This window comes from Halanaerobium congolense (assembly GCF_004366375.1).
Classification (GTDB): Bacteria; Bacillota; Halanaerobiia; order Halanaerobiales; family Halanaerobiaceae; genus Halanaerobium; species Halanaerobium congolense.
The window spans coordinates 1-57,671 of sequence record NZ_SOEF01000002.1; the positions used below are offsets into that span (position 1 = coordinate 1).

General features: G+C 34.2%; 51 protein-coding genes, 1 pseudogene and 1 other annotated feature (1 of these 53 running past the window's edge). Of the genes and pseudogenes, 45 read left to right on the top strand and 7 right to left on the bottom strand.

Going from position 1 to position 57,671, the window contains the following annotated elements:
• Window positions 1-40 precede the first annotated feature (40 nt).
• Window positions 41-250: a binding site (T-box leader), on the top strand.
• A gap of 240 nt (window positions 251-490) precedes the next feature.
• From C7954_RS00870 to C7954_RS00955, 19 genes and pseudogenes are all read left to right on the top strand, one after another.
• Entirely contained in the window at window positions 491-1,702 is a 1,212-nt protein-coding gene (locus C7954_RS00870) for an argininosuccinate synthase (RefSeq protein ID WP_073156580.1), read from the top strand.
• A 3-nt stretch (window positions 1,703-1,705) separates the two neighbouring features.
• Entirely contained in the window at window positions 1,706-3,112 is a 1,407-nt protein-coding gene (gene argH / locus C7954_RS00875; protein ID WP_073156577.1) for an argininosuccinate lyase, read from the top strand.
• A 149-nt stretch (window positions 3,113-3,261) separates the two neighbouring features.
• Entirely contained in the window at window positions 3,262-4,527 is a 1,266-nt protein-coding gene (locus C7954_RS00880; protein WP_166667661.1) for a M48 family metallopeptidase, read from the top strand.
• 48 nt (window positions 4,528-4,575) lie between these two features.
• Window positions 4,576-4,710, top strand: coding sequence for a hypothetical protein (locus C7954_RS13985; protein WP_256208219.1), 135 nt, complete (start codon window positions 4,576-4,578; stop codon window positions 4,708-4,710).
• A 76-nt stretch (window positions 4,711-4,786) separates the two neighbouring features.
• Window positions 4,787-5,629, top strand: coding sequence for a PfkB family carbohydrate kinase (locus C7954_RS00885; protein ID WP_089656191.1), 843 nt, complete (start codon window positions 4,787-4,789; stop codon window positions 5,627-5,629).
• Between the two features lie 33 nt (window positions 5,630-5,662).
• Complete coding sequence (locus tag C7954_RS00890; RefSeq protein WP_089656190.1) at window positions 5,663-6,718, top strand: HD-GYP domain-containing protein; 1,056 nt, start codon at window positions 5,663-5,665, stop codon at window positions 6,716-6,718.
• A gap of 360 nt (window positions 6,719-7,078) precedes the next feature.
• Window positions 7,079-8,056, top strand: a complete 978-nt coding sequence (locus C7954_RS00895; protein WP_089656189.1) for a type I phosphomannose isomerase catalytic subunit — start codon at window positions 7,079-7,081, stop codon at window positions 8,054-8,056.
• 22 nt (window positions 8,057-8,078) lie between these two features.
• Complete coding sequence (locus C7954_RS00900) at window positions 8,079-8,762, top strand: DUF2238 domain-containing protein (protein ID WP_243833627.1); 684 nt, start codon at window positions 8,079-8,081, stop codon at window positions 8,760-8,762.
• Window positions 8,763-8,790: 28 nt separating this feature from the next.
• A complete protein-coding gene (locus C7954_RS00905) occupies window positions 8,791-9,567 on the top strand; it encodes an IclR family transcriptional regulator (RefSeq protein ID WP_073156567.1) in 777 nt (258 codons plus the stop codon).
• Between the two features lie 79 nt (window positions 9,568-9,646).
• Window positions 9,647-10,693, top strand: coding sequence for an acyl-CoA dehydratase activase-related protein (locus tag C7954_RS00910; RefSeq protein WP_073156565.1), 1,047 nt, complete (start codon window positions 9,647-9,649; stop codon window positions 10,691-10,693).
• Window positions 10,694-10,695: 2 nt separating this feature from the next.
• On the top strand, window positions 10,696-11,778 hold the full coding sequence (locus tag C7954_RS00915) for an acyl-CoA dehydratase activase-related protein (RefSeq protein WP_134058442.1): 1,083 nt from the start codon (window positions 10,696-10,698) through the stop codon (window positions 11,776-11,778).
• Window positions 11,779-12,744: pseudogene (locus tag C7954_RS00920) on the top strand (acyl-CoA dehydratase activase); the annotation flags it as partial.
• A 286-nt stretch (window positions 12,745-13,030) separates the two neighbouring features.
• Window positions 13,031-14,425: a class II fumarate hydratase gene (fumC, locus tag C7954_RS00925; RefSeq protein WP_089720850.1), complete on the top strand. Its 1,395-nt coding sequence runs from the start codon at window positions 13,031-13,033 to the stop codon at window positions 14,423-14,425.
• Between the two features lie 31 nt (window positions 14,426-14,456).
• Complete coding sequence (locus tag C7954_RS00930; RefSeq protein WP_089720848.1) at window positions 14,457-15,257, top strand: FprA family A-type flavoprotein; 801 nt, start codon at window positions 14,457-14,459, stop codon at window positions 15,255-15,257.
• 183 nt (window positions 15,258-15,440) lie between these two features.
• On the top strand, window positions 15,441-16,580 hold the full coding sequence (locus C7954_RS00935; protein ID WP_073156553.1) for an aminotransferase class V-fold PLP-dependent enzyme: 1,140 nt from the start codon (window positions 15,441-15,443) through the stop codon (window positions 16,578-16,580).
• Between the two features lie 52 nt (window positions 16,581-16,632).
• A complete protein-coding gene (locus C7954_RS00940; protein WP_089720845.1) occupies window positions 16,633-16,926 on the top strand; it encodes a putative Se/S carrier protein in 294 nt (97 codons plus the stop codon).
• Window positions 16,927-18,375 (top strand): NAD(P)/FAD-dependent oxidoreductase, encoded by a 1,449-nt coding sequence (locus tag C7954_RS00945; protein WP_133506028.1) that lies wholly within the window; start codon window positions 16,927-16,929, stop codon window positions 18,373-18,375.
• Between the two features lie 11 nt (window positions 18,376-18,386).
• Window positions 18,387-18,512: a hypothetical protein gene (locus C7954_RS13990; protein ID WP_276330781.1), complete on the top strand. Its 126-nt coding sequence runs from the start codon at window positions 18,387-18,389 to the stop codon at window positions 18,510-18,512.
• A gap of 192 nt (window positions 18,513-18,704) precedes the next feature.
• Window positions 18,705-19,022, top strand: coding sequence for a cupin domain-containing protein (locus C7954_RS00955; protein WP_073156542.1), 318 nt, complete (start codon window positions 18,705-18,707; stop codon window positions 19,020-19,022).
• A gap of 142 nt (window positions 19,023-19,164) precedes the next feature.
• Here C7954_RS00955 and C7954_RS00960 read toward each other — a convergent pair whose 3' ends face one another.
• The gene (locus C7954_RS00960; RefSeq protein WP_134058445.1) at window positions 19,165-19,980 is read right to left on the bottom strand and encodes an aldo/keto reductase; all 816 of its coding nucleotides are present in this window, start codon (window positions 19,978-19,980) and stop codon (window positions 19,165-19,167) included.
• 259 nt (window positions 19,981-20,239) lie between these two features.
• Here C7954_RS00960 and argC point away from each other — a divergent pair, with 259 nt between their 5' ends.
• The 12 genes from argC to C7954_RS01020 all read left to right on the top strand — a co-directional run bounded on the left by argC (window position 20,240) and on the right by C7954_RS01020 (window position 32,371).
• Window positions 20,240-21,337 carry an N-acetyl-gamma-glutamyl-phosphate reductase gene (gene argC / locus C7954_RS00965; protein WP_089656037.1) on the top strand — a complete coding sequence of 366 codons (1,098 nt, stop codon included), beginning with the start codon at window positions 20,240-20,242 and terminating at the stop codon, window positions 21,335-21,337.
• Between the two features lie 39 nt (window positions 21,338-21,376).
• Window positions 21,377-22,246 (top strand): acetylglutamate kinase, encoded by an 870-nt coding sequence (gene argB, locus C7954_RS00970; RefSeq protein WP_073156533.1) that lies wholly within the window; start codon window positions 21,377-21,379, stop codon window positions 22,244-22,246.
• A gap of 76 nt (window positions 22,247-22,322) precedes the next feature.
• Complete coding sequence (locus C7954_RS00975) at window positions 22,323-23,519, top strand: aspartate aminotransferase family protein (protein ID WP_073156530.1); 1,197 nt, start codon at window positions 22,323-22,325, stop codon at window positions 23,517-23,519.
• Between the two features lie 156 nt (window positions 23,520-23,675).
• Window positions 23,676-25,577, top strand: coding sequence for an SEC-C metal-binding domain-containing protein (locus tag C7954_RS00980; protein WP_134058448.1), 1,902 nt, complete (start codon window positions 23,676-23,678; stop codon window positions 25,575-25,577).
• A 167-nt stretch (window positions 25,578-25,744) separates the two neighbouring features.
• Window positions 25,745-26,296, top strand: a complete 552-nt coding sequence (locus C7954_RS00985; protein WP_089656035.1) for an ECF transporter S component — start codon at window positions 25,745-25,747, stop codon at window positions 26,294-26,296.
• 190 nt (window positions 26,297-26,486) lie between these two features.
• Window positions 26,487-27,233 carry a hypothetical protein gene (locus tag C7954_RS00990; protein ID WP_110300821.1) on the top strand — a complete coding sequence of 249 codons (747 nt, stop codon included), beginning with the start codon at window positions 26,487-26,489 and terminating at the stop codon, window positions 27,231-27,233.
• Window positions 27,234-27,238: 5 nt separating this feature from the next.
• Window positions 27,239-27,823 (top strand): hypothetical protein, encoded by a 585-nt coding sequence (locus tag C7954_RS00995; protein WP_089656033.1) that lies wholly within the window; start codon window positions 27,239-27,241, stop codon window positions 27,821-27,823.
• A gap of 194 nt (window positions 27,824-28,017) precedes the next feature.
• Complete coding sequence (locus tag C7954_RS01000; protein WP_134058451.1) at window positions 28,018-28,620, top strand: HAD family hydrolase; 603 nt, start codon at window positions 28,018-28,020, stop codon at window positions 28,618-28,620.
• A 5-nt stretch (window positions 28,621-28,625) separates the two neighbouring features.
• The gene (locus C7954_RS01005) at window positions 28,626-29,282 is read left to right on the top strand and encodes a DUF47 domain-containing protein (RefSeq protein ID WP_134058454.1); all 657 of its coding nucleotides are present in this window, start codon (window positions 28,626-28,628) and stop codon (window positions 29,280-29,282) included.
• A gap of 26 nt (window positions 29,283-29,308) precedes the next feature.
• On the top strand, window positions 29,309-30,352 hold the full coding sequence (locus C7954_RS01010; RefSeq protein WP_134058457.1) for an inorganic phosphate transporter: 1,044 nt from the start codon (window positions 29,309-29,311) through the stop codon (window positions 30,350-30,352).
• Window positions 30,353-30,435: 83 nt separating this feature from the next.
• Window positions 30,436-31,806 (top strand): mechanosensitive ion channel family protein, encoded by a 1,371-nt coding sequence (locus C7954_RS01015; RefSeq protein ID WP_133506022.1) that lies wholly within the window; start codon window positions 30,436-30,438, stop codon window positions 31,804-31,806.
• A gap of 13 nt (window positions 31,807-31,819) precedes the next feature.
• Window positions 31,820-32,371 (top strand): DJ-1 family glyoxalase III, encoded by a 552-nt coding sequence (locus tag C7954_RS01020; protein ID WP_110300825.1) that lies wholly within the window; start codon window positions 31,820-31,822, stop codon window positions 32,369-32,371.
• Between the two features lie 322 nt (window positions 32,372-32,693).
• On the opposite strand, the gene glgP is transcribed toward C7954_RS01020, so the two are convergent.
• From glgP to C7954_RS01035, 3 genes are all read right to left on the bottom strand, one after another.
• Window positions 32,694-34,304: an alpha-glucan family phosphorylase gene (gene glgP, locus C7954_RS01025; protein ID WP_134058460.1), complete on the bottom strand. Its 1,611-nt coding sequence runs from the start codon at window positions 34,302-34,304 to the stop codon at window positions 32,694-32,696.
• A gap of 96 nt (window positions 34,305-34,400) precedes the next feature.
• Window positions 34,401-35,885, bottom strand: coding sequence for a glycosyltransferase (locus C7954_RS01030; protein ID WP_134058463.1), 1,485 nt, complete (start codon window positions 35,883-35,885; stop codon window positions 34,401-34,403).
• The gene (locus C7954_RS01035; RefSeq protein WP_243833628.1) at window positions 35,878-36,879 is read right to left on the bottom strand and encodes a carbohydrate kinase family protein; all 1,002 of its coding nucleotides are present in this window, start codon (window positions 36,877-36,879) and stop codon (window positions 35,878-35,880) included. The genes C7954_RS01030 and C7954_RS01035 overlap by 8 nt, the downstream gene beginning before the upstream one ends.
• A gap of 210 nt (window positions 36,880-37,089) precedes the next feature.
• On the opposite strand from C7954_RS01035, the gene pulA reads away from it, so the two are divergent.
• Window positions 37,090-39,009, top strand: a complete 1,920-nt coding sequence (gene pulA / locus C7954_RS01040) for a type I pullulanase (protein WP_134058466.1) — start codon at window positions 37,090-37,092, stop codon at window positions 39,007-39,009.
• 134 nt (window positions 39,010-39,143) lie between these two features.
• Window positions 39,144-41,063, top strand: a complete 1,920-nt coding sequence (locus tag C7954_RS01045; RefSeq protein WP_134058470.1) for a DUF4914 family protein — start codon at window positions 39,144-39,146, stop codon at window positions 41,061-41,063.
• Window positions 41,064-41,189: 126 nt separating this feature from the next.
• Here the strand turns inward: C7954_RS01045 and glgD are convergent, their stop codons facing one another.
• Genes glgD through glgB form a run of 3 tightly spaced genes read right to left on the bottom strand, consistent with a single transcriptional unit; the run spans window position 41,190 to window position 45,548 of the window.
• Window positions 41,190-42,341, bottom strand: a complete 1,152-nt coding sequence (glgD, locus tag C7954_RS01050; protein ID WP_133505718.1) for a glucose-1-phosphate adenylyltransferase subunit GlgD — start codon at window positions 42,339-42,341, stop codon at window positions 41,190-41,192.
• 1 nt (window position 42,342) lies between these two features.
• The gene (locus C7954_RS01055) at window positions 42,343-43,524 is read right to left on the bottom strand and encodes a glucose-1-phosphate adenylyltransferase (RefSeq protein ID WP_134058473.1); all 1,182 of its coding nucleotides are present in this window, start codon (window positions 43,522-43,524) and stop codon (window positions 42,343-42,345) included.
• 41 nt (window positions 43,525-43,565) lie between these two features.
• Window positions 43,566-45,548, bottom strand: a complete 1,983-nt coding sequence (glgB, locus tag C7954_RS01060; protein WP_134058476.1) for a 1,4-alpha-glucan branching protein GlgB — start codon at window positions 45,546-45,548, stop codon at window positions 43,566-43,568.
• Window positions 45,549-45,838: 290 nt separating this feature from the next.
• On the opposite strand from glgB, the gene glgA reads away from it, so the two are divergent.
• The 12 genes from glgA to C7954_RS01120 form a co-directional block, all read left to right on the top strand.
• Window positions 45,839-47,587, top strand: coding sequence for a glycogen synthase GlgA (gene glgA / locus C7954_RS01065; RefSeq protein WP_110300833.1), 1,749 nt, complete (start codon window positions 45,839-45,841; stop codon window positions 47,585-47,587).
• Between the two features lie 245 nt (window positions 47,588-47,832).
• Window positions 47,833-49,056, top strand: a complete 1,224-nt coding sequence (locus C7954_RS01070) for a fucose isomerase (protein WP_134058479.1) — start codon at window positions 47,833-47,835, stop codon at window positions 49,054-49,056.
• A gap of 27 nt (window positions 49,057-49,083) precedes the next feature.
• A complete protein-coding gene (locus C7954_RS01075) occupies window positions 49,084-49,833 on the top strand; it encodes an ABC transporter ATP-binding protein (RefSeq protein ID WP_134058482.1) in 750 nt (249 codons plus the stop codon).
• On the top strand, window positions 49,833-50,771 hold the full coding sequence (locus tag C7954_RS01080) for a SufB/SufD family protein (protein ID WP_089722833.1): 939 nt from the start codon (window positions 49,833-49,835) through the stop codon (window positions 50,769-50,771). The genes C7954_RS01075 and C7954_RS01080 overlap by 1 nt, the downstream gene beginning before the upstream one ends.
• Window positions 50,772-50,923: 152 nt before the next feature.
• Window positions 50,924-51,874: an ABC transporter substrate-binding protein gene (locus C7954_RS01085; RefSeq protein WP_073156471.1), complete on the top strand. Its 951-nt coding sequence runs from the start codon at window positions 50,924-50,926 to the stop codon at window positions 51,872-51,874.
• Window positions 51,855-52,607: an ABC transporter permease gene (locus C7954_RS01090; protein ID WP_073156468.1), complete on the top strand. Its 753-nt coding sequence runs from the start codon at window positions 51,855-51,857 to the stop codon at window positions 52,605-52,607. The genes C7954_RS01085 and C7954_RS01090 overlap by 20 nt, the downstream gene beginning before the upstream one ends.
• Window positions 52,600-53,370 (top strand): ABC transporter ATP-binding protein, encoded by a 771-nt coding sequence (locus tag C7954_RS01095; RefSeq protein WP_089716204.1) that lies wholly within the window; start codon window positions 52,600-52,602, stop codon window positions 53,368-53,370. The genes C7954_RS01090 and C7954_RS01095 overlap by 8 nt, the downstream gene beginning before the upstream one ends.
• A gap of 64 nt (window positions 53,371-53,434) precedes the next feature.
• A complete protein-coding gene (locus C7954_RS01100) occupies window positions 53,435-54,184 on the top strand; it encodes a patatin-like phospholipase family protein (RefSeq protein ID WP_089716203.1) in 750 nt (249 codons plus the stop codon).
• Between the two features lie 249 nt (window positions 54,185-54,433).
• The gene (locus tag C7954_RS01105; RefSeq protein WP_089716202.1) at window positions 54,434-54,805 is read left to right on the top strand and encodes an encapsulin-associated ferritin-like protein; all 372 of its coding nucleotides are present in this window, start codon (window positions 54,434-54,436) and stop codon (window positions 54,803-54,805) included.
• Window positions 54,806-55,606, top strand: a complete 801-nt coding sequence (locus C7954_RS01110) for a family 1 encapsulin nanocompartment shell protein (protein ID WP_089716201.1) — start codon at window positions 54,806-54,808, stop codon at window positions 55,604-55,606. It abuts the gene before it with no gap.
• A gap of 478 nt (window positions 55,607-56,084) precedes the next feature.
• Complete coding sequence (locus C7954_RS01115; protein ID WP_089722834.1) at window positions 56,085-57,356, top strand: putative DNA modification/repair radical SAM protein; 1,272 nt, start codon at window positions 56,085-56,087, stop codon at window positions 57,354-57,356.
• A gap of 23 nt (window positions 57,357-57,379) precedes the next feature.
• Window positions 57,380-57,671, top strand: partial view of a hypothetical protein gene (locus tag C7954_RS01120; protein ID WP_134058485.1) — the 5' portion only. Its footprint extends 29 nt past the window's final position; the window shows 292 of its 321 coding nt (coding positions 1-292); the start codon lies at window positions 57,380-57,382; its stop codon lies off the right edge, out of view.

Consider the following 57,671-nt stretch of genomic DNA (forward strand, 5'->3'; position numbering starts at 1 on the left):
TAATCTTTCTAATGCTATATAATACTAAAAAATAAACAAAACTAAACCTGTGAACAGAAAAGTAGGAATTTTAGTGGAGTTAGCGAATCGAGGATGGTGAGAGCTCGAGCGAAACTTAATTCTGAAGCGCGTCTGGGAGGCTTTTTTCTGAAATTAATTAGGAAAAAACGTAGAACTGCGTTAAATTAACTGAAAGTGGATAAAATTTTATCAATCAGAGTGGTACCACGGATCTTAACCTGTCTCTATATTATAGAGGTGGGTTTTTGTTATTAGCTAGGAAATTATACCTGATGGTTTGTTGGGGATAACATTTATAGTTTCATAATTTCCGCTATCAACAAAATTTAACCTTACTATATTACAGATTGTCCGAAGGCCATTTTGTTCTTTTTAGCGGTTTTTTGCTAAAATATATATTTTCAAATTATTTAAATTATGTTAACTGATGTTAAAAAAGGGAGTAGAAATCTAAGGAGGAAATTTTAAAATGGCAGAAAAAGAAATTAAGAAGATTTTGTTGGCGTATTCAGGTGGTCTTGATACTTCGGTAGCAATTAAATGGCTGCAGGATAAGTATGATGCAGAAATAATTACTTATACAGCTCATTTAGGACAGCCTCAGGACTGGGATGCAGTAGAAGAAAAAGCTCTGGCAACCGGAGCAAGCAAAGCTTACATTGATGATATTAGAGAAGAGTTTATTACAGAATATGTTTATCCTGCTCTAAAAGTTAATGCGATGTATCAGGAAAAATATCCTTTAGCAACAGCACTTGCTAGACCTTTAATTTCTAAAAGAATGGTTGAAATTGCAAAAAAAGAAGGTGTAGATGCTTTAGCTCATGGCTGTACTGGAAAGGGTAATGATCAGGTTCGCTTTGAGGTGTCTTTTAAAGCTCTGGCTCCAGAAATGGAAATTATTGCACCTTTAAGAGACTGGGAATTTGTTTCTAGAGATGCAGAAATTGAGTATGCAGAAGCAAATAATATTCCTGTTAAGGCAACAAAAGATAGTCCTTATAGTATTGATCAAAATCTCTGGGGAATCAGTATTGAATGCGGAATTTTAGAAGATCCTTGGGCTGAGCCACCTGCAGATGCATATCAGTGGACAAAAGATGTGGATGATACTCCAGATCAGCCTAAATACCTTACAATAGATTTTGAAAAAGGAATCCCAACAGCTATTGATGGAAAAGAGATGGATCCAATTACAATGGTTGAAAAATTAAATGAAATAGGATCTGAATATGGAGTGGGCAGAATTGATATGTTAGAAGATAGATTAGTAGGGATTAAATCTAGGGAAATTTATGAGGCACCAGCCGGAGAAATTTTAATAACTGCTCATAAGGCTTTAGAAGATTTAACCCTTGATCGAGATACTAAAAATTATAAAGCAGCTATGTCAGCCAAATATGCAGAATTAACATATAATGGCCTCTGGTTCTCACCTTTAAGAGATGCCTTAGATGCATTTGTTGATAAATCACAGCAAACTGTAACTGGAACTGTAAAAGTTAAACTGTATAAGGCAAAATGTACTTTAGCAGGTAGAAAATCTGAGTACTCACTATATGATCATGGTCTTGCTACTTATGATGAAAGTGATAATTTTGACCATAAGGCAGCTCCTGGATTTATTAATCTCTGGGCTTTACCTGTGCAGGTAGCAAATCAGAAAAAGAGAGAAGAATAAGTCATGGCAAAGAGCAAATTATGGGGAGGAAGATTTGAAGCCAACACATCGAAATTAATGGATCAGTTTAATGCTTCACTCCCTTTTGATATTAATTTAATGCAGTATGATATAGAAGGCAGCTTAGCTCATGTTAAGATGCTGGGCAGACAGGATATTTTAACTGCCGCTGAAGTCAAAAAGATTATTGAGGGATTAAAATCTGTCAAAAAAGACCTCGAAGCTGAATTAGAAACCGACAGTTTTGACTTTAATGAAGCCGAAGATATTCACAGTCTGGTTGAAGCCAGATTAACTGCTAAAATTGGAGCTGTTGGTGGTAAGCTGCATACAGGCCGCAGTCGTAATGACCAGGTAGCTGTTGATTTGAGATTATATCTTAGAGATCAGACTGAGCAGATTATGGAGCTGATTCTCAGCTTTATGCAGGTTATTTTGGATCTGGCTGAAGAACATATAGAAACTGTGATGCCGGGTTATACTCATCTGCAGCGGGCTCAGGCGTTAACCTTTGGCCATCATCTGCTGGCTTATTACTTTAAATTAAAAAGAGATCATGAGCGTTTTGCAGATGCTCTAAAGCGGATCAATGTTTCACCCTTAGGTTCGGGAGCTCTTGCCGGCAGTTCTTTTGCTTTAGATCGGGATTTTACTGCTAAAGAACTTGGTTTTAGTAGGGCCTGTGAAAATTCTATGGATGGTGTCAGCGATCGAGATTTCGTTTTAGAATTCCTTGCTGTTGCTTCAAACTTAATGCTGCATTTAAGCCGTTTAAGTGAAGAAATAATTTTATGGAACTCTAAAGAATATTCATTTATTGAATTAGCAGACCAGTATACAACAGGCAGTTCAATTATGCCCCAGAAGAAAAACCCTGATTTAGCAGAATTGGTTCGGGGAAAAACCGGCCGAGTTATTGGCAGTTTAAATCAGTTAATGATCACAATCAAGGGTCTACCTCTGGCCTATAATAAAGACCTGCAGGAGGATAAAGAAGGCCTTTTTGATAGTGTTAAGACTGTAAAAGTGATTTTAGAATTATACCCGGAGATGCTGAAAACTATGAAGGTAAAAAAAGCTAAGATGAAAGAGGCAGCTTCTAGCGGTTTCCTTAATGCAACAGAATTAGCTGATTATCTTGCAGCTAATAATATACCTTTCCGCCAAGCACATCAGATTGTTGGAGAAGCAGTTTTATTTGCCTCTAAAAAAGAAAAAGAACTTGATCAACTGCAGCAGTCAGACTGGGATCAAATCTTAGGCGAATATTTAGATGTTGAGGCTGAAGAACTGAAAGCAAAACTATCAGTTGAAGCAGCCGTTAACTCCCATTCTACAAAAGGTGGCCCGGCATTTAAGGAAAGCAAAAATATTATTGAAAAAGAAAAAGAATTTTTAGCAGTTCAATAACTAAAAATAATAAATAATAAATAGAAAATAATAAATTAAATAGCAGCCCCTTTTTTAGTTGATAATAATTCTAAATTAGGGGTTTTATTTTTATCGAAAAAGTATTACAATAAATATATAGCAAAATACTAAAGATTGGAGGAATAAATTTGGATAAAAATAATTTTGTTTCAAGAAACATATTTTCAATAACTATTATCTTAATTTTGCTTTTAGTTATAAGTTCTGCTTCAGGTTTAGCTTTTTCTGATTATGAAAAAAATGTTGCAGAACAATTGTATAATGACTTAGATCAGAAATATGTAATTACAGAGTTTAAGCCCGAAACAACTGAATATCAAACCCTTAAGAGACTGGAAGCTAATATTATAAATAAAAAATTCAGAAATGAAAAATTCAAACTTCATCATATTGATGATAAGCTGATTAATGCTTATTATATTGGCAATGGTAATATTATGATATTTGAGGGACTGCTGCAGCAATTAAAGACAGAGGATCAGTTAGCTGCGTTAATTGCTCATGAAATGGGACATGCAGTTAAAGAACATTTAACAGAAGATCTGCAGAGAAATATGAGTCTTTCAATTTTAAACTTATTATTTAATCATTTTACAGAAAATGAATATCAGACGATGACTAATATTGCTCAAAATTTAATTGCAAATGGTTATTCCCGCGAGCAGGAGCAGGAGTCTGATATTTATGCAGTCGATTTAATGATGAGAAGCATCTATGATCCAGAAGGATTAATTGAATTAATGAAAATATTTAAGGAAAATAGTCATAATCTTAAATTATTAGAATTTACCCAAACTCATCCGATACCAGAGAGCAGGATTAAATATCTGAATGAATATATAGCGAAAAAGAAAAGTCAAGAAACTGCCGAAAATGTAGAAGATTCAGGAGCTAATTCAAAAACTGAACTTAGTCAGAATAAGCCCGCTGAAAATGCTGGGACTGAAAGAAAAGCTGTTAATTTAAACCAGAATTTTCAAGGAAAGAAAATTAAATTTTCTTATCCTAAAAGCTGGACCTTGAAAAAAGTTGATGCTGTTAAAAAAGAGGTTAAACTAAAATATCAAATTGAAGCTGCAGAGCTGCAGGGAGGATTTGTGCTGGAGGATTTAAGCCAGAAATCTTTTATGGAGACAGCCAGGAAACAATTTATATATGCATCGATTGCAGCAGAAGAAGCAGGAGCTGAAGTTAAAAAGAATACTATCGAAGACAATAGACTTGATATCTATCAATTAGAAGTTATTGAAGATGATCAGCTCAGGCTTGAATATTTTATCAGCCAGAAAAATGAGCAGCAGCTGCTTCATTTTACTTTTGAACTAAATAATAAAAATCAAGCTGAGACTAGAAATTTAATTAGAAAGCTTCTTAAAACGATTAAATTTTTATAAAAACAGATTCAAATAATAGTTAAATAATTGGAGTGAGCACTTTGAAAAATGAAACCAGTTATGCAGGGAGCATTGGTTATGGGAATTCCTGGAATGGTAATTCAATTATTAATAATTCCACCGATTATAAAGAAAATTAAACCTGTTAAAAAGTTTTCAGATTTAAATAGACAGTTAAATTAAGCTTTTATAATTCTTAATTAAGGCTGCAAAAACTTTAACTTAAATTATAAAAAATAAGGTTTTAAGGAGGACTATTATGAATTATGATATATTTGTTGTAGGAGATAATATAGCAGATTATTATCAGGAAGAAAAGAAGATTTATGCAGGGGGAGGAGCCTATAATACAGCCGTTATTGCGAAGAGGTTGGGAGCTAAATCTGCTTATTATGGTGTTTTTGGGACTGATGAAAATGCTAAATTTTTATACAATACCTTAAAAAAAGAAGGTGTTGCTTATCCAGTCAATGATATTCGCAAAGGCAGAAACGCTGTCGCTATAATCAGCAGAGAAGGAGCAAAAGCATTGGTTGAGGCAGTAGATAAAGGTGTATATAAAAATCTGAGCATCAACAAAAATGTGCTGGAAATAATTAAAAACTCTAAAATTGTGCACAGCAATATTTATGCCTATTTTGAAGATTACCTGCCTAAACTTCATTATAAAACAAGACTATCTTTTGATTTTTCATATCTGAGGAATAAAGAATACATCAAAGATATTATTCCAAAGGTAGACATTGCCTTTTTCTCTGAAAGCAAAGAAGAGGAAGATCCAAATGAATTTTTAAACTGGGTTTCTAAATTAGGGGTTGAAATTGCTGTTTTGACTCAGGGAGCAGATGGAGTTTTAATGAAAGTTGGAGATCAAATAATAGCAAAAGAAGCCCATCCTGCAGATGTCGTTGATACTTTAGGTGTTGGAGATGCATTTATTGCTGCATTTTTGAATAGTTTAATTAAAAATGAACAAAATTACAGATTAGCTTTAGATGAAGGTTTGAAATCTTCAGCAAAATACTGTAAAGTTAAAGGAGGGCTTGGCATTTTTCAAAAAAGAGATAAAGCGCCTAAAATATATAATAATGTACACAGTTAATTTTTAAAATTAGTTGAGGAAAGGGTAGAATATATGCGATTAATTTTAACAAAAAATATAAAAGAAGATATGGAATTAGCTAGAGCAATCTATGAAAATGAAAATATATTATTAAATAAAGGTGTAAAAGATTTGTATAAATATAAAGATAAACTACTTGAATTGGGAATTAAGCATCTTTATGTTAAAGATAAATACTCATATGATATTGAAGTTAATGAAACTATAAAATCTAGTACAAGGCGTAAAGGAAAAAAGATTATCAAAAAAACCTTTGATAAAATAAAAAGAGGGTTTTTAGATCTTGATACTAAAGAGTTAAAAGATGTTGTTCAAAATATAACAGATGATTTAATTTTTAATGAAGATGTGTTATTAAATTTAGTCAGTTTAAAAAGTACAAGTGATTACACTTATGAGCATTCTGTTAATGTTAGTGTAATTTGTATTGCTTTAGGAAAGATGCTTGGTTATAACAAAGATGAGCTATTTAAACTGGGTATGGGTGCAATGCTGCATGACATAGGTAAAACTTTAATCCCTGAAGAAATTATTAATAAACCGGGCAGCTTAACTGAATATGAATATGAGATAATTAAAAATCATCCCCAATTGGGTTTTAATTATTTACAGAAAATTAATTCTATTAGTTCACTCTCCAGGATTATTGTCTATTCTCACCATGAGCGGATTGATGGTTCAGGATATCCGCGTGGGCTTAAAGGAAGTAGAATTCACGAATTTGCCAGATTAGCAGCTATTGCTGATGTTTTTGATGCGTTGACCAGTGATAGGGTGTATAGAGATAAATGGCCGACATATAAAGCAGCAGAATATATTACAGCTAGTTCTGAAAAACTATTTGATTACCATCTAGTTAAAAAAATTCTGCCCAAAGTTTCATTTTATCCTAATGGAACAGAGGTTATTTTAAGTATTGGTTATCGAGGAATCGTAAAAAAACAAAATATTGGTTTTCCTACCAGGCCTGTAATTAAGTTGATTGAAGATGATGATGGCGAAGAGATCAATAGTACACTAGACCTTTTAAAGTATTTAAATATAACAATAACTAAAGTAATAACTTAATTAGGTGTTTAATGTCTTAAATGGTTAAAATTCACAAAATAATATTTGATTATTAAGCTGTTCTTACTTAATATAAGGAAGAATAGCTTTTCTAAGGTTTGTCTGGCATAAATATTTGCTAAAGGGAAATAACCAATTATTTTCTTCCTGCTCGATAACAACACTATAATTAAGATTTTTAAAGGGATATTATCTTTAATATAGAATATTAATAGCAGGTAGAAAAATAATAAAAATTTGTGAGTATAGACATTTATAGGGGCATTTATTATGCTCGAGAAGATTACTTTTGCATTGAATATTGATATAGGAACAATTAGGTTTAACGTAAAAAAATACAGAGATTGCAGGAGGAAAATAATGTTTTATCCATTAAAATTTGATCATAAATATATAGAAAAAATTTGGGGAGGAAGAAAATTAGAAAATTATCGAGAAGAACTTCCTCAGGGAAAAATTGGTGAAAGTTGGGATATATCTGCTCAAGATTCTGAAATGAGTATTGCTGTAAATGGTAAACTGGCAGGCAAAAGTTTAAAAGAATTAACAGAGATGTATCCTCAACAAATTCTCGGAAAAGCTATTGAAGCTGAAGAATTTCCATTATTACTTAAAATTATAGATGCTCGATCACAGCTTTCAATCCAGGTCCATCCAGATGATGAATATGCAAAAAAATATCCAGGTGAATCAGGCAAAACTGAAGCCTGGTATGTGATAGATGCAGATGCAGATTCTTATTTGATTATTGGAACTGAGGATTGTACAGAGAGTGAGTTTAAAAAAGCTGTTCAAAATGATCAAATTAATCAGTATGTCCACAAAGTAAAAGTAAAAAAGGGAGATATCTTTTTTATTAAGGCCGGATTGCTTCACGCTATTGGAGCAGGAATAATGCTGGCAGAAGTACAGCAGAGTAGTGATACAACTTATCGGGTCTATGATTATGGTCGGGACAGAGAGCTTCATTTATCTAAGGCTTTGGATGTTATTGACTTCCAGCTGCAGTCTGATAAAAGAAAGGGCCTTCAGGTTTGTGGTGAAGATTATGATTACAGCTATTACTGTTTGAATGATAAATTTGCTGTTGATATTATAAAGATTAAGAATAAGTTTGAAGCCGAGGGTGAAGAAGACCGCTTTTATATTTTAACTGCTGTTGCAGGTCAGGGCAAAATAAGCTGGGATAGTGAAGAATTAGAGTTAAAGGAAACAGAAAGTGTTTTAATTCCTGCTTATTGTGAGAGTTTTAAAATTGAAGGTGATTTAAAATTAATGAAAAGTTATGTTCCTAATTTAGAAAAGATCAGAAAAGATATTTTAGCAGTTGTTGAATAATATTAGCAGTTGAAATATATATTTGAATTTTAAGAAAAATAATGTATATAATGGGAAAGGATTTTTTATGGATCAAGAAAAGATACAGCTTTATATAACAAGATTTTTTCTATTTTTACTGCTGGCTGCAGTTATCGGTAATTTTATAGCCCAAAATTGGCTTAACTTATTTACATCGATATTAGCAATAATTTTGATCTATTTACCAGCTTATTTAACAGATAAAAATTATCTCCACATTCCCAATGGACTGCAGTTTTTTATTATAGTCTTTATCTTTGGCTCAATGTATTTAGGTGAGCAGAGAGAGTTTTATTACCGTTTTTGGTGGTGGGACAGCATGCTGCATTTGATCTATGGAATGGGTATGGGTTTTATTGGTTTTGTAATGGTCTATGTGCTTAATAAAAATGAGAATATTGATGTGGGTTTAAGTCCAATATTTGTTGCGGTTTTTGCCTTTTCTTTTGCAGTAACAATCGGAGTCTTCTGGGAAATATTTGAGTTTTGGATGGATAATATTTTTGGACTTAATATGCAGAAGTCAGGTTTGATAGATACCATGTTTGATTTAATGGAAGACTGTGTTGGCGCTTTTATCACCTCAATAATCGGTTATTTTTATATAAAGAATAAAAAACCTTCACGCTTTCAAAGATACTTAAGTGAGGTATTAGAAAAAAATAGAAAGTTTTTAAAAAAATAAAATTTATAATATGAGGTAGGAATTTATAATGGACTCTAAAAAACCAAATCAGCTAATTAAATCTTTAGATAGAGCTTTAAATATACTTGAAGTAATTGTTGAAAGTGAAAATGGAATGGGTGTTACAGAAATAAGCAGAGAATTAGATGTTCATAAAAGTACTGTTTATCGTCTGCTTGATACACTAAAATACCGGGGTTATTTGGAAAAAAACAAAGATAACCATAAATATCTTGCCGGAATAAAGTTATTCGAACTCAGTTCAAAAGTAATAAATGAGATTGACAGCAGAATGCGGGTTCGACCATATTTAGAGGAGTTAATGGAAAAAACAAAAGAAACAGTTCATTTAGGTATCTTAGATGACGGCGAAATAATTTATCTTGATAAAGTTGAAAGTACAGCCACTATCCGGATGTATTCTCAGGTTGGTAAACGTGCTCCTGTTCATTCTACCAGTCTTGGTAAAACAATTTTAGCTCAACTTTCAGAGTCTGAGGTTTGCAAAATATTAGAAGAAAAAGGAATGGTAGCTAAAACCAAAAATACAATTACTGATGTTGATAAGTTTTTAGAACATTTAAAAGAGGTAAAAAAACAGGGTTATGCAGTCGATAATGAAGAACAGGAAAAAGATATTCGCTGTATTGCGGGGCCAATTTTTAATCATCGAGGTGAAGTGGTTGCCGCTTTTAGTATTTCTGCTCCAATCAGCAGGATGAATCAAAAAAGAATGGGAAAATTAGCTGAGTTGGTAGTTCAATATTCTGAAAAAATGTCAAGGTCACTTGGCTACAGCGGCTAATTTTTTGCAATTTTATTAATTATACTATAAAATATTTATAAATTAGTAATAAATATAAAAGTTGTGGAGGCACTGATATATGAGAAAAAAGAGTATAGGCATTCCAAGGGCCCTGCTGTATTATTATTATTTTCCTTTTTGGCTTAAACTTTTCTCAGAACTTAATTTGAAAACAGTAATTTCTGATAATACCTCCCGTGATCTGCTTGATCAGGGAGTTAAAAAATCATTATCCGAGATTTGTGTACCAATTAAAGTTATAATTGGTCATATCTTAAATTTAGATCAAAAAGATGTTGATTATATTTTTCTTCCACGTTTTCGTTCGCTGAGAAAAAATGTTGTTTTATGTCCTAAATTTTTAGGACTGCCGGATATGGTCAGCCATTCTCTACCTTCACTTAAGGCAGAAATAATTGCTGATCAGATAGATGCCAAAAGTGATGATATTGCTCAGTATTTTAATCATCAAAAATTAGCAAAAACATTTAATATTCCTAAAAGAGAAATGAAAAAGGCTTTAAATAAAGCATCTTCTTTTTGGCAGCGATACCGCAATTTGCTTTTTGAGGGGTATTTAATTGATGATTTTTCTAATATAGAAGAAATTGAAATATTGGAAAAATTGATTTCTAAATTTGAAAACAGCTCAAAGCCGCCTTCCAGTAAAAAGGAAGAATTAAAAATTGCTGAAAAAGGAGAGGTTTTAGATATTGCTTTAATCGGTTATGTTTATAATGTCTTTGATCAATACATAAATATGGATATTATTAACAAACTCAAAGAAATGGGAGTTAGGGTTCATACATTTTCAATGGCAGCTGAAGAAATAGTAGAGAAAGAGCTGTCAAAGTTGAGAAAACCTATGTTTTGGGAGTTTACAAATAAACTATACGGAGCAGCTGAGCATTACTTAAAAAATGATAAAATTGATGGTCTAATTCATCTGACTGCCTTTGGCTGTGGTCCTGATTCTATGCTGGGTCAAATTTTAGAAGTTGATGCCAAAGAATATGAAAAAACATTTATGACATTAAGGATTGATGAACAAACAGGTGAAAGCCATATTATGACTAGAATTGAAGCCTTTATAGATTTGCTCAGATTAAAAAAGGAGAAAAAATAAAAATGAGACTATCCTTTCCTTATATGGGACCAACAATAGTATATAAAAAACTTTTTGAATTATTAGGTCATGATGTTGTTATGCCGCCAAGGCCCAACAAAGAAATTATTGATTTAGGAGTTAAATATAGCCCAGAATTTGCCTGTTTTCCGTTTAAAGTGATAACAGGTATTTATTTAAAATTGATGGAAGAAAATGTTGAGACTCTAGTAACTAGTGGTGGTCACGGCCCCTGTCGAGCTGGCTATTATGGTGAAGTACATAAAAAAATACTGAAAGATTTAGGTTATGAGGTAGAGATAATAGTTATTGATTCACCTCATGATGATTATAAATATTTTTATGATGTTATAAAAAAACTAAAGGGTGATAGTTCCTGGCTTAAAGTGGCCCAGGTTATTAAGACTATCTATGAAATGACAAAGGCTATGGATGAAATTGAAAAAAAGGTTGAAACTCTAAGAGCCTATAATGACAATGGGATTATTAATCAAATTTGGATGGAAGCTCAAACAGATTTTTATCAAATCAAGTCTATCAACGAAATAAAAAGAATTAAGAATAAATACTTAAATAAACTGCTTCAGTATAAGGAGTCAATACCTGAGGTAGACCAGCGGTATAAAATTGGAATCATTGGCGAGATTTATGTTGTTTTAGAGCAGTCGATAAATAATCAAATTGAAGAAAAAGTTAATTATTTTGGTTTTGAAGTTGAGCGCTCACAATATTTAGCAGATTGGATTAGAGAAAATGCTTTTCCCTTTATAGGCAGAGATTTAGAAGAAATTAAAGTTAAGGGAGAAGAATTTATAGAAATTGAAATAGGTGGTCATGCTCAAGCTAATATTGGACATGCGATAGATTTTAAAGAAAAAGGTTTTGATGGGATTATTCATCTTAAACCATTTGGCTGTTTACCAGAATTGGTATCCCAGAGTGTTATGGATGATTTATCCGAAAAATATGAAATTCCTGTTTTAACTATTTCTATAGATGAGCAGACAGCTGACGCGAATGTCTTAACCAGAGTTGAAGCATTTTTGGATATGATCAAAGAGAAAGATTTAAGGGAGGTTATGTAGATGAAAAATCTATATTTGGGTGTAGATATTGGCTCAGTCAGTATCAATATTATTGCAATTGATGAAGAAAATAAACTGCAGTTTAAACTCTATACCCGTAACTCAGGTAATCCTATTGAACTAGTTAAAAAAGGATTGGTCAAATTTAAAAATGAGATGAATCCAAAAGATTATAAAATTAAAGGGGTTGGGGTGACCGGTAGTGGTAGACAGCTGATTGGCTATGTTTTGGGTGCAGATACTGTTAAGAACGAAATTACGGCTCACGCTAGAGCTTCTACTTACTATCATCCTGAAGCAGGCACTATTTTTGAAATTGGCGGCCAGGACTCTAAATTAATTATAGTAGAAGATGGGATTGCAGTTGATTTCGCAATGAATACTGTTTGTGCAGCCGGAACAGGCTCTTTTCTTGATCATCAGGCAGAAAGATTGGGAATTCCAATTGAAGATTTTGGTGGATTAGCTTTAGAAGCCGAAAGAGATGTCCGGATTGCCGGACGCTGTACTGTTTTTGCTGAATCTGATATGATTTCTAAACAGCAGTATGGATTTACTAAAGCCGAGATTATTAAAGGTTTATCAGAGGCCCTGGTTAGAAATTATATGAACAACCTGGTCCGGAATCGTGTTTTAGAGGGTGAATACATTTTTCAGGGTGGTGTAGCTGCAAATATCGGCATTAAGGCTGCTTTTGAGGAAGAGATTGATTCTGAAGTTATTGTGCCCAAACATCACGAGGTGATGGGAGCAATAGGAATTGCGATGCTGGCTAAGCGGGATATAAAAAGGAATAATCAGGAAAGTAGTTTTAGAGGTTTTGATCTGACAGAAGAAGAGTTTGAGACTAACAGCTTTGAATGCGGAGACTGTGCAAATAACTGTGAGGTTATTAAAGTAGTTGCAGATGGAAGAGTAATTGCAGTTACCGGGGACCGCTGTGGTAAATGGGCGGCTTCGTTGATTACTGACAGTTCGACAGCTGCAGCGCTAAGCTTTAATAAAAAAGCTGATCAAAAACCAGAATTAGCTGAGAGTGATATTAATAAGTCTGAAGATATAGAAGTTGAACTTTATAAGGTTGACCTTGAAAAAGAAAAAAAGGTAATGCAAGAATTAAAAGAATTAGAAGAACTTGAGGAAGAAAAGCTGGATGAATCAGATAAAGATGAAAAAGAAGATAATGTTTATGTTTAATAATATGATTAGATTAGATGATTTAAATAAATCAACTGCAGAAAAGAGGTTTTAGATGAACTATCGTATTGAAAAAGATAGCTTAGGTGAGGTCAAGGTTCCGGCAGATATGTTGTATGGAGCTCAGACAGCTAGAGCAGTTGAAAATTTTCCTATTGGAGCAGAAAAAATGCCTTTAGAAATAATTAGGGCCTATGGTATTGTTAAAAAAGCAGCTGTACTGGCCAACTATGAGCAGGGCTTAATAAGTATTGAAAAAAAGGATTATATTTCTAAAGCTGCTGGAGAATTAATTTCAGGTGAACTTGACGAGCATTTTCCTATTTCTCTCTGGCAGACAGGTTCTGGAACTCAAACAAATATGAATGTTAATGAAGTTTTGGCTAATAGAATTTCCCAGTTAGCTGGTGTGGAGATGGGGAGTAAAAAACCAGTACATCCTAATGATGATGTTAATATGTCTCAGTCTTCTAATGACACTTTTCCAACGGTGATGGCCCTGGCAGCTGTAATTGAAGTTGAAGACTTTTTGCTGCCGGTATTTGATGATTTAAAAAAAGAATTGGCTAAAAAAGCAGAAAAATATCAGGACCTCGTTAAAGTAGGAAGAACCCATTTAATGGATGCTACACCAATTACTTTGGGCCAGGAATTTTCAGCTTTTAGAGCTCAAATAACTGATATTATTGAAATGCTAAAAGACAGCCTAAAGTATTTAAAAAAATTACCCCTGGGAGGAACAGCTGTTGGCACCGGTTTAAATACAAAAGCGGGCTTTGCAGAAAAAGCGGTTAAATTTATAAATTTAGAAACAAACAGAGGATTTAAAGCAGCTAAAAATAAGTCTGCTGGTATAGCAGCACATGATAGTTTTGTCAACCTGAGTGGAGTCTTAAAAACAGCAGCTTCTTTTTTAATGAAACTGGCAAATGATACCAGATGGCTTGCCTCTGGACCAAGATGTGGAATTGGAGAAATTAGAATTCCTAAAAATGAGCCAGGCAGTTCAATTATGCCGGGCAAAGTTAATCCAACTCAAGCAGAGGCATTGTTCCAGGCGGCAGCACAGGTGATGGCCAATGATACAGCAGTTAACATTGGTGGTGGCAGTGGTAATTTTCAATTGAATGTTGCTAAACCGCTAATTATCTATAATATTCTGCAGTCAATCAGACTTCTTGGTGATTCTACAGCTTCTTATAATAAAAGATGTTTAAGCGGTATTGAGGCCGATCAGCAGCAGATAGCTAAGTATCTAGAAAACTCATTAATGCTGGTTACAGCGTTAAATCCTGTTATTGGTTATGATAAATCAGCTGAAATTGCTCAAAAAGCTTTTAAAGGAAAAATAAGTTTAAAAGAAGCAGCACTTGAACTTGGTTATTTAACTGAAGCAGAATTTGAAAAATATGTTGACCCTAAAAAAATGACTCAAGCAAATATTGATTAAATTTTATAAATTCCCCAAGGAGGAGTTTTAAATGTTTAGAAAGATTAAAGATGATATCTATAGTGTTGGGGTTATTGATTGGCACCGCAAATTATTTGATGAGCTAATTCCTCTACCTGATGGTACAAGTTATAACTCTTATTTTATTCAAGGTCAGGAAAAAAATGCGATAATTGATACTGTTGAGCCCGACTTTGACCAGGACTTTTTAGATAATTTAGAGCAGGCCGGGGTAGAAAAAGTGGATTATATTATCTCTAACCATGCAGAACAGGATCATTCCGGAACAATTCCTGTTTTATTAGAGAAATATCCAGAGGCTGAAGTTTTATGTTCTGCTAAAGCAAAATCAATGCTTTTAGACTTATTAGAGCTTAAAGAAGAACAAATTAGAGTAGTCGAAGATGGTGAGACATTAGAGTTAGGTGGCAAAACCCTTGAATTTATAGATACACCTTGGGTCCACTGGCCGGAAACCATGTCTACTTATCTGCAGGAAGAAAATATTTTATTTCCCTGTGATTTAGCAATTTCACTGGTTGATGCTTCCACTGTAGTCTTTGGTTCGCCAACCGTTTTAACAGGTCCACATCCAGCAGCAGTATATGCAGCCTATGTAGCAAATATCTTAAAACCTAAAACAAGATATGCTTCAATTATTGGTTCATATGGTTGGGCAGGTCGAATGACTGACAAACTGCTTGATTTGATGCCAAATCTTAAAGTAGAGCTTTATGATCCAGTTGTTGCTAAAGGTCATGGTTCTGATGAAGATTATCAAGAAATTGATAGACTTGTAGATGAAATTAAAATAGATTTAGAAAATCTCTAAAGATAAAATATAATAAAATGATCTCCTTTATGACTCCTGTTTAAAAGCAGGAGTTTTTCATTTATGTTCACCTACCGGGTAGGTAAACATAAATGAACATTTTCCTTAAAAAAATAAAGGTTTTTAGTTTTCTAAAAAGAATTAATTATATAAGAAGAAATTTATTAGATGGGGGTTTAATTAATGATATATTTTAATAATGCTGCTACCAGCTGGCCCAAACCAGATATAGTTTATCAGGCAGCCGATGAGTTTTTTCGAAGCTCTGGGATTAATCCTGGACGAAGTGGTACTAGTGGAGAACAAGATGCTGCCCAGATAATTTTTGAAACTAGAGAAAAGATTGCTGATTTTTTTTCTATCAGTAATTCTGCTCAATTGGTATTTAATTCAGGTTCTACAGAATCTTTAAATACGGTCATCAAAGGCGTTTTAGAAAAGGGAGATCATGTAATAACTTCTAAACTGGAACATAATTCTGTGCTTAGACCGCTTGAGCGCTTAAAAACTGAGAAAGAGATAACAGTTGATTATATTGAATTTAATCCTAAAACAGCAGAAATCGAATATCAGAGTTTAAAGAATGCTGTTAAAAATAATACAAAATTAATTATTATTTCTCATGCTTCAAATGTTTTAGGAACAGTCAATAATCTGCAGCGGATTGGAGAAATTGCGGCAGCAGAAGATATATTATTTTTGGTTGATGCAGCTCAAACAGCCGGCGTTATTCCAATAGATGTAGATAAAATGAAAATAGATTTTTTGGCAGTTCCTGGGCATAAATCTCTCTTTGGACCACCAGGTATTGGTGCTCTGTATGTCAGAGATCATGAGCTGATCAGACCTCTAAAAGAAGGGGGAACCGGCACAAATTCTTTAAGTGTTCAGCAGCCAAAAATAATGCCTGATTATCTAGAAGCCGGTACACTTAATACTCCGGGAATTATTGGGCTGGGAGCAGGGATAGAGTTTATTCAAACTGAGGGCTTAAAATTAATTCACCAGCAAGAAATGAGATTACTAAAAAAGTTAATCAATGGTTTGAAAATACTGCCTGAGATAAAGATTTACGGAAAAAAAGATATTGATAATAGAACTGCTGTAACAGCTTTTAATCTGGCAGCTTTAAGTTCTAATCAGCTTGCTTTTAAATTACAGCATGAGTATAATATTCAGCTTCGGGGTGGACTGCACTGTGCACCATTATTACATAAATTTTTAGGGACAGATAATCAGGGAATGCTGCGCCTCAGCCCCGGTTATTTTAACACTGAAGCTGAAGTAGACGAATTTTTAAATATATTAGAGACAATTATTTGATTGGCCATTTGCTCGATAAGGCAGTTAAAGGTGAAAAAGGAGTTAAAATAGAATGGAAATAAACAATGAAGAAAAAGAAAAATTAATTTTGTTTCAGTCAACTCATCATTCAATTAAAGCAAAAAATATATTTTCCAAGCACAAAATTGAATTCAGAATGCAGGCTGTTCCTCCAGTGATTTCAAGTGATTGTGGCTCAGCAATTATGACTAAAATGGAGCTTGATGCTTTAAAAGCATTATTTGATAAAAACAATATTTTGGTTGAAGCTATCTATAGTTTGAGCAGCCAAAGTGAAAAAAAAGAATATAAAAAAATTTATAGTTCAGATTGGGAGGTAGAATAAATGTATGATGTCAGTATTATAGGGGCTGGAGTTGTTGGTTCAGCAATTGCTAGAGAGCTGTCTAAATATAATTTAGATATTGCTCTAATTGAAAAAGAATCTGATGTTTCTACAGGTGCCTCAAAGGCAAATACAGGAATTGTTCACGGAGGTTATGTTGGCAAGGCCGGGACCTTAAAAGGAGAACTATGCATTAAAGGAAATGAGCTTTATCAGGATTTGAACGACAAATTACATTTTGGTTATAAAAAAACTGGTGGAGTTGTACTCGCTTTTGATGATGAAGATGAAAAAACCTTAGAAAAATTATATGAAAATGCTTTAAAAGTTGGTCAGTCAGAAGATGACATTGAAATAATCTATGGTGATCAAATTAAAGAAATTGAACCACATGTTAGTGACGAAGCACAGGCAGCTTTTTATTGTAAAAGTATTGGTGTAACTTCACCATTTGAATTTACTATTGCTCTGGCAGAAAATGCTGTTGATAATGGAGTAGATTTAAAGTTAGAATCAGAGGTTATAAATATTGAAAAGTACAGTGATTATTTTGAAATAGAAACAGTAAAAGAGAAAGTTAAAAGCCGCTATGTAGTAAATGCAGCTGGAATTTATGCTGATAAAATAGCTTCTATGCTTGATGCTGATGATTTTGAAATCTATCCAATGCGGGGAGAATATGTGGTATTTAGTAAAAGTCAGGGTCATTTAGTTAATACCGTAATCTTTCAGGCACCAAATCCTAAAACTAAGGGTGTTGTCACAACTACAACCACCCACGGTAATTTTATGATTGGCCCGAATGCAGAAGAAATAGATAAGAAAAATGATGTCAGCACAACTTTTAAAGAAATCAAATATATTATCGACCAATCTCGAAAATCAATTCCGGATTTTGATACAAATCGAATGCTGAGAACTTTTGCCGGTTTGAGACCTAAAAGTACCAGAGGAGATTTTATTATTGAAGAAAGCAGTGTTAAAGGCTTTATCCAAGCAGCAGGTATCGACTCTCCTGGAATTACATCATCACCTGCTGTCGCCAAAAAAGTAGTGAACATATTGAATGAATCCGGACTTGAGCTGAATCAAAACAAGGATTTTAATCCTTATCGCCTAGGAATAACTGTAAAAAAAGATGAAAATTTTGCTGGTGAGATAGACCATCAAGATCCAGAAAAAAATATTATCTGCCGCTGTGAAACTGTGACTGAAGCTGAAATTTTAGATGCATTAAGCCGTTCAATTCCAATTAAAACAACTGATGCAGTTAAAAGAAGAACAAGAGCTAAAACTGGGGAATGTCAGGCTAATTTCTGCGGCAGCCGCATTAAAAATCTTTTGAGTCGTGAGTTAGATATACCTGTGGAGCAGATAAAAGATAGAGATGAGGATTATGTGCCCGAAAGGCTGGATGTTTTTGAGCTTAAAAAGAAGTTGAATTCATAAATACTCATTTAATGGCTGTCTATTTTTTTGGTTCGATGCAGGGAATTATTGAATATGCTTTAACTGAACCGGAAATGGAGCTTTTAGAGTCTGCACCAGATTTTATTTTAGCCAGAATTAATAATATTTTTATGTAATTTACTCAAACTTCCACTTGCGAAAGGGTTATTTATGTGCGAAGTTTGAGTAAATTAAATTTGTGTGAGCTGTATCACGGCAGTAAGCAAAGTAAAGTGCTATACTGCAACTAGTGAATGAGTAATCATTCATATTAGCTATTTATAATATAGTAATTAAAAATATTTATTAAAATGAAAGGAATGATTTTTGTGGAAATTATTAAATTAAGTGAGTTAGAAGGAAATAAGAATAAGAGAGGTGTTATTGCTAAGGCAGTACTAAAACATGATAATGCTCAGGTTATGAACCTTATTTTATCTGAAGGTGATGTTGTTCCAGCTCATCAGGTACCTGTAGATGTATTTTTCTACATTAAAGAAGGGAAAGGAACTTTAAGAATTGGTGACGAATCAAGTGTAGTTGAAGCAGGAACAATTGTAACCTGTCCTCCAAATACTGAAATGGAATTAAAAGCTGACCAGGGAGAAAAATTTGAAGTCTTAAATGTTAAAACTCCATCGTTATAAATAAAATTGTACTTAAGCACCAGAATTTTTAAAGAGAAGTTGATTTATAAAAATATAACAAGATATTTTGAAAAGAAAAATTCACCCCTAAAAATAGGAAACACAAAAAACCCGGCCCGATTAAAGGCTGGGTTTAATAATTTTAATCAAAATTTGGGTAACCGGGATCAATTAAGCGGTTATTTTGATCCAATAGCTCCATTTCTCGAGCTGCATCAATTGGGAAGTCCCAGTCGAAGATCTCTAAGTTATTTTTAAGATGAGCTTTAGAACTTGCTTTAGGAATAACTGCAATATTTTTCTCAACCAGCCACCTTAAAGCCAGCTGTGCAGGAGATTTATCGTATTTTTCTCCCAGTGATTTTAAGACGCTATTTTCAAATACTTCTCCCTGGGCCAGCGGAGCATAAGCAGTTAGAATAATATCATTTTTGAAAGCAAAGTCTAAAAGTTCTTTTTGATAAAGAGTCGGGTGAAATTCTACCTGATTAACAGTTATTAAATCAGGATAAGCAGCTAAGGCTTTTTTGAGAAGTGGAATAGTAAAATTGCTGACTCCGATATTTTTAGCTTTACCAGCTTCTTTTAATTCTTTCATTGCTTTTAAAGATTCTTCAACCGGAACTTCTGGACTGGGCCAGTGAATTAAAAGCAGGTCAAAATATTTTAGATCAAGTTCATTTAAGAGGCGAGAGGCAGTCTTTTTTAGCTGTCTATATTCTAAATCTTCACTCTGGATTTTAGAAGTAATAAACAAATCTTCACGCCTTACATCAGATTCATTTAATGCTTCAGCAATCGCTCTGTGATTTCCATACATGTCAGCAGTGTCTACCTGTCGGTAGCCCAGCTCGAGAGCTTCTTTTACTACTTGAGTACATTCTTTACCTCGTAAACCTGAGGTCCCTAATCCCAGTGCAGGCATTTTATTTCCATTTTTCAGTTCAAATTTTTTCATTTAAATCACCCTTTCTAATTAATATTTCTCATCAACATTATATAGGATCCAATAAGATGCAGCCATTAATTATTTAACATCAAAAGGCAAATTAATTTTTTTAATCAGTTAAATAGCTTGATTCAAATACTTTAATGCGATAAAATAAGCCAAAGATATCATTTGTTTATAACTTTTATTTTAGTTTAAAAAATTTATTTTAGTTTAAAAAAATAGGAGTTTGAAATAAGACAATTTTGTGAAGTAGAGGAGTGAGCAGATGAAAAAAGTTAGTATAATTGGAGCTACCGGTTATGTTGGGATAGAGCTAATGCGGCTTCTGCATCAGCACTCAGAAGTTAAAATTAAGGATTTGATCTCTAAGAGCAGTGCCGGTCAGAGATTAACTGATTTATACCCACAGTTTAGAGGTTCAGAACTAAATAATTATCAATTAAAGGCGATGGAAGATTTTCAAGCTGAAGCAAGTGATTTAATTTTTACAGCTCTGCCCCATGGAGTTTCGCAGAATATTGTAGGCGAGCTTTCTGGTAAAGGTGCAAAAATAATTGATTTGAGTGGAGATTTTCGCTACCATGATTTAGATATTTATGAAGAATGGTATGGAGTTAAGCATAAACACCCTGAGCTGGCAGCAGAAGCTGCTTATGGGCTGGTGGAATTAAACCGTGAACAGATAAAAAAAGCAGATTTAGTGGCCAATCCTGGCTGTTATGTAACTGCATCACTGCTGGGGATTTTACCAATGCTGAGTTTTTCTAAAGCAGATTTAAGCTCGATAATTATTGATGCTAAATCAGGTGTTAGCGGAGCCGGACGCAGTTTAAAAGAAAATCTGCTGTTTACAGAAACTCATAACAGCATGAAGGCCTACAGCCCTGCTGTTCATAGACATAGCTCGGAGATCGAATATATTGCAAATCAGTTTTTAAAGGGAGAGTATGATTCTGATTTAAAGACTTTTAATCCAGCAGATATTTCAACTGGTGCAGACAGAGCTCAAATTTTATTTACACCTCACTTGGTTCCGATTAAAAGAGGAATTTTAGCAACTATTTATTTTAATTTGAAGGAGTCAAGTTCAGAAGCAGAGATCATAGAACTGTTTCAGCAGGCTTATAATGAAGAAGAATTTGTCCAGGTGCTGGCAGATCAGCTGCCGGAAATTAAAAATGTTGCCGGTTCAAACTTTGCCCAAATTGGTTTTAAATATGATCAGCGTACAGCAAGATTAATTATTGTTTCTGTTATTGATAACATGCTCAAGGGAGCAGCAGGTCAGGCAGTACAGAATATGAATTTGATTTTTGGTTATCCAGAAAACACAGGACTTAAAGCAACAGCTTTATTTCCCTAAATTTAACATTATTTTCTAAGTAGTGAGGAGGAGAGTAAAATAGAGAAATTAATCGAAAAAGCAAATGTTTTAATTGAAGCTTTACCTTATTTTAAAGACTTTTTTGGTAAGACTTTTGTGATCAAATATGGCGGCAGTATTATGGCTGATGCGGAATTGAAAGAAAAATTAATTGAAGATATTACCCTGCTTAAATATGTGGGAATCAATCCTGTGGTTGTCCACGGTGGTGGCCAGGCAATTAATAAAACTCTGGACCGTTTAAATATTGAATCTAATTTTATTGATGGACTCAGAGTTACAGATAAAGATACTATGGAAATTGTCGAAATGGTGCTTTCAGCCCAAATTAATAAAGAAATTGTCGCTTTGATGAATAAAATGCAGGCTAAGGCAGTAGGTATTTCAGGTAAAGATGGCAGTTTAATTAGAGCCAAAAAGAAAGAATTTAGTGACCCGGCAAAAGATTTAGGTTTTGTAGGAGAAGTTGATCAGATCAATCCTGAATTAGTAGAAAAATTGATTGAAGACGGTTATATTCCTGTAATTGCTCCGGTGGGAGTTAATGAAAAAGGGGAAACTTTAAACATTAATGCAGATAGTGTTGCCGGCGAATTAGCAGCAGCTTTAAAAGCAGAAAAGTTAATTTATCTGACAGATGTTGATGGAATCCGTTATGATGCAGCAGATGAGAGCACCAGAGTTTCTCAGCTGACATTCAGTGAAATCAAAGAATGGATTGCAGATGGAAAAATTAAAGGTGGTATGCTGCCCAAGGTTGAAGGCTGTATGCAGGCGGTAGAGAGTGGTGTTATTAGAACTCACATTTTAAATGGACTTGTAGCTCATCCGCTTTTATTAGAGATTTTTACTGATCAGGGAGTAGGAACAATGATTTTAAAAGATTAGTTCAGTTCAGATTGAATTTAGGTTGAAATAATATTCTTAATTAAATATTTTAAGAAAAGAAGGGAGCAGATAAAAGATGGAAATAAATGAAATTGTAGAAATGGATCAAAAACATTTTATGAATGTTTACAGCGGCAGATACCCGCTTTATGTGGAAAAAGCTGAGGGAATAAAAATATACAGTAAAGATGGTAAAGTCTATCGGGATTTTTTAGCTGGGATTGGTGTTAATGCATTAGGTTACAGCAACCAGCGTTTTAAAGATGCTTTAAAAGATCAGATTGATAAAATTATTCACTGTTCAAACCTCTATTACATAGAACCTCAGGCTGAATTGGAGAAAAAGCTCTGTCAAAATTCATGTTTTGACCGTATATTTTTTGCTAACAGCGGTTCAGAGGCAAATGAAGGTGCTTTAAAGCTGGCCCGTAAATATTTTAAGAAAAAAGGGAGTAATAAGTTTGAAACAATAACAGCTGATAATTCTTTTCATGGTAGAACAATGACAACAGTTACCGCAACTGGACAGGATAAGTATAAAGAACCATTTACCCCACTGCCGGAGGGTTTTTATACTGTTCCTTTTAATGATCTGGAAGCATTAAAAGAGGCAGTAACTGACAAAACAGCAGCTATTATGCTGGAGCCAATCCAGGGAGAAGGTGGAATTTACCCAGCAGAACAGAAATATTTAGAAGGAGTGCGCAAGCTCTGTGATCAAAAAGATATTCTTTTAATTTTTGACGAGGTTCAGTGCGGGATGGGCAGAACTGGTGAACTTTTTGCCTATCAAAACTACGGTGTTGAGGCAGATATTATTTCTCTGGCCAAAGCCTTAGGTGGTGGAGTTCCGATTGGTGCTTTTATGGCTAAAGAAGAGGTGGCTTCTGCTTTTGAGCCCGGTGATCATGGTACAACTTTTGGCGGTAATCCGCTGGCCACCAGAGCTGCTTCCGAAGTTATTGATATTATGCTGGAAGCCGGGTTTTTAGAGGCTGTCAGAGAAAAGGGATCCTATCTGAAATCAGAATTAGATAAATTGGTTGCTGAAAATGATAATTTAATCGAGACAAGAGGTAAAGGTTTAATGCTGGCTATAGAGCTCAGTGATGATTTATCAGCAAAGGAAATAACTGATGAGCTTTTCGAAAGAGGTTTTTTAGTTAATGCCGTTAAAGAGCATACCTTACGTTTTTTGCCACCTTTAGTAGTAGAAAAAGAAGATATGGATTTGCTGGTTAAAAATATTAGAGAAATAATTACAGAAAATTAGAGTTAAATTAACTTTAAATAAATTGTTTATTCTGCTATAATTAAAAAGATGAAAATAAATTTAAATAGAAAATGATTGAGCTCCGGAAGCTTTTTAGCTTGATGGAGCTTTATCATTTCATATTTCTAGTTTGATAAAGAAAGGTTGGTTAAAAAGATGAATAAGAGATTGAAAGGTTTAAAAGATATTGTAGCCAAAAGAAGAGATAAAGATACGGTTCGTTCTTACAGTATCGGCAGGAACGAAGCCTGTCCCTGCGGCAGCGGCAAAAAATTTAAAAAATGCTGTGCCCGCAATAATCCGGATAAAAGTATTGAAGAATATTTTGAAGCAGTGCAAGCCGCTGAAGAGGAAAAAGAAGTTTTAAAACTTTTAAAAGAGGCGGTGAAAAACTATCCATTAGAACACAGATTTTTACTGCCGCTAATAGTTTATACACTGCAGAACAATAATTATCAGCAGGCGGGAAAATATCTTAAACATGCCTGGCAGCTGATGGGAACAGAACTAGATGAGGCCTTTATTTCTCCTCTAGTCAATATTATGCTGGAACAGGAGGAAATTGATGAAGCTGAGGCACTTGTCCGGAAAGCATTAGAAGCTAAAGGAGAAAACATTCCGCTTTTAATTGCCTTAGCCGAAGTCTATAAAAAGGGGCAGAACTTTCAGCGTGTTAATGATATTATTGATCGGGCAATGCAGATTGATTCTGATAATTTACAGCTGATTATTTTCCGCCTGGAAACATTAATGGATTTAGATGATGTGGTAAGTGCGCTCAGCCTCTTTAAAAAACATTATGAGCAGTTAAAAGAGTATAAGCAGATGCGGGTAATTTCATTCTTAGATGATTTTATAACAAAAAGATTTAATCTAGCTGAAAATAAAGAACTTGAACAAAAAGAAGCTTTAGCTCAGGCAGCAGAAATTTTCAATGTTTTTCAGCAGCTCGATAACCTCAAAATGAGTTCTGCTGAATCTGAGGGGAGAGAGTTATTAAATGAGATTAAAGATCTACCACCTAAAAATTCTCAGATTGCTCTTGATATCCTGGCCCGCTATTTAGCAGCTGAATTATATGATGATTTCAGGAATTTTGCAGAAGAACTGGAAGCTGATCATTTAAGAAATCCAGACTTTTTAAGACTCTTATTTTTAGCAGATTATCAGCAGGGTAATTTAAATGAAGCTGAAGAAAAAATAAAAACTGCCTTCACCATTGAAAAAAATAGAAAAGATGGACATTTTCATAACTGGCAGGTGGCTTCTGATTATCTAAGATTTTTGGTAGAGTATGGGGAGAAGCAGAAGTTAGCTAAATTTGTTAAAGACTTCGCTGATCTGCTGGGAGAAGATGATAATCTCTTAGCAAGTTTAATGATGTTAGTTGAAAGCGAAGAGGCCAGAAATCACCAAAAGAATCTTTTAGAAAGTCTGCTGGAACTAATCGAGACTGATTTAATAGATCAGATTCAGACAAAAGATATTTACAATAATCGTCTCTTTATTAGTTTATCTGCCCTTGATGGAGAAGAAACAATTTATGATAAGGGAAGAGATATTACAACTCAGGAATTAAGGGATGTTATCGCTGAAGTAGAAGCAGAAGATATTGATAGTCCGGTTTTAAGTTATGCAAAGTTAAGACTTTTGAAATATCAGTCCAATCTTGAAGCTGATCAAAAAGAAAAATTACTGCAGGAAGTTAAAAAAGCAGCTGTAGAAAGTTATTTTGATACTGTTGCTTATTACGAAACAATACTGAGATTTGACGATCCAGCACCTATTTTAACAGAAATTCCTTATGGTAAGTTTTTAGATGATGAGTATTTAGATTTTTATAGGCTGGTAGCAGCTTTAAAATTAAATTATTACGAAATGGGAACTGAGCTTTTTCACCGTCAGCTTTTAAAAGAAAGCAAGCGTAACAAGGTTATGAGTTATCTTGTTAGGCTGCTGCGTTACTTTAAGCAGGATAGCTTAATTGAACACTTCAGAGCAATGGAAGTAGATGAAGTAATAATTAACTATTTAAAGAAGCTTTCTGAAAGAAGATAATTATGATTTTGGAGATTTAGAAAATAATTTAAGAAAATTTTCCTAAAATCCTTGTTATTTAAGTTGATAATTATTATAATATAGCTATAACAGTTGGGACAGAAACTTTTTTAGAGATCTGTACCCGTTATTAAAACTGTTAAATACAATAAGTTTAGTCCACCTGGATCAATGGACTGGGATGGGAGGAAAAGAAAATAAAACTCAAAACAAGACAGATCGTAATTGCTGGTATGCTGGGGGCTATTTCTATCATTTTAGGTGCTACAGGATTAGGATTAATACCCTGGCCGAGTGCAGCTGGACATGCAACAATAATGCATCTGCCTGCTATTTTAGGGGGAATTATCGAAGGACCTATAGTTGGTTTGTTAATTGGATTAATATTTGGAGTCTTTAGTTTTCTCAGAGCAACAAATCCAATTTTTGCTGATCCAATTATAGCCATCCTGCCGAGACTCTTTATTGGGATAGCTGCTTATTATGCTTACCGCTCAACTAAAAATATTAGTCAGAGCACTTCTCTGATTTTAGCAGGAGCAGTAGGAACTATAGTCAATACTGCAGGAGTTCTAACTTTAGCTGTTGTAAGAGGGTATCTACCCTTAAGTGCAGCTCTAGCAGTAGCAGCAACAAATGGTATTCCAGAAATAATTGTAGCTGCTGTATTTTCTTTAATTATCGGTAAGGCGTTAATTAATTTTCAACAAAATAATTAGAATAAAAAACACTGAGGTTAAATAAATTTAGCTTCAGTGTTTTTTAGATTTTTGGCCAGTTATAGGCAGGATTTATAACTAAATTAAAGGATTCTCATAGACTTTTGACTTAGACTCTCTTTTTAATGTATAATATAATATATAGATAAGATTAATATACTCCATTTGGGCTTGAGAGGAGGAGTTAAAAATGAAAGATAAGCAGAGAATTAAAGAAGTACTGGAAAACACAGAGATTTTGCTTGAACCAGATGATTTAATTTCTACTGATCATGATACAACTCTCCACTATTATGTGCTCAGCAAGCCATATTATTTAGATGAATTTCCGGATGAGGGTCCAGAAACTAAGGTTAGAGAAGGAAAAATAACCTGGGAGAAGCCCAAGCTTTTAACTCCGGATTATATGATAAATATGAGCGGCTTTAGTGGTGAAGCAAAGGACGCAATGCAGATGATTGCACGTGATAATCCTGATCTGGCTGGACTGCTTTATAAAATGAATTATCGCAAAGAATCAATCAGCACTTTTACTATCAGCAGAGAATTCGAAAAGGCTGAAGCTGAAATAAGAGACAAAATTGATCAAAATGATGATAAAGATAATAATTTAACTGTAATTATTAAGGGAGTAGATGAACTTTGGGATGTTTCATTAATGAAGTTTATTCAGAACCTGGTGCTGAAAAGTGCTTATAAATCACAGCTTCCTGATTATGAGGAAAAAGGATTTTTAAGTACTGATGATCAGGGATATTCCGTAGTTACCAGAAATCTTGAAGGACTGCCAATTGCAGCCAGTGAAGAGATCGAAAAAATGTTTGAGATGGTTAAAAATGGTGATGAAGCTCCTTCAAGATTAAAAAAGGAGCTTGATCGCTGGGGAGTTTTTAATGCATATCAAGATAGATTTTTTGATCTGTTTAAGGAGGACTGATAATTATGAAAAGCGCTTATGAAAAAGCTATGGAAAGAGCAGATGAAGTTTATGGAGCTAAGGCTGATGATGTTAATTCTTTAGAGATTAGAGAAAATTTAAAGGAAATTATGGCACCATTTTTTAAAGAAGAGATGGATGCTGAGGCTTTGTGGCATGAATTAAAAGATAAAGATGAAGCTTATTTAAAAGAAGCTCAGCTGATGTTAATTGAATCAATTGGACTTCGCAATTCTTCGGAACAAATTAAAAGACGAAAAGAAGCAGTTGTTGCTGTTGAATCACTTAAAGAAAGTGGAAACAGTACCTTTTTTGAAAAACAGTTTACCCAGGCTCAGAGTCTGCAGCAGCAGTATCAAACTCAGAAGAAACAGCTTGATGAACAGGTAAAACAGCATTTAGAACAAGCACAGTCTCAGGGCCAGGGTCAGAACCCTTTAGCTGCTGCTCAAAATAGAAATGCTGATAGCCAAAATGGAATGAATGCTCAAATGAGACAGCAGCTGGCCCAGAAAGTATCAGAGTTTCAGGAAGGCTATAATAAGCGATTCAATCAACTAATTGAAAAAATGAAAGCGGAAATTGAATAAGAAAAAATATTAAATATTATATTTAACAGTTGATGCAGTTGATGCAGTAAACTGAACTTAATATTGTTATACTTGATATCTAAATCCGACCACTTTGTGTCGGATTTTTTGCTTTAAAAGTCAAAATAAAAAGGGAAAATTTGATTAAGCGAGAATAGTATATATAAGTAATAGGAGCAGAGGAGTGTGGAATTTTGATTAAAAATATTATTTTTGATCTGGGAAATGTGCTTTTAGATTTTGATCCTGAGCAATATTTAATAGATTTGAATTATCAGGGAAAAATAAAAGAAAAATTAAAATCAGAAATTTTTCAAACTGAAGAATGGTTAATGTTAGATCGGGGAACTATTAATCAAAAAGAAGCAGTTAAAATCTGGCAGCAGAGAAATCCTAATTTAAAAGCTGAAATTGCAGATGTAATGGCTGAATGGGAAAAAATATTGACAGTAAAAAAAGACAGCCTTAAAATTTTAAAATCGCTTGCTGCTAAAAATTATAATTTATATATTTTATCAAATTTTCATAAAAAAGCCTTTGATTATGTAAGTAATAAATATGATTTTTTTAATTATTTTGATGGTCGAGTGATTTCGGCTGCTGTGAAAATGATCAAACCGGAAGCTGAAATATATGATTATTTACTTAAAAAATTTGATTTAGAGGCTGAAGAAACAGTATTTATTGATGATTCCAGAAAAAACATTGAGGCAGCTTCAGCAAAGGGAATAAGAGTTATTCATTTTAAAGATGCTTCCTCTTTAGCGGAGGAGTTAAAACTATATTTAAAGGAGTGACAGTGATGCCCCACATATTATTTGGTCGTTCAAAAGAATTGGAAATAGAGATTAAGGAGTATCTAGATCTTGTTAACCAGGGGTCTTTAACTTTTAAACGAGATTTAAGCAGATATATTAAAAAGAATTTTGAACTTTTTGAAGAGTCTTTGACAGATATTAAAGAAATAGAGAACAATGCTGATGAACACCAAAAAGATATAAAATATAAGCTTTATAAATATATGCTGATACCTGAATCTAGAGCTGATGTTCTGGGTATTATCGAAGAAATTGACACCATTACTGATTTAGCTAAAGAAGTAATATATGAAATTTCTATCGAAAAGCCATTTATTCCAGAAGAATTAGAAAATGAGTTTTTAGAATTAGTAGAAAACAGCACAGAAGCTGTGGATATGCTGGTCAAAGTCGTCAGGGCATTTTTCGAAGAGATTTCGCAGGTCAATGATTATGTAAATAAAGTTCATTTTTTTGAACATCAGGCAGATAAAAATGAAGAGAGGCTCAAAAGAAAGATATTTTCTGAGCAGTTTGAAAAAATTGATATAGCTCATAAATTACAGCTGAGATATTTTATCGAAGAGATTGCAGCTTTATCTGATCAGGCAGAAAGTGTTAGTGAAGATGTTTCGGTAGCAGCAATTAAAAGAAGAATTTAAAAATAAGATTGGATGGTGTGTGAGAAATGATTGAAATAATGATTTATCTCTCCAGCGGTTTATTTTTGGGTTGGTCATTGGGAGCAAATGATGCAGCTAATATCTTTGGTACTGCTGTTGGAAGTAGGATGGTTAAGTTTTCTACGGCAGCTTTGATTATGACGATTTTTGTGATTTTAGGAGCTGTAGTCAGTGGAGCTGGAGCCTCACATACACTGGGAGCTTTAGGGCAGGTAGGAACTCTACCAGCAGCCTTTGTTGTTGCTTTTTCAGCAGCAGTTGCTGTTTCCTGGATGACTAAATTAAGTCTTCCTGTTTCCACATCACATTCAATTGTTGGGGGAATTATTGGTTGGAATCTTTATTCCGGTTTTGCGACAGATTTAGATGTTTTAAGAGAAATTGTTGGTGCCTGGATATTTTCACCTATTTTGTCAGGCTTTTTTGCAGTAATCTTATATTTTATTTTTAAGAAACGCCTAAATAAAGCTAAAATACACTTGCTGCATCTTGATTTTTATACACGCTGGGGGCTTTTAATTGTTGGTGCTTTTGGTGCTTACTCACTGGGGGCGAATAATATTGCAAATGTAATGGGAGTTTTTACCGGGATCATGGAGATTCCAAATTATGATTTAGGCTTCCTAACCTTTACAGGAGCACAGCAGTTATTTCTTTTAGGAGGAATTGCTATTTCAGTGGGAGTTGTTACTTACTCAAAAAGAGTTATGCTTACAGTTGGATCCAACATCATGGACATTTCACCAATTGGAGCTTTTATTGTTGTTTTAGCAAGCTCTACAACACTTTTTGTCTTTGCTTCTTCAACTTTGAAAGATTTTTTAATAATGTTAAATCTGCCTTCTTTACCGCTGGTACCAGTTTCCAGTTCACAAGCAGTAGTGGGAGCAGTTTTAGGTTTGGGTCTTGCCAAAGGTGGGCGGAATATTAATTTTAAATTACTGGGTAAAATTGGAGTTGGCTGGATATTAACACCAATCACAGCAGCTTTGATTTCATTTATACTGCTTTTTTTCATGCAGAATGTTTTTATTCGTTCAGTTATTTAAAAACTAAAGAGTCACAGCTGGTGTTAAAAATATTAAAAAGCAAATAATTAAGATATGATATGAGATAATAGTGAGGTGCTATAATGCTTGAAGATATAAAAATAGAAGAATATGGACAGCTTATTATAGATAAGGTTGAAAATTATCTGTTTGTATGGAGTAATTTAATTGAATTAGTAATTTTTATTTTTATGATAGCTGCTGCTTATTTTTTATCTAAAATTTTATATAAACATGTTGATGAATTATTAGATAAAATTAAAGTTTTAAAAGAACGAAAAAAGATTAGAATAATTGATCAATTATTATTTCCTTTGATTTTAATGATTTTAATTGGGGTTTATTATGTAACTGCTGTCGCCTTTAATTTACCAGTTGTAATTATAAGTATTTTTGGGAACTTAGTATCAGCCTGGTTGGTAGTAAAAACTATTACTCTATTTTTTCCGAGAAATAAAATGTTTAGATTTTTATCAGCATTAATCTGGATAATAGCAGCATTAAGAATCTTAAATATATACCAGGAGACTGTAAATTTTTTAGAAAGTTTAGCGTTTAACAGCGGTAACTTAAGAATTTCATTATTATTAATAATGAAGGCAGTAATCATATTTAGTATTTTATTTTGGCTTGCTGGGAAGCTGAGTCGATTGGTAACAGGTCGAATAGATAAAAGTAATGATTTAACTCCTTCAGTTAAAGTATTATTAAACAAAATAGCTAAATTTTTAATTTTTACTTCAGCAATTTTATTTACACTCAGTGCTGTTGGAATTAACCTTAGTGCTTTTGCATTTCTTGGTGGTGCTATTGGTGTTGGTTTAGGTTTTGGTTTACAGAAGATAGTATCTAATTTTATTAGTGGGATTATTATTCTAGCTGATAAATCAATTAAACCTGGGGATGTAGTTGAAATTGGAGATGTTTATGGTTGGGTTAGAAAATTAGATACTCGCTTTGTTTCGGTTGTAACTCGTTCAGGTAAAGAATTTTTAATTCCAAATGAAGATTTTATTACAAAAGAAGTAATTAACTGGTCTTATAGTGATGAACTAGTTAGAGTAGATGCAGAAGTTGGGGTTTCCTATGATAGTGATTTAAGGCTGGTCCAGGAATTAATGATGAAAGCTATTGAGGAAAAGGATAGAATTTTAAATGAACCTGAATCAAATGTGCTTTTAATGGGATTTGGTGACAGCTCAGTTAATTTTGAAATCCGTTTTTGGATTAGTGATCCCAGGAATGGAATCCAGAATATTCGTAGTCAGGTTTTATTATCTATCTGGGATTATTTTAAAGAACATGAGATTGAAATTCCATTTCCACAAAGAGATTATCATTTAAAATCATTACCAGATGATTTAACAAAATATTTAAATAAAACTAAGACGATGGAAAAGAAAGAAGTTAAAGGTGAAGATAAAAAAGAGAGAGAAGACTCAAAAGAGAATTAAAGGAGGCTAATTTATGGCAAAGATTTTAATTCCGTTGGCTGAAGGATTTGAAGAAATTGAAGCAGTTACCAATATTGATGTTTTAAGACGAGCAGGACTTGATGTTATAACTGCAGGTATTGGAAGCAAAAAGATAGAAGGTGATCACGGAATAAAGGTTGAAGCTGATACTGTGATTTCTGAGATTGATGCTGCTGATTTAGGGGCTGTAGTTTTACCTGGTGGAATGCCTGGTGCTGCTAATTTACGTGACAGTAATAAACTGCGTAACATTATAAAAAAATTGAATGAAGAAAATAAATTATGTGCAGCAATTTGTGCGGCCCCAATTGTTTTTGAAGCAGCAGGAATCTTAGATGGAAGAAAAGCAACCAGTTATCCTGGTTATGATAAGGATATGACATCCTGTAACTACCAGGAGGATAGAGTTGTAATTGATGGTAATTTGATTACTGGTAGAGGAGCAGGTGTTGCCGTGGAATTTGCAATGACATTAGTTGAATATTTATTGGACAAGGAAACAAAAGAGGAGTTACAAAAATCAATGCTGGTTAAAAGTAATTAGCAATTTAGTCGAAATAGCCTAAAAGCAGATAAAATTAAGAAAAGCCTACCCGTTGTTTGGCTCACTGAGCTTTCATTTTATAACGAATAGTCAGCTCAGCATTAGGACATCGAGTCCGTCAGACAAGTTCGGGTAGGCCTTAATTTTAATGTTTCTAAATAAATATAAATAAAAAAAGAATTGGCATTTTAACCTAAATAGACTTAAATCTAAATAATAAGCGATGGTAGTTCCCATGTTTGAGCGAAGCGAGTTAGGAACTACAGCTTATTATTTATTAATGAAAGTCGTTATGAAGGTTATAGCCAATTCTTTTTATTATTTATTTATTATACATTTCAGCATAATATCTTTCTAACATTCTTTTAGCAGAGAATCTTTCATAAGTTGTAGCAATACTTTCCATCATCATATCTTTCCAGCGATCTTTATTGCCGTAGAAAGTAGGAACAACTTCATTTAATAAGACTCTGTAGAGTGCGTAAAGATCACTTTCATCCTGACCTTCACCTACATAACCGTCTCCAAACTGCCAACCATTAATTCCGTGCTCACAGCCTTCAACCCACCAGCCATCAAGAATACTCAGGTTCAGACCGCCGTTCATAGCAGCTTTCATACCGGAAGTACCGCTTGCTTCAAGTGGTTTGCGGGGATTGTTTAACCAAATATCAACACCGCGGGTCATGTAGCGGGCAATTTCCATGTTATAATCTTCTAAGAAAACTACACTATTTGGGAATTCTTTCGCTTTTTTAACCAGCTTAGCTACGATTTCTTTACCATTATCATCTGTTGGATGAGCTTTACCAGAAAAGACTATCTGAACATCACCTGATTCTAAATAAGGGTCAATCAGATCTGATTTCTTAAAGATTAAATTAGGACGCTTATAGGCTGTTGCCCTTCTGGCAAAACCGATAATTAACTTATCTGGATCAAGCTTAGCCCCATTTCTTTTCTTGATAAAATCAACCAACTCTTTTTTCATAGTCTGATGTGTTTTATAAATAGCTTCAGTGTCTCCCATATTTTCTACAATTCTATCATCAACCCAGGTGCCTCTATGAACACCATTGGTAATTGAGATGATTGGAGATTTACCAGCAACATTTTTCCACATTTCTCGTGAAGTTTGACCATGTAATTTAGCAACACCATTAGACACTCTAGAGAGGCGTAAACCTGCTACTGTCATGCTGAAAGGACTGTCGCCAATTTCTTTCATTTGTTTTCTAGTTAAAGTATTAAAAGCACTCATTTTTTTAAGACTATCTAAACTATGAGACTCATTTCCTTCTTTAACAGGTGTATGAGTTGTAAAGACAATTTCATCTTTAACATCATTCCAGGCTGTATGGAAGTCCATGCCAGTTTCAATTTTTTCTCTAATTAATTCAGTTCCTGCTAGAGCGGCATGTCCTTCATTGAAATGATAAATATCGATATTAAGGCCAAGCTTGCGGATAGCCCTAACTCCACCAATACCTAATGCAATTTCCTGGGCAATTCTTTTTTCATTAAATCCATCATAAAGGCCATCGGTAATTGTCTGATACTTTCTGTTTTCCGGCAGATTGGCATCCAAGAGATATAAAGTGGCATTGTTAAACTTGTCTAGCTTCCATATTTTAAGCTTAACTTCTTGCTCTCTAATTGTGACAGATACTGTTTCACCAGTGTCTACTGCATGTTTATAAATTTCTTTATTTACAGGATGCTGGTCTTCTGGTCTGCCTTCTGCATTGATTACCTGTTTTGAGTAACCTTTGCGCCATAAAAGTCCAATTCCTGTTACAGGATAAGAAAATTCTTTTGCCGCTTTGAGAATATCTCCTGCTAAAATACCTAGTCCACCTGCATAGATACGCATATTTTCATCTAATCCGTATTCCATACAGAAATAAGCTGTATGTGGCTTATTGTTGTTCATTAACAAATCACTCCCTAATATTAACTAAAATTTTTCTGTTTTTTTCTAATAATAGTTATTCCTATCTATTCATTATATCAAATTATTAGCAAATGTCTATTTTTTGAAAACATTTTCTTTAAATTTTTCTAATAATTTATGCTCATTATCACTATCAGGCAGAAAATAGTAGGCTGGAATTTTGTTATGAACTACTGGTACTTTAATGCTTAAACCCTTTTCCATTGCTTTAAGATAGCGTTTTGCAGTCTGCTCCCAGGTATATTTACTTTCTACTCGTTTTTTAGCTTTTAATTGATATTCTCTCCAAATTGAACTTTCACCTACAATTTTTTTGAGCCCTCTTGCTATATCAGCAGGATCTTCGGGATCAATTAAAATTCCAAATTCATCATCAGCCATAATCTCACTTTGACCACCATTTTTAGTCACAACTGCAGGTAAACCAGCTGCCATTGCTTCTACCGGTGCTAAACCAAAAGGCTCATAGAAAGAAGTGAGTGAAAAAACTGATTCTCTTTCTGCAAGATAACCATAACATTCTGCCAGTTCTTTTTGACTGCTCAAAGGGAACATAGAAACTTTGCCTTCTAAATCATATTCTTCAATAACTTTCATTATTTGATCTAAGATTTCTTTTTCTTCTCCTGCTGCAGAGCTGTAATCTTCAAATGGATTTTCAATACCACGGAGGGTAATCACTAAATTTGCTTTTTGCTGCAGTTCTTGATCTTCAGCAAAGGCTTTAACCAGTGCTAAATGGTTTTTCTTTTGATCAAGACGGCTGGCACAAATTACTGCCGGTTTTTCAAGTCCTGCAGGGTCTAAATCTCTATTTAAATACTTTTCAATCATTTCAGCAGCTGCTTTAGAATAATTTCCGTCAAAAACATCAGTATTAACTCCAGGTGGGATGACAGAAAATTTATTATCATTATCTACATCCACAGCTCCTTTATAATATGGATGAGAATATTGTTCCATTCTTTCCTGAGTAGTACTGACTATAATTTGGTTAGAAAATTTCATTGTTAATCTTTCTGCTATAATGCGGCTGTGAAATTTGAATCTATCTATTAACTGATTAAAATTAGCTTTAGAAAAATTTAATTTGTCCATTTTTTGGGCTCCAAGTGAATGGCCTGTAAATGAAAATGGAGTCTCCATTTTTTCTTTCAATAAAACTCCTGCCAGCCCACCATCACCATAATGGGTGGTAAAAAAGTCTGGGAAAGCAGCTTCCTCATCATAAAATTCGGCGATTGCATCAATATATTCCTTTAAGTGAGGCCATAACTTTTCTTTAGGCAGAAATTGATCTCCACCAAAGGGTAAGCGAATTATTCGTAAATTATCACAATTTGGATAGCTGTCATAAAGGCTGCTGAACTCAGGCCAGTCAGGATCATTTATTTGCCGGGTTATTATATCGACTTTAATTCCCATGTTAGCTAAAGCTTTACTAACTTCTTTAACATAAACCAGCTGGCCTCCAAAATCTGGATGCTCAGTCCAATAGCTGTCGTTAGGATCAAAGTTTCCCTGTGGATTTAAAAATGCTGCATGTTTAATTTCACGCATTAAAATTACCTCCCTCAATTGGCTGAATATCATAGTAAGATATAATTTCCATTAATGGTGGAACAGAAGATAGGGCACCAACACCTTGAATTTTAAAAGCTGCAACTGCATTTCCTAATTTGGCAGCTTCAACAATTGGAAGTCCTTTAAGAATTCCAGTTAAAAATCCGGACCAAAAAGAGTCACCGGCACCAGTAACATCAACAACTTTTTCTGAAAAAACCGGGATGTGTACCGGTTCATTTTTCCCATCAGAAAGTAGAACTCCATCTTTGCCTAAGGTTAAAATAACAATTTTAGCTCCATCATTATGATATTTTTTTAGATAATTTTCAGGATGATCCTGGCCATAGAGATGATAGGCATCATCTAAAGAGGGTTTAATAAAATCCGCTTGAGCTAAGAGTTCCCGGATTATTTCACTACCCTTATTACCTTCCGGCCACAGAATAGCTCTAAAACTTGGATCAAAAGCAAAAACTTTATTTTTTTCAACTGCATGTTCTACAGCTTTAACAGCATTTGTCCTCGCAGGATTTTTGGAGAGTATGAAACTTCCAGTAAAAAAGATTGAAGAATTATCTATTTTATTGTATATCTTTTCAGTTATCTTTATGTTAATATCTGCTCCCCTGTAAGCAAGCCAGGAAGGTGTTTTTTTACTTTTATTGACAAAAATAATTGGTGTTCCTTCTTCCTGATCATGCTGCAGACAGTCGAGATTAACACCCTCTTTTTTCAAAATTTCTGTCAAATATTCGCCAAATTCATCTTTACCGACTCGACTAATAAAGGCTGTTTTATTTTCTAAGCGCTGCATATTGACTAAGACATTGGCTGGAGAACCACCAAAATAGCGGGTAAAATTAGCACATTCTTTAAGTGGTGCTTCTTCTCTAGAAATCATATCTAGTAAAACTTCTCCATAAGCAGTTATATCGAAATCATTTTTTTCGAAAGTTAAACTGTCATGAATTGTTAACAATACTCTCACCTCACATTTTAATTTTTAAGCTGTTCTTAAATATATTATTTCTACATAAATTTTAAATAACCTGTTTTTTAAAAGAATTAATCCAAAAAACTGGCAGGAATAGCTAATAAGATAAAGAATAAATAATAGTATAGACAATAAATTACAATTAATTTCTTTAAAAATAATGCTAATTTTAAATAAAATTACATTAGTAGTGGAGATGATTTTATGTTTGAAAAAAAGCTGAATACAAAGCCGGCAAAATTATACTATGCAGGCGATGACTTAGGTTTAACGTTTTCTGAAGATAAGATACAGTATAAAATTTGGTCACCTCCTGCCCAGGCAGCAGCTATTGAAATTTATGCTGATGATCAGGGGTGTAAGAAGTCAGCTGAATTTGAGTTAGAAGCTTCAATTAGTGATACCTGGCAGATTGAATTTTCAAAAGAATATTACGGAAAATATTATCAGTTGAGATTAAAACTACCCCGTAAAGAATATACATTTGTTGATCCCTGGACCAAGGCAGTTGGAACAAATAGTAACTATGGTTTAATTGTTGATCCAGATAAAATTCATCCTCCGACTTGGACTCATGACCAGAAAGTGAAACTTGAAGATCCGGTTGATGCTGTAATTTATGAACTGCATGTTAAAGATTTTTCTGCATCAAAAGAAAGTGGGATTCGACATAAGGGTAAATATAGTGCCTTTACGGAAAGACATAGTGTAAATAAAGAGGGTATGTTGACCGGAATTGCCCATCTAAAAGAATTAGGAGTAACCCATGTCCATTTACTTCCTGTTTATGACTTTGCCTCAGTTGATGACACTGATCCTGATGATTATAATTGGGGCTATGACCCCTTATATTATATGGTTCCAGAAGGATCCTATGCTTCCAACCCGTCTAATGAGAGCAGAATTTATGAGTTTAAGAAAATGGTAAAAACGCTTCATGCTTATGGAATTGGTGTGATTATGGATGTAGTCTATAACCACACTTATCACACTCAGAATTCACCTTTTCAGAAGCTCTTTCCCAATTATTTTTACCGCTTTACTGAAGATGGAAAGTTTGCTAATGCATCTGGCTGTGGAAACGAAATCGCAACTGAACGAGAGATGATGCGTAAATATATTGTTGATTCCCTGCTGTATTGGAGTCGAGAATATCATATAGATGGTTTTAGGTTTGATTTAATGGCCGCTGTTGATCGTGAAACTATGCTTTTAGCTGAACATAAGCTGCGCAAAGAAAATTCTTCAGTTTTAGTTTATGGTGAACCGTGGACAGCGATTGAGCCGCAGCTGCACCGCTATCAGCAGATTAGAAAAAGTGATCAAAAAGGGACGGGAATTTCAGTTTTTAATGATAATTATCGAAATGCGCTTAAAGGAAATAGTGATGGCACGGAAAAAGGTTTTATTCAGGGAACGATTGGTTTAGAAAGAGAAATTAATGAAGGAATAATTGGCTCAATTGGATTAGAAGAAAGACGTTTATATGGTTTTACCCTTCATCCGGGAGAGAGTATTAATTATTTAGAAGCTCATGATAATCTGACACTTTGGGATAAGCTGGCCCGCTCCTGTCCTGGAGCTGATGAGGAGCAGCGAAAGAAGATGCACAAGCTGGGCCAGACAATTTTATTAACTTCTCAGGGAGTTCCTTTTATGCTGGCTGGAACTGAATTTTTGAGAACTAAATTTGGTGATAAAAACAGTTTTGCCTCTGATATTTCAGTAAATGAATTGAAATGGGAAAGAAAGACCACTTATAGAGATCATTTCAGCTATATCAAAGGTTTAATCAACCTCCGCAGCCATCATCCTGCTTTTAGGATGAGAAAAAGATCAGATATTAAAGAACATTTACATTTTATAAATTCTCCATTTGGAACTGTAGGTTATGGTATTTTCAATAATGCCAATGAGGATTCCTGGAGTACAATTTTAGTTTTGTTAAACCCTTCTAAAGAATGGAATCAGTTTCATCTTCCGGAAAATAGGACCTGGGCTATTGTTGTTGATGACAAAGAAGCAGGAACTGAACCAATTAGATTTTTTCATTCAGATGAAGTTTTAGTGCCCCCAATAACAGGTATGGTAATTTATGCTGCAGATCTAGTTACAGGCTATTAAAAGCTTGTAGCTTTTCTGCTCTTATGATAAAATAAATAACAAGTAACTGAGCAGTGAGTATTTTAATTTATTTTAAATTGTGGAAATCTTAATTTGTTTTAAGATAAGATTAAGAAGGGAGAAGATAGCAGCTTATGGTTAAAGTTAAGAGTTTAGAAAGAGATAAGGATTTAGAAAATGTTGAACTACCGGAAGAGGTTGAAGAATTGCTTGCAGCCTGTCCTAAATATATTGTTGCTCATAATGAACAGCAATTGGAAGATCTTTCTGTAAGAGACGCAAAAAATGGATGTCAGGAAGTGAAATATGATATTCCTGGACGAGGAGAAGTTGTAGAAGCAGTCGTCTGTAAAGTGAGGAATGGTATTTCTGCAAATTATCCTGAACCATATATGAGGCGGCGTGATCCTAACTGTATGCTGATTGCAGATGAAAAGGCTACAGATAAGGAAAAATATGAAAATCGTTTTGGTGAAAAGTTTGAAGATGGAATGCGTGCAGAAACCTTTGCTTGGTTAAAAAAGCAAGAACTTGCACTTTTCTTTTTTGAAACTGGGCCAAAAGGCTTAGGTGTTAAAGCACTAGCTGTTGTACCAGCAAATGCTGCCTTTTTTGCTTTTGGTCTTTCATTACTGCAGGGGATTGTTGATACTCGCAAGCTGGAAGAAGTATTTAAACCTACCTCTCATATTTATATTGCACCTCCTTTTAGACACACTCATTTTAATGGTGAGCAGGTTGTGGTTCACCGCAGGCTGAATACTAAATATGAAATGTTTGCTTATAATTTATATCCAGGTCCCAGTGCTAAAAAGGGAGTTTATGGAATGCTGATTAATCAAGGTGAAAAAGAGGAATGGGTAACTTTACACTGCTCAGCTGTTCAGGTAGTAACACCTTATGGTAATACAGTTAACATTTCACATGAAGGTGCCAGCGGTGGTGGTAAAAGTGAAATGTTAGAGGACATGCATCGTGAAAGAAGTGGGCGATTACTTTTTGGAAAAAATTTAATGACAGAGGAAAAATTTCATATAACTTTACCACAGGGTTGTGGTTTGCGGCCGATGACTGATGATATGGCAATCTGTCATAATTCACTTCAAAAAGATAATGGAAAATTAACTTTAATGGATGCTGAGAATTCTTGGTTTGTAAGGGTAGATCATATTGATAAGTATGGTACAGAACCAAACCTGGAGGCAATTACAGCTGATCCAGATAAACCTTTATTGTTTCTAAATATTGATGCTGCACCAAATAGTACAGCTTTAATCTGGGAGCATATAGAAGATGAGCCGGATAAACCATGTCCTAACCCTCGAGTTACTATTCCTAGAGATATTATACCTGATGTTCTAAAAGAACCGTTATCAATTGATGTCCGCAGTTTTGGGGTGAGAGTTCCTCCCTGTACTAAGGAAAATCCTACTTATGGAATTTTAGGATTATTTCATGTTTTACCACCAGCTCTAGCCTGGCTCTGGCGTTTAGTTGCTCCGAGAGGGTATGGAAATCCAAGTATTATTACTGGAGATGGAATGAGCTCTGAAGGAGTTGGCTCTTACTGGCCTTTTGCAACGGGGAAGAAAGTTGATCAGGCTAATTTATTATTAGAACAGATCATGGACACTCCAAAAGTAAAATATATTTTAATTCCAAACCAGCACATCGGTGCCTGGAAAGTTGGATTTATGCCCGAATGGATAACTAGAGAATATTTAGCTCGTCGGGGTGGAGCTTGGTTTACAGAAGATCAGCTGAGGCCGGCTCGAATGCCGCTGCTTGGATATTCACTGCAGGAACTGCTGGTTGAAGGCCAAAATATTGAAAGAGAATTTCTGCAGGTTCACCGTCAGGCAGAAGTAGGCGAAAAGGCCTATGATATTGGAGGTAAGATTCTCTCTGATTTCTTTAAAAAATGTTTAAGAGATTTTTTAGAACCTGGTTTACATCCTGTGGGCCGTAAAATAATCGAAACAGCTCTTAATGATGGGACTGTAGATGATTACGGTGACCTGATTGAAGGTGAACCAATAATTAGGGAAATTTAATAAAATTTGCCGAAGCAGAGCTGGGAGTTAAGTTTAAAGAAAAAGCTGGAGCGGTTCTGGCAGCTGATCAATTTATAGAATTTATTAAGGCATGTAGAAAAAATCTACATGCCTTTTTACACGTTATTAGACTATTGTATTTTTGGAAATAATCATTGGGAGGTTCGTATCTCCTTTTAATGATTTATCAGCAGTAATTTGAACTCCCTTATCTAAAATAACATTTTCTAGATAGGCATTGGCTCCAATCACTGATTTCTGCATAATAATAGAATTTTTGATTGTTGCTCCTGGATGAATTTTTACTCCTCGAAAGAGCACACTATTTTTTACCTCACCTTTAATCAAACATCCATTAGCAGTCAGAATGTTTTTAGCATTAACTCCATTTTTATAAGCAGTAGGTGCCTCGTCTTTTGGTTTAGTATAGATCGGGCCATTTTTTAAAAACAAATCCTGCCAGACAGTTGGTTTTAATAGTTCCAGGTTGCTTTTGTAATAGCCGTTAATTGAGTTGATAACTGCAGCATAAGAATGGAAAGGGTAACCGTAGATTTTTAAATTATCCAGGTTACCAATAATTGCATTTTTAATAAAATCCCATTCGCCTTTTGAAATACAGTCATCAATAATATCTAAAAGCAGATCTTTTTTCATTATATATTTCTGCATAGAAATTTTTTTATAATAATTCTTTTTTGGGTTAACTTTCATATCAATAATTCGGTCATTATCATCAGTGTTAATTACCGTATAAGTTGTGTCTCGACGAAAAACATTCAGCTCCCGATAAATTATTGTAATGTCATTTTCATTTTCTAAATGGTATTTAAAAGCATCTCTGTAATCAATATTTGCTACCACATTGGGGCTGTCGATGATTACATATTCCTGAGTGCTTCTTTTAATATAATCTATATTACTGGCAAAGTTCTGGAGATCCCCCTTATAGGCTCTATTTGCCTGATAAATATGGGCAGGCGGTAAAATAAAAAGTCCATTTCGTTTTCGATCTAAATCCCAGGCCTTACCAAATCCAATATGATCCATTAATGATCTGTACTTGGTCTGAAGTAAAAGTCCTACATTGGTGATACCAGAATTAACCAGATTAGATAGAGGAAAGTCAATCAAGCGATAGCGGGCTCCAAAAGGAACAGAAGCTAAAGAGCGGTGGCCCGTTAGTTTATCTAAAAATGATTCATCCAGAGCATTATTTATGATAGCCATTACATTATTCATACTTGCTCCGCCTTTTTTATAGATAGGTGTCATCATTTTATCCCACCACCATTCCTGCTTTAATATTTGAAGCCTCTGGGATTACTTCATCATCACCGATTACTGTGATTTTTAAATCCTGATCTTCATTTTCTATACCTATTTGAGAATCTTTTTCTATAATTACATTTCTGCCAACAATAGAATTTTTAATTTTTGCACCACTGCTGATTCGAGTATTTGGCAGAATAACTGAATTTTCAACTACAGCATTACGGGCAACTTTAACCCCAAAGAAAAGAACCGAGTTTTTGACAGTTCCCATGATTTGAGTTCCCTTATTGATCATGGAATTATCTACTACTGCATCTTCCGAAAGGTATTGAGGTGGACGATTTGGATTTACACTGTAAATAATCCAATTTCTATCCTGTAGATCTAATTCAGGATTTTCACCTAAAAGATCCATATGGGCCTGCCAGTAACTTTCAACAGTACCAACATCCTTCCAATAATCTTTGAAAGTAAAGGCATAGAAATTAAGTTGATCGGCCATCATTTGTGGAATAATATCATGACCAAAATCACCTGCTGAATCATCATTTGCTTCAGCTTCAGCTTTTAAATATTTTTTTAGATATTCCCAGTTGAAAATGTAAATTCCCATTGAAGCCAGATTGTTTTTGGCATTTTTTGGTTTTTCCTGGAATTCAATAATTTTTTGATCTTGATTGGTGTTCATAATACCAAAACGATGTGTCTCTTCCCAGGGTACTTCTAAAACTCCAATTGTAACATCTGCATTTTTATTTTTATGATAATTTAGCATTTCTGAGTAATCCATTTTGTAGATATGATCACCTGATAAAACCAGCACATATTCCGGATCATGAATATCTATAAACTCTATATTTTGATAAATTGCATCAGCAGTCCCCTTATACCAGGAACCCCCACCTTCTTTGACATAAGGAGGAAGTACAGTGACACCTCCGTTGTGTCGATCAAGATCCCAGGAGCTGCCGCTGCCTATATAGCTGTTTAAAATCAGGGGTTTATATTGGGTTAAAACTCCTACAGTAGTGATGCCTGAGTTTGAACAGTTGCTTAAGGGAAAATCAATTAAACGGTATTCAGCGCCAAAAGGAACTGCAGGTTTAGCAATATTCCTTGTTAATACTCCAAGTCTGGTACCTTTACCACCAGCCAGCAGCATAGCTATCATTTCTTCCTTAGGCATTTTAATACCTCCTTTAAAGCAGATAGAATCAGTTTAAAAATTTAATTATTATTGGTTACTTTTTTATTTGTATTTTCATTTATTTTTTTGTTTTTAACTTCAGCTTTAGTTTTTTCTTTTTTATCTATTTTTGCCGGCTTATATTTTAGGTAAATTCCGGCCAGTGGCGGTAGATTGATACTAATCGAATAGTCAAAACCATGGAAAGGCTTTGCTTCTGCTTTGACTCGAGCAGCAGTTTCGTAGTTTGAACCACCAAATACTTTTTGATCACTATTTAAAATCAGTTCATAACTTCCAGGTCCGGGAACCCCAATTCGATAATTATCTCTTGGATTTGGGGTGAAGTTTAGGAGAATAATTAATTTTTGAGATCCATTTTCAGAACTTCTTATAAAGCTGATTACACTTTGTTCATTATCATCTGCTTCAATCCAGCGGAAACCCTCTGCTTCATGGTCTAATTCCCAAAGCGCCTTTTCTTTCAGATAAACCTGATTTAGTTCCTGCATGAAATCCTGAGTTAATTGATGCTGATCATAATCAAGCAGAAGCCAGTCTAAACTCTGTTTGTAATTCCATTCGATAAATTGGCCAAATTCTCCCCCCATAAAAAGCAGTTTTTTGCCGGGATGAGCATACATGTAGCTGAAAAGAAGTCGTAAATTTGCAAATTTACGCCAGTAATCTCCCGGCATTTTATTTACAAGAGATTTTTTACCGTGAACTACCTCATCATGAGAAAGCGGCAGCACATAATTTTCGCTTTGACTGTACATGCTGGAAAATGTCAACTTGTTATGTTCCCATTTTCTATAAACAGGATCTTTTTCCATGTAGTCAAGAGTATCATTCATCCAACCCATATTCCATTTGAAATTAAAGCCCAAACCACCTTCATGGGCAGGGGTAGTTACTAGCGGCCAGGCACTTGATTCCTCAGCTATCATAAGAATTCCAGGATAGCGTTCAAACATCTCGGTATTTAATTCTTTGATAAATTCAATTGCTTCTAAATTCTCAAAACCTCCATATTCATTAGCAGCCCACTGACCATCTTCTTTCTCATAATTTAAATAAAGCATATTACTGACAGCATCAACTCTCAAACCATCAATGTGGAACTTTGCTGCCCAATAATTAGCACTAGAAATCAAAAAACTCCAAATTTCATTTTGAGCAAAATCAAAATTCAAAGTATCCCACTGAATATTTTCTGCCCTTCTGGGGTCAGAACTTTCATAAAGCTGTGAACCATCAAATAATCTTAAACCATGGTCATCTTTGCAGAAATGACTTGGCACCCAGTCCATAATTACTCCAATATCATTCTGGTGGAGCTGATCAACAAAATACATAAAATCCTCAGGGGTGCCGTAACGAGAAGTTAGGGCAAAATAACCTGTAGTTTGATAACCCCAGGAACCCGGAAACGGATATTCTGTTAAAGGCATTAGCTCAACATGAGTAAAACCCATCTTATTTATATAAGGTACAAGTTCATCTGCAATATCTCTATAGTTCATTAATTCCCCATCATCTTGTTTCCACGAGCCAAGATGCATCTCATAAATACTTATAGGCTCTCTAAGATGATTAGATTTTTTTCTTTTCTTAAGCCATTTTTTATCATTCCAGCTGTAATCTTTTGCTTCATAAATTTGTGAGGCAGTTTTTGGAGCTTTTTCCTGTCTGCGGGCATAGGGATCTGTTTTAATTCTAATTACACCTCTATAACCTCGAATCCAATATTTATAATACATTTTATTTTCTGCACCTTCGACAAAGGTAGTCCAAATTCCGGAGTCTTTAATTTTTTGCATCGGATTTTTACGTTTATTCCAATCATTGAAGTCACCAATTACACTAATTTCTTCAGCATTTGGAGCCCAGACGGTAAAGCGCACCCCTTTTTTTTCATTTTCTTCAGTAAGATGTGCTCCTAGAAAATTATAGCTTTCATAATGTCTTCCTTGATGAAAAAGATAACGATCATAGTCACCAGGATAATTTTTATTTGGCATTAAACTCCCCCCTAAAACTTGATTCGAAATTTATTTTAATAAACCTAATGAAGTAAATAAAGATAAATCTGCTGTTGTATTATATTTATTCTCTATTTAATTTAATTTCCCTTTAATTAATCATTATAGTTGAACTGTTTTTCTGCAGGCAGCCATCCAGAAAATATAATTAGTTGACATTGAACTGCAATTTTAATAAACTAAATGTATAGATCATAAAAATTTAGTTGATTTTGTAAATTATTAGGCAGTAGATAGAGATTGAGTGTATAATTATAGGAGGTGGCTCCATGAAAAAAGAAAAAAAGAAAATTTTATTTGTAGCTTCAGAGGCGGACCCATTTATTAAAACAGGGGGATTAGCTGATGTAGCTGGTTCATTACCACAGGCATTAATAGAAGAGGGTCATGATGTAAGATTGGTGATTCCACAGTACCGACAGATTCCAAAAAAATATAAGGATAGAATGGAATCAGTTTGTCATTTCAGAACAAAATTAGCTTGGCGGGATACATATTTAGGTGTAAATAAATTAGTAGAAGACGGAGTTCCAGTTTATTTCATAGACAATCAATATTACTTTGATCGTGATTCAATTTATGAGAATGAAGATAAGCATGAACAATTTGCTTTCTTTTCCCAAGCTGTATTAGATATGCTGCCTGTAATTGGATTTAAACCAGATGTTATTCATGCAAATGATTGGCAGACAGGTCCTTTACCACTGCTTTTTGCAGATCGTTACCGTCAGCAGAGTTATTACCAGGATATTAAAACAGTATTTACAATCCATAATCTTCGCTATCAGGGACAGTTCGATGGTCATGCTGCTGGAGATGTTTTAGGAGTAGCTCCACATCACTGGGCAAGTGGTAATATTAGACATAACGGCTTACTTAATTATATGAAAGCAGGGATTATGTATGCTGATCATATAACTACAGTGAGTGAAAGTTATGCAAATGAGATCCAGACTTCATATTTTGGTGAAGGTCTGGATTATGCTCTTAGATTAAGGGCTGATGACTTAAGCGGTATTTTAAATGGTATTAGCTATGACAAATTTGATCCAGAAACAAACAAAAACCTTGCAGTTCGTTTTTCAAAAGGGGAAGTTGATAAAAAAATTGCAAATAAGGTTCATATTCAGCAAAAAATGGGTCTGGAAGTAAATGGTGATAAACCACTGATTGGCTTTATTTCTCGATTGGTCGAGCAGAAAGGCTTAGATCTGGTACAAGCTGTTTTTGATGAAATAATGGCAACCGGAGCTCAGTTTTTAATTTTGGGTACCGGCCAAAGAGAATATGAAGAATTCTTTAAGGCAAAACAGCTTGAATATCCAGATGACCTATCAGTTAATATTAAATATGATGCCCAGCTTGCTGATCAGATTTATGCAGGAAGCGATATGTTTTTAATGCCTTCCCGCTTTGAGCCCTGTGGCTTAAGTCAGCTGATTAGTTTCCGCTATGGAACTATTCCGGTAGTTAGAGAAACTGGTGGTTTAAATGATACTGTGGTTGCTTATAATGAAGAAACCGGTGAGGGTACTGGTTTTAGTTTTGCAAATTATAATGCCCACGACATGCTGCATACAATTGAAAGAGCAGTTTCCTTTTATGATCAGAAAGGAATCTGGAATAAGCTGGTCACTCGAGTAATGAATCTTGATTACAGCTGGCATAATTCAGCTCAAAAATATTCCGAACTCTACCGTCAGTTAAACGGAGATGAGGGACAGAAACTTCTACAAAAAGGTGATGAATCAGAAGTTCAAATTAAGGTTTATGAGCCTGATGTGAAGCCAAAGCCTGAGGTGAAGCCAAAGAAAACTAAGGCATCTAAAAAAATAAGCATTAATCAGGCTGCAGCTTCTGAATTAGCTGAATTACCTGGTATTGGTGATGCATATGCAGAACGAATAGTAAATTATAGAGAGCAAAATGGTAACTTTACTAAAAAATCTGATTTAATTAAGGTTAAAGGTATAGGTAAGAAAAAGTATCAAAAAATTTCAAAATTACTTACATTATAACAGTTAAGTCTATTTTATAACTGAGTTTTAGACCGTCTTAATCGGCGGTCTTTTACTTGTTAATATTGATAAAAATGTCACAATTAAATAAAATACACTTTTGTTTGCTAATATGCAGGAGATTAAATATAATAGAAATAGAGAAAACTAAGTTTGAAGTTTTAATATAGTTTGCTGTTTAGATTAGTAAATTAATTTAGGTAATTAAAATATAAAACTGATTGTGATAATCTGGAGGTTAGATAATGAAAATAGCATTAGTTTCATTTGTATCTGAAGTACATGATGAAAAAAAGGTAGATCAAAGTTTGGATTCTCAAATTACAATTTTAGAGGATAATTTTGAAATTGAAGAAGTTCCGGCAGATGAAATTCCTTTTACCAATTTTAATGAATATGATTTGACAATTAATTTTATTAAAACAGGTGGTTCGGAAGCTGCTTTTGCTGAAAATGTGGAGTATCTGCCGCAGCCAGCATATCTTCTGGCAGCAGAGCTTAATAATTCTTTACCAGCAGCTTTAGAAATCTTAAGTTTTTTAAATGCTGAAGGTCTTGCTGGAAAAATACTGCATGGAGATATGAAAGAAGTTACAGCAGAAATAGAAGAGCTGGCAGTCTATAAAAAAGTAAGAAATAAGATAGCTGCTGCTAAGTTTGGAATTATTGGTCAGCCATCTGATTGGTTAATTGGAAGTAAGGTGGATTATGAACATGCAGCTCATCACTGGGGCAGTGAATTTGTAGATATCGAGCTTGATCAGATTTATCAGGCATTAAAGCAGGTTGATTCTGCAAAAGCTAAAAGAATTGCAGCTGATTTTTTAGAAAATGCCGCTGATATTGTTGAAAGCAGTAAGGCTGATCTGGTTGAGGCAGCAAAAATTTATCTGGCACTAAGAGATGTTATTGCCAAAAATGATTTAGATGTAATTACCATTCGCTGTTTTGATATTGTTAAGAAATTAAATACTACAGGCTGTCTGGCACTTTCACTTTTAAATAATGAAGGCCTGATTGCAGGTTGTGAGGGTGATGTTCCAGCTGCTTTTACAATGTTTTTAGCTTATCAACTTACAGGTGTTATGCCTTTTATGGCAAATCCAGCTGCCATAGATAAAAAGAATGATGAAATTTTATTTGCCCACTGTACTGTAGCAACCGAAATCAGTGATGATTATATTATTCGTTCACATTTTGAAACAGGTATTGGAGTTGGAATTCAGGGAATATTGGAAGCAGGACCGGTAACTGTCTTTAAAATTGGTGGTGCTGGTTTAGAGCAGTATTTTGTGGCTGAGGGGGAGATTATAGAGAATTTAAATTCTCCTAATGCCTGCAGAACGCAGCTTAAAATTTCCTTACCCCAGAGTTCAGATTATTTTTTAAATGATAGTATTGGAAATCACCATATAATTATTCCCGGCTATCATGCAGATATAATAAATGAATTTCTTGGTATGGAATAGATTAAATAAATTTACAGGAGGAATATAATGTCAAAATTATTAGAAGTAAAAAATCTGCATCTTAAAATTGAAGATACAGAAATCTTAAAGGGAATTGAATTTTCCTTAGAAAAAGGTGAAGTTTTTGCACTTATTGGGCCAAACGGCTGTGGGAAATCAACTTTAGCCTATACTTTGATGGGAATTAACAAATATCATCCTCAAAAAGGTGAAATGTATTTTAAAGGTGAAAAAATTAATGATTTAAAAATTACCGAAAGGGCCAAAAAAGGTATCACTTTAGCCTGGCAGGAGCCGGCTCGTTATCAGGGGGTAACTGTTCGAGAATTTTTGGCCTTAGGTCTTAAGAGCAAAGGCGAAGAAGTTACAGAAGAAAAGTTGAGAGATGCTTTAAATAAAGTAGCTATTAATCCCTACCAATATCTTAATCGTTTTGTTGATAAAAGTTTAAGTGGTGGTGAAAGAAAAAGGATTGAATTAGCATCTTTAATTTTGATGCATCCAGAATTAATAATCTTAGATGAACCTGATTCTGGTGTAGATGTTGTTGCCTTAAATAATATTGCTGAGATGATAAATTATTTTAAAGAATCAGGCAGTGGTATTTTATTGATTACTCACTCAGAGGAAATGCTTAAATATGCTGATCAGGCCGCCTTAGTTTGTGAAGGAGAAATTATACGCCAGGGTAACCCAGCAGATATTAGTGAATACTTTAAATCTTTCTGCTATCCATGTGCTAAGGAAGAAGAATGTGAGACGGAGGTGGCCAGTTAATGAATGATTATGAAATGATGATTAATGCCTATAAAGATGCTGGTGGAGATGATATTTTTGCCGATAGTGAAGTAGCTCATCTAGTTTTAGAAAGAGATAAAATTTTAGGAATGCATGCTGTTGAAGGCTTAGAAGTTGAAGCTGATAAAATCAGTGAAGATACTGTTAAAGTTAAAGTGCTTGTTAAAGCGGGTTATCAAATCAAAAACCCTGTTCATATGTGTTTTGGAGTTTTACCAAAAGAAGGCCGCCAAAAAATAGATATGAATGTTGAAGTACAAAAAAATGCTAAGGTTGAAGTAGTAGCGGACTGTGTTTTTCCTAATGCAGTTAAGGTAGAGCATATTATGGATGCTGTAATAAATATTGATGACGGGGGCAATTACATATATAAAGAACATCATTTTCATGGGGATAATGGTGGAGTAGAAGTAATTGCTAAGTCAGATATTAATGTAGAAGCAAACGGTAAATTGGTGACTAAATTTGACCTTTTAGAGGGTCGGGTTGGTAAAATTGATTTTGATTATAAAGCAAATATTGCTGAACATGGAACAGTAGAAATGCTGGCCCGGATTAGTGGTCAAAAAAATGATTTAATTAAAATCAGGGAAGCTGCACATTTAAATGGTGAATCTGCTCGAGGAATATTAGATTCCAAAATTGCTTTGAAAGATCAAGCAGAGGCAGAAATTTATAATGAATTAACTGCAGATGCTGCTGAAGCGATGGGTCATGTTGATTGTACTGAAATTATTAAAGATCAGGCGATAGCACGAGCTATTCCGATTGTAGATGTTCGTCATCCAGAAGCTAAGGTAACTCACGAGGCTGCAATTGGTAGTGTTGACAGCACCCAACTGCAGACATTAATGTCCCGTGGACTTGATGAAGAAGAGGCTTCAGATGTAATTATCCAGGGTCTGCTTAATGATTAACCTATAAAATTACAGCTTACAGCTACCGTTTACTGGACCAATATTTACCAAATGATAAATGTTAAAAATCCATATAATATATTTTATGGATATAATTGGGTCGGTAAACGGTTGCTGTATTGCTGTACACCCGTACAAAAAGGAGGGATTTTATGTTTAAGAAAAATAACTTATTTACAGTAATTTTCCTATTTATTTTTCTTTTAGCTGCAGCAGTTCCTGTTTCTGCACTTGAAGTTAATGTTCAGGCACCAACTGTACCGGGAGCCTTACCATTTTTGTGGATGCAGGAAAAAATTGAACTGCCAGCAGCATTAGAGATTAAGCTTAATTTATCATCAGATCATCAGCGCGGAATGTCATTGCTTGCTCAAAATGATATTGATCTTTTAATTACTGGTTCTAATGTTGGAGCTAATGCTTATAACCGCGGTATAAATCTTAAAATGATGAATGTTAATACTTGGGGAATTGATTATTTGCTGACAAATGGTTTTAAAACAGAATCTTGGGCTGACCTTAGAGGAAAAAATTTAGCTTTACCTCTGCAGGGAGGACCACTAGACTTTTTGGCAAGGTACTTAGCTCAGAAAAATGGTCTTGATCCAGAAAAAGACTTAAATTTAATCTATAGAGCCCTGCCGGGTGGGGCCCAATTATTTATGGCAGGAGAATTAGAAGCCATTATTTTGCCAGAGCCATTAGTGACAATTAGTCTTGCAAATCGAGAAGAAGCTGTATTATCGATGGACTTACAGGAGGAATGGGCTAAGCTAAATGGGGATAATAGAATTCCTTTTGTAGCTCTTTTTGTTAACGGAGAATTTAGCAGCAAATATCCTCAGTTTACAGATATAATAAATGCCTATTATGCTAAAGGTGTTGAATGGATAAATAATAATCCTGAAGCAGCAGCTGAACTTGCTGCAGAACATTTTGAAATACCAGCACCTATTTTTAAAAAATCTCTAAATAGAGTTAATTTAAATATTTATTCTGAGATGGAGAGCAGAAAATTAACAGAATTATATTTTGGTGAAATGTTAAAAATATATCCAGAACTTTTAGGTGGATCTTTACCCGATGAAGAATTCTATTATTAAACCGTTTTGGATTTTGTTATTTTTTATTTTTCTAATCTGGGAAAGGAGTGCGGCTGGTCTAAACAGCCTTATTCTGCCCTCGATTGGAGAAAGTTATCAGGCTTTAAAAGAAATTGCTCTATCCGGAATATTACTTGAAAGTTTTATAATCACTTTAAGAAGAACTCTAATTGCTTATGGGCTGGCTGTTATTTTAGGTATTATTACAGCACTTTTGCTCTATCGTTTTAAGTTTTTGCAGAGAACATTTAGACCTTTAATTACTGTGATTCAGGCAACTCCACCAGTAGTCTGGGTTTCTCTGGCAGTGGTTTGGTTTGGAGTTGCAGATGATTTGACACCGATATTCTTGATATTTATAGTCTCATTACCAGTGATTTTTGTTAATATTTTTCAGGGCTTAGAAGATATGAATGTAGAATTAGTTGAGATGGCCCAGGCCTATTCCACACCAAGATATAGAATTTTAAAAGAAATTTATCTTCCATCATTATTACCAGCCTTAGTTTCTGCTTTAAGTATAGCTTTTGCCTTTGCCTGGAAATCATCAGTTTTTGCAGAATTTATAGCTTCTTCGAGCGGTATTGGTTATCAGTTGAGCCGAGCTAATTCAATGATGGCAACCGATAGGCTTTTTGCCTGGACCATAGTTTTAATACTATTTATGCTGTTTGTTGAATATTATTTATTAGAGAAATTAAAAAAACATGTCAGCAGGTGGAAAAATGACTAAAGAGCAAATAATGTTGAAGCTTAAGAATATAAATAAGTCATTTCAAGATTTAACAGTACTTAAAAATTTAGATTTAGAAATTAATCAGGGGGAAATATGCTGTTTGCTTGGACCTTCAGGTAGTGGTAAAACAACACTATTTAGAATTGCAGCCGGGCTGGAAAAAGCTGATTCCGGTGAAATAACTAAAAATAGTGATCCTCGTTTTGCTTATGTATTTCAATCTCCAAGACTTCTGCCCTGGAAAAATGCTGAAGAAAATTTGATTTTTGTCCAGAAAAATTACGGTTTAGAATCTGAAAAATCTTTAAGAGATTTACTTTTTCGATTGGCAAAGCTAGAAAATTTTAAAACAGCATATCCAGATGAACTATCAGGAGGTATGCAGCAGAGATTGGAGTTAATAAGAGCTTTTGCAGTTAAACCTGATTTAGTATTTTTGGATGAGCCTTTTAAATCACTGGATATGAAGACCAGGATGAATTTAAGAAAATTAATTACTGTCATTCAGGCGGAAACTGGTATCACATTGTTTTTAATAACTCATGATCCTGAGGAGGCACTTTTGCTGGCTGATAGAATCTACATTATGGCAGCTGAAAAGCAGGGAATAATTAAAGAAATTAAGATTGAAAAGGCAAGAGAAAAAAGAAAAATTTCTGATCCAGAACTTTATCAGCATTTGGAGAATATAATGGATATTTTTAGTGATTTAGTTTCAGATTTAGAAGATGCAGGAGACGAAATAAAGAGACTATTTTAAATTTTAGATTAAATTTTTATTTGTTAATTGTAATTTGAGCTGAAAATAGAGAAAGGATGATTGTATGACTCCAAAAATAGGTATTGCACTTTCCGGGGGAGGAGTTAAAGGTTTTGCTCATTTAGGAGTACTGAAGGCCTTGGAAGAGAAGGGAATAGAAGCAGATGTATTGGCTGGTGTCAGTGCTGGGGCAATTGTTGGCTCCTTCATTGCAGCTGGAAAGAAACCATCAGAGGTAATGAAATTAATTAATGAAAGTGATTTTTTCGATTTTGCAAAACTTAGTTTGCCTAATCGAGGTATTTTTACATTGGATAATATGACTGAAAACTTAAAAAAATCACTCGGAATTAAAAGTTTTGAGGAATTAAAAATCCCTTTTTATGTTGGGGCAGCTAATATAGAGAGAGCAAGGATGGAATATTTTGATAAAGGAGATTTGATTAAAATTATTCAAGCTTCAGCATCTATTCCAGTTTTATTTTCACCAGTTGAAATTAATGGGGAATTATATGTAGATGGGGGTCTTTTTGAAAACTTACCTGTAAACCCACTTTTAGATAAATGTGATATTTTAATTGCTGTTAATGTAATGCCGGTAAACTTAAATGGAAAGTTAGATAGTATAACAGATATTGCGGTCAGAACTTTTCAGCTAAAAACAATTGTGAATGCTGAGGAATTAAAGGCAAAGGCTGATATCTTTATTGAGCCAACTGGAATTGAAAAATATAATATTTTGAACACCAAATATAGCCAGGAACTTTATGATCTCGGTTATAATTATTGTAAAAATTTAGAGATAGAAATCTAAAAAAAGTTAACTGGAGTTGATTTTGAAATAGCTTCAGAATTAAATCATTGCCTAATTTTATCTTTAAAATTCATAGAGGCAGCCGTTTAACAATAATTTAAAATCCCTATTTTGACAGGCATTATAGGCTTTTTTATTTAAGAGTAAAAATTTGACTTAATAAAAAAACAATTATATAATTAAATCAGAGTGAATAAAGATTTTCTATTAAAATATAAGCAATTCAAAATTTAAAGGGAGGTCAGATTTATGAGCGAATATCATGAACCAGAAGAAAAATTAACGGAAGAAGCGATTGATTATCATCGTATTATCAAGAGTGTGATTGAAGAATTAGAGGCAGTTGATTGGTACAATCAAAGAGCAGCTGCTACAAATGACCCTGATATTAAGGCAATTGTAGAACATAACCGTGACGAAGAAATTGAGCACGCCTGTATGGGGCTGGAATGGCTGCGCCGTAATAATCCTGTCTGGGATGAAATGTTAAGAACTTTCCTTTTTACAACAGCAAAAATTACTGAAGTTGAAGAAGAGGGTGAAGGTGGAGAAGGCGCGGAAGAAGACGCCTCAGCTTCCACAGGATCTCTTGGTTTGGGTAGTATGAGAGGAGGAGAATAAATGGATATTTTAAAACGATCATTAGCACCATTTGCAGCAGAGGCTTGGGATTTCTTAGATGACGAGGCAACTGATGTATTAAGTCAAAAATTAAAAGCACGTAAAGAGGTGGATTTTCTAGGCCCTAAAGGTTTAGAATTATCCTCAATTAATACCGGTCGTTTCAGTCCTGTAGGAATTGAAGATGTTGAAGGGGTAACTTATTCTACAAGAGAAGTACTTCCCCTGGTAGAGCTTAAAGTTCCTTTTACAATGAAATTAAGTGAAATTGAAGCTTTAGCTCGGGGAGCAGAAGATGTTGATACTGATGAATTAATTGAAGCTGCTTCTAAAATAGCAAAAGCGGAAAATAAAGCTGTATTTTATGGTCTTGATGAAGTAAATATTGAAGGTGTCGTTGAAGCTTCGGAATACGAAGAAGTTAGTGTCTCTGGTGGAGAAAAAGAATTAATTGCTGGGCTTTTAAAAGCACTTAATTTATTCGAAGAAAACAGTGTAGGTGGCCCTAAGCGCTTACTTTTAGGACCTGAGCTTTATTCTCTACTCTATGAATTAGATGATAAAGGTTATCCACTTAAACGTAAAGTTGAAGAAATGGTGGATAGTGGTACCGTATTAGTTCCTGATCTCGGAAACAGAGGACTTTTAATTTCTGAGCGTGGTGGAGACTTTGAATTAACTATTGGTCAGGATATTTCTCTTGGTTTTGAAGATAGGAATGGTGATGAGGTAGAATTATTTTTCCTCGAAACATTTACATTTAGAGTAAATGGACCAGAAGCTGCTGTTGTCCTGAAATAAGAATAAAATGAATTAAATTATAAAACCGTCTGCTGGATTGATTTTAGTGGGCGGTATTTTTTGCATTTTTAACAAACATCTGTTTGAAATAGCTGGTTTATTGTAGTATAATATAATTAAAGATATCAATAGTAATACAATCTTCATTTAACATATATTTTGTTATTTTTAGGAGCTTCTCAAACTCCTTTCAGTCAAACATCGAGAAGCTAATTCCCTAAAAATAACAAAATATACTATTCCGATTGAATCATTACTATTGATACCTTTAATTATTGGGTTAAGATATTAAAAACAGCAAAAAACTAATTCCCCACTATTGATTAATTAGAACTATTCCGATTGAATCGTTTCTATCGAAGCGATTAATTATTGGGTTAAGAGATCTAAAACAGAAATAAAGATGCTGATAATTTATGTATTTTCTTTTGACAGGATTTTAAATTGAGAAATGAATCAGGATTAGAAGGGAAAAAAGATGGAACTTCAGAAAAAACTTGAAATTTTAAGTGATGCAGCTAAATATGATGTTTCCTGTTCTTCGAGCGGCAGCGGCAGTCGTGGTAACAGCAGCAGTTTAGGGAACACTAAAAATAGTGGAATTTGTCACAGCTGGACGGATGATGGCCGCTGTGTTTCCCTGCTTAAAATTCTTTTTACAAATTACTGTATTTATGACTGTCAATATTGTGTCAATAGGGTCAGCAGTGATCGCCCCCGAGCTGCTTTTACGCCGGAAGAAGTTGCTCAGCTGACTGTTGACTTTTATAAAAGAAATTACATAGAAGGATTATTTTTAAGCTCTGCAGTTAATAGAGATCCTGACTGGACAATGGAGCAGCTGCTGAGAACTGCCCAACTGCTGAGAAATAAGCATAATTATCAGGGATATATTCATTTAAAAGCAATTCCAGGAGCAGATTTCAAATTAATTTATCAGGCGGGCTTATTAGTAGATAGAATGAGCATCAATATTGAACTTCCCAGTGAAAGCAGCTTAGAGAAATTAGCTCCCCAGAAGAAAAAAGCAGGTATTTTAGCTCCTATGAAAGGAATAGGAAAAGGGATAGAAAATAATCTAATTGAGAGAAAAAAATATAAGCAGAAAGAAAAATTTGTACCTGCTGGTCAGTCAACTCAATTGATTGTTGGGGCCAGTCCCGAGTCAGATCGTCAGATACTATCACTTTCAGAAGGATTATATGATCATTTTAATTTAAAAAGAGTATATTATTCTGCTTATTTACCGGTGGGTAATTCTTCTCTTCTGCCTGCACTACCCGGCCCACCATTAAAGCGCGAACATCGTCTTTATCAAGCCGACTGGTTACTTCGCTATTACGGATTTAAAGCGGGAGAATTGTTGACTCCCAGCAGAGAAAACTTTGATTTAAAAATTGATCCTAAAGCAGATTGGGCACTTAATAATTTAGATCAATTTCCGGTAGAAATTAATACTGCAGATTATGAGATGCTGCTGCGGGTACCTGGAATTGGCCCAGTATCTGCAGCTAAAATAATTAAAGCAAGAAAAGAAACAAGACTAAGCCATTACAATCTAAAGAAAATGAAGATTAGTTTAAAAAGGGCTAATTTTTTTATTACCTGTAATGGTAAATATGCAGCTGCAGTCCCTTTTGAGAGTGAAATAATTTACAGCAGATTGGCAGAAAAAGAAAGCCAGCAGCTTTCCTTATTTACAGAAAATGCGGGCACTGAGCAGGAATGGGAATTAGATAAAGTAAATTAGAAAAGACAAAGAGGTAAATAATTATGAAATCAAAGTTAAATCAAGGAGCAAAAAAAGTATATGTCTATGATGGAAGTTATCAGGGCCTTTTAACTGCCTTATACTGGAGTTTTAAATTAAAGGAGATTCCAATTAAAATAATTCCGGAGTCAAAATTTAAAGATGATCTGTTTTATCAAAAAAGAAAAATAAAAACCGATAATGAGAAGGCAGAATTTTTAAGTGAACAGATTAAAAAGTATATTTCAAAAAAAGCTCTGCATAATGTTTTTCGGGCCTATCTTTCTGAAACTAAAAAAATAGAACTTACATTTA

Excerpts from the sequence above, each read along its gene's own strand:
- C7954_RS00870 (WP_073156580.1), top strand. The coding sequence starts at position 491 with ATGGCAGAAAAAGAAATTAAGAAGATTTTGTTGGCGTATTCAGGTGGT.
- argH (WP_073156577.1), top strand. The coding sequence starts at position 1,706 with ATGGCAAAGAGCAAATTATGGGGAGGAAGATTTGAAGCCAACACATCG.
- C7954_RS13985 (WP_256208219.1), top strand. The coding sequence starts at position 4,576 with ATGAAACCAGTTATGCAGGGAGCATTGGTTATGGGAATTCCTGGAATG.
- C7954_RS00885 (WP_089656191.1), top strand. The coding sequence starts at position 4,787 with ATGAATTATGATATATTTGTTGTAGGAGATAATATAGCAGATTATTAT.
- C7954_RS00890 (WP_089656190.1), top strand. The coding sequence starts at position 5,663 with ATGCGATTAATTTTAACAAAAAATATAAAAGAAGATATGGAATTAGCT.
- C7954_RS00895 (WP_089656189.1), top strand. The coding sequence starts at position 7,079 with ATGTTTTATCCATTAAAATTTGATCATAAATATATAGAAAAAATTTGG.
- C7954_RS00905 (WP_073156567.1), top strand. The coding sequence starts at position 8,791 with ATGGACTCTAAAAAACCAAATCAGCTAATTAAATCTTTAGATAGAGCT.
- C7954_RS00910 (WP_073156565.1), top strand. The coding sequence starts at position 9,647 with ATGAGAAAAAAGAGTATAGGCATTCCAAGGGCCCTGCTGTATTATTAT.
- C7954_RS00915 (WP_134058442.1), top strand. The coding sequence starts at position 10,696 with ATGAGACTATCCTTTCCTTATATGGGACCAACAATAGTATATAAAAAA.
- fumC (WP_089720850.1), top strand. The coding sequence starts at position 13,031 with ATGAACTATCGTATTGAAAAAGATAGCTTAGGTGAGGTCAAGGTTCCG.
- C7954_RS00930 (WP_089720848.1), top strand. The coding sequence starts at position 14,457 with ATGTTTAGAAAGATTAAAGATGATATCTATAGTGTTGGGGTTATTGAT.
- C7954_RS00935 (WP_073156553.1), top strand. The coding sequence starts at position 15,441 with ATGATATATTTTAATAATGCTGCTACCAGCTGGCCCAAACCAGATATA.
- C7954_RS00940 (WP_089720845.1), top strand. The coding sequence starts at position 16,633 with ATGGAAATAAACAATGAAGAAAAAGAAAAATTAATTTTGTTTCAGTCA.
- C7954_RS00945 (WP_133506028.1), top strand. The coding sequence starts at position 16,927 with ATGTATGATGTCAGTATTATAGGGGCTGGAGTTGTTGGTTCAGCAATT.
- C7954_RS13990 (WP_276330781.1), top strand. The coding sequence starts at position 18,387 with ATGGCTGTCTATTTTTTTGGTTCGATGCAGGGAATTATTGAATATGCT.
- C7954_RS00960 (WP_134058445.1), bottom strand. The coding sequence starts at position 19,980 with ATGAAAAAATTTGAACTGAAAAATGGAAATAAAATGCCTGCACTGGGA.
- argC (WP_089656037.1), top strand. The coding sequence starts at position 20,240 with ATGAAAAAAGTTAGTATAATTGGAGCTACCGGTTATGTTGGGATAGAG.
- C7954_RS00975 (WP_073156530.1), top strand. The coding sequence starts at position 22,323 with ATGGAAATAAATGAAATTGTAGAAATGGATCAAAAACATTTTATGAAT.
- C7954_RS00980 (WP_134058448.1), top strand. The coding sequence starts at position 23,676 with ATGAATAAGAGATTGAAAGGTTTAAAAGATATTGTAGCCAAAAGAAGA.
- C7954_RS00990 (WP_110300821.1), top strand. The coding sequence starts at position 26,487 with ATGAAAGATAAGCAGAGAATTAAAGAAGTACTGGAAAACACAGAGATT.
- C7954_RS00995 (WP_089656033.1), top strand. The coding sequence starts at position 27,239 with ATGAAAAGCGCTTATGAAAAAGCTATGGAAAGAGCAGATGAAGTTTAT.
- C7954_RS01005 (WP_134058454.1), top strand. The coding sequence starts at position 28,626 with ATGCCCCACATATTATTTGGTCGTTCAAAAGAATTGGAAATAGAGATT.
- C7954_RS01010 (WP_134058457.1), top strand. The coding sequence starts at position 29,309 with ATGATTGAAATAATGATTTATCTCTCCAGCGGTTTATTTTTGGGTTGG.
- C7954_RS01015 (WP_133506022.1), top strand. The coding sequence starts at position 30,436 with ATGCTTGAAGATATAAAAATAGAAGAATATGGACAGCTTATTATAGAT.
- C7954_RS01020 (WP_110300825.1), top strand. The coding sequence starts at position 31,820 with ATGGCAAAGATTTTAATTCCGTTGGCTGAAGGATTTGAAGAAATTGAA.
- glgP (WP_134058460.1), bottom strand. The coding sequence starts at position 34,304 with ATGAACAACAATAAGCCACATACAGCTTATTTCTGTATGGAATACGGA.
- C7954_RS01030 (WP_134058463.1), bottom strand. The coding sequence starts at position 35,885 with ATGCGTGAAATTAAACATGCAGCATTTTTAAATCCACAGGGAAACTTT.
- pulA (WP_134058466.1), top strand. The coding sequence starts at position 37,090 with ATGTTTGAAAAAAAGCTGAATACAAAGCCGGCAAAATTATACTATGCA.
- C7954_RS01045 (WP_134058470.1), top strand. The coding sequence starts at position 39,144 with ATGGTTAAAGTTAAGAGTTTAGAAAGAGATAAGGATTTAGAAAATGTT.
- glgD (WP_133505718.1), bottom strand. The coding sequence starts at position 42,341 with ATGATGACACCTATCTATAAAAAAGGCGGAGCAAGTATGAATAATGTA.
- C7954_RS01055 (WP_134058473.1), bottom strand. The coding sequence starts at position 43,524 with ATGCCTAAGGAAGAAATGATAGCTATGCTGCTGGCTGGTGGTAAAGGT.
- glgB (WP_134058476.1), bottom strand. The coding sequence starts at position 45,548 with ATGCCAAATAAAAATTATCCTGGTGACTATGATCGTTATCTTTTTCAT.
- glgA (WP_110300833.1), top strand. The coding sequence starts at position 45,839 with ATGAAAAAAGAAAAAAAGAAAATTTTATTTGTAGCTTCAGAGGCGGAC.
- C7954_RS01070 (WP_134058479.1), top strand. The coding sequence starts at position 47,833 with ATGAAAATAGCATTAGTTTCATTTGTATCTGAAGTACATGATGAAAAA.
- C7954_RS01075 (WP_134058482.1), top strand. The coding sequence starts at position 49,084 with ATGTCAAAATTATTAGAAGTAAAAAATCTGCATCTTAAAATTGAAGAT.
- C7954_RS01080 (WP_089722833.1), top strand. The coding sequence starts at position 49,833 with ATGAATGATTATGAAATGATGATTAATGCCTATAAAGATGCTGGTGGA.
- C7954_RS01085 (WP_073156471.1), top strand. The coding sequence starts at position 50,924 with ATGTTTAAGAAAAATAACTTATTTACAGTAATTTTCCTATTTATTTTT.
- C7954_RS01090 (WP_073156468.1), top strand. The coding sequence starts at position 51,855 with ATGAAGAATTCTATTATTAAACCGTTTTGGATTTTGTTATTTTTTATT.
- C7954_RS01095 (WP_089716204.1), top strand. The coding sequence starts at position 52,600 with ATGACTAAAGAGCAAATAATGTTGAAGCTTAAGAATATAAATAAGTCA.
- C7954_RS01100 (WP_089716203.1), top strand. The coding sequence starts at position 53,435 with ATGACTCCAAAAATAGGTATTGCACTTTCCGGGGGAGGAGTTAAAGGT.
- C7954_RS01105 (WP_089716202.1), top strand. The coding sequence starts at position 54,434 with ATGAGCGAATATCATGAACCAGAAGAAAAATTAACGGAAGAAGCGATT.
- C7954_RS01110 (WP_089716201.1), top strand. The coding sequence starts at position 54,806 with ATGGATATTTTAAAACGATCATTAGCACCATTTGCAGCAGAGGCTTGG.
- C7954_RS01115 (WP_089722834.1), top strand. The coding sequence starts at position 56,085 with ATGGAACTTCAGAAAAAACTTGAAATTTTAAGTGATGCAGCTAAATAT.